The organism is Streptomyces colonosanans, from assembly GCF_001866645.1.
Classification (GTDB): Bacteria; Actinomycetota; Actinomycetes; order Streptomycetales; family Streptomycetaceae; genus Streptomyces; species Streptomyces colonosanans.
The window spans coordinates 114,732-172,005 of sequence record NZ_MLYP01000006.1 but is presented as its reverse complement, the minus strand read 5'-3'; the positions used below and the strand labels follow the sequence as shown (position 1 = coordinate 172,005).

The window sequence follows — 57,274 nt, the reverse complement described above, 5'->3', positions numbered from 1 at the left end:
TCACCCAGCGCCTGGTCGGGATCGTCCAGCTGACCAAGACCAACTGGCACATCCGCTCCACCGAGCTGTCGTACATCATCGCCCCCTGGGCCCGCGGCGAGGGCTACGCCTCCGAGGCGGCCCTGGCCATCGCTCAATGGCTCTTCCAGGAGCAGAAGTTCGAGCGGATCGAAGTGCGCACGGCGGCCGACAACACCGCCTCCCAGCAGGTCGCCCAGAGGATCGGCTGCATCAGTGAGGGCGTCCTGCGCAACGCCTGCATAGTGCACGTCCACACCGAGGACGGCACCTGGACGGACGTACGGACCGACTTCATCGTGTGGAGCCTGCTGCCGGAGGATCTCGACGCGGTCAGCGAGGAGTTGGCCGACATCGGTGGTTTCACGTCGTTCTCGAACTGGAACTGACACTGGGGGACCGCTCCCACCGGCCGGGCCCCGCGCGGGTGCACGCAGCCGAACCAGGTACCCTCACGGAGCCCGTCATGCGGGCTGCCCCCTGACGACCTGCGCAAACCTCCTGGAGGCTGATGACGATGGCCGACCGGGTCACGGTGATCGGCTGGGACGGCTCGCCACCGACCGCCGCGGCGCGTTCCGCCCTGTCGGCCGCCACGCTCGTGGCCGGCGCCGCCCACCATCTCGCCCTCCCCGAAGTACCGGGGACGGCCGAGCGCATCCGCCTCGGCAGCATCGCCCTCGCCGCCCGCCGCATCGCCGCCCACCGCGGCACCGCCGTGGTCCTCGCCGACGGAGACCCGGGCTTCTTCGGTGTCGTACGCGCCCTGCGCGCTCCCGAGTTCGGCCTGGAGGTCGAAGTCGTCCCGGCCGTCTCCTCGGTGGCCGCCGCCTTCGCGCGCGCGGGAATGCCGTGGGACGACGCACAGGTGGTCGTCGCCCACCGACGCACCCTGCGACGCGCGGTGAACGTATGCCGCGCCCACACCAAAGTCGCCGTTCTCACCTCACCCGGCGCCGGGCCCGCCGAACTCGGCCTGCTCCTCGACGGGGTCCACCGCACCTTCGTCATCTGCGAGGAACTCGGCACCGAACGCGAACAGGTCTCCGTCGTCACCTCCGACAACGCGGCCGACCACACCTGGCGCGACCCCAATGTCGTCATCGTCATCGGCGGACCCGTGACCGCGGCCGACGGGAGCGGCTGGATCGCCGGCCGTGATCCGGGTGCCGGACCGCGCGGCTGGACGCTGCCTGCTCAGGCGTACGGGGGCGGACTCGGCGAAGGCGAGACGGATCTGCTGCGCGCCGCCCAACTCGCCCGGCTCGGCCCCCGGGTCGGCGACCTGGTATGGGACATCGGTTCGGGCAGCGGGGCCTTCGCCGTGGAGGCCGCCCGCTGCGGGGCCGCCGTCATCGCCGTCGACCGCGACCCGGACGCCTGCGGCCGCACGGCGGGCGCCGCGCGCCACTTCGGGGTCCAGCTCCAGGTCGTGCACGGCACCGCCCCGCACATCCTGGAGAACCTGCCCGAACCGGACGTCGTACGCGTCGGAGGCGGGGGAGCCGCGGTCGTCTCGGCCGTCGCCGACCGTCGTGCGCAACGCATCGTCGCGCACGCCGCGACCCGCGACGCGGCCGAACTGATGGGCCGGGACCTGTCCGAGCACGGCTACGACGTCGAGTGCGCGCTGCTGCAGTCCGTCGAACTCGACACGCGGGCCTGGGCGGAGAAGGAACGGAGCGTCGCGTTCCTGCTCAGCGGGCGATTGCCCGAACGCTCCCCGTGATTTCGGTGCCCTACCGGCGCGGTAGGCTGGCGGATTGTTGTACCTCACTCGGGTGATCCGGCGCTTCGTCAGTCAATGTCCGGAAAGCACACTCCTTTTGGGGCGAGTGTGGTACCGCAGAACCGGAGAGCGCGCAACGTGGCGCAGTCCACAGCGGGCTGTGGCGGATCAAGCTGCCGCGACGGCGGGAGGGCCGCGACAATGCCAGTCGACGGCTTTGCCGCCATAGTTGGCGGGTCGTTCGTGCCGCTGGGCACGCACGCTCGTTCTTCACTGCGGGCGGTCGGCGCGTCGTTCCGGGCGAGCTGGTCGTAGGAGCACTAACCGATGGGCGAGGGATACGCATGACCGACACCGGCCAGGTCCCGGGCGAGGGGCTGCCGGAGAACGCAGGCATGGTGGAGCAGCCAGGCGTTCTCGCGCCGGGCGCGTACGCCTACCTCGACCCCTCCGACGCCACGACCGCCGATGACGAGGACCTGCTCCTGATGCCCGGCCAGCACGGCGCATGGGGCAACGAGGTGCCGCAGCCCGCCCCGGCCCCGGCGCCGTTCGGCCATGAGCCCGGCCCGCACGAGACGGCCGGACGGGACAGCGGCTCGGTCGACCTCGGTGCGGTCCGTACGCCCCCTCCGGCGTCCGCGCCGCAGCCGACCCCGCCGCGTCCGCTGCACCTCGGCCCGCCCACGCCGAGTGCCTCCTTCAGCGCGGTGCGTTCGCTGTCGGACCGAGGTCCGGCCAACGCCCCGCTGCGCCCCTCCGGTCCGCCGACCACCGGCCCCGAGTACCTCGACGTGCCGCAGTTCGGGGAGACCTCCCCACAGGGAGCGGTGCCGTGGGGCGCCCCGCCGCAGGCGCAGCCCGCCCCGCCCGCCGGCCAGGAGGGGATCCCCGTGGAAACGGCGGCTCCGGCGCCCCTGGCCGAGCCGGTGGCCACGTCCGAGCCGGTGCCGACGGCCGAGCCGGTGCCGACGGCCGAGCCGGTGGCCACGGCCGAGCCGGTGGCCATGTCCGAGCCGATCGCGGTACCGGTCGCACCCGAGGCCGCCGCACCCGTGGCCCCGCCCGAGCCGCTCCAGGAGCAGGCCGTTCCGGTCGCCGCCGAGACACCTCAGCCGTCCGGAGCGCAGGCCGGCCCGGAGCTGCCGCAGCCTCCGGGCGTGCCGCAGGACGGCCAGGCCGCGCCCATGGCGGTACAGCCGGCCGCGTCGCCCGTGGACGCCGCGCGCGTCGTGCCGGTGCCCGAGGGCGCTCTCCGTGCGCCCGACGCCGTACCGGCCGCCGAGACCGGGCAGGCCCCTGCCGTCGCGCAGGCCACCGACGCCGTAACGGAACCGCCGGCGCCGGACGGATCGTCCGCCCGGGTCACCCCCCAGGATCCGCAGGCCGCGCCCGCGGTGGACGCGCAGGCGCCGGACGCCACGCCCGTCGCCGCCGAGTCGAACGCGCCTCAGCCGTCGGACGACACGGCGGAGGCCGACGCGGTCGCGCCCCAGCAGGCCGAGGACGCCGTTGTCCCCGCGTCCACCGATCTCACGGTTCCGCCGCCCGCGCAGGCCTCCGAGCCCATTACGCCCGCGCAGGCCTCCGAGCCCATTACGCCCGCGCAGGCCTCCGAGCCCATTACGCCCGCGCAGGCCTCCGAGCCCATTACGCCCGCGCAGGCCTCCGAGCCCAACGCGCCCGCCCAGGACCAGGCCGAGGCCGTCAGCCCCGTACCGGACCCGCAGGCGGCCGAGCAGCAGACCGCCGACCCGTCCGCCCCGGTCGCGGACACCGTGGTCCAGCTCCCGGACGCCGCGCGGCAACTCGCCGCCGAGGAAGCACAGCCCGAGGGCGCCGAGCCCGGCCGGCCCGTGCCGGACGGAGTCGCGGCGCCGGCCGCAGCGCCCGAGGAGTCCGCCGGCGAGGTGCCCGGCGAACAGTCCGACGCCGATGAGCCGGCCGGTGCCCCCGAGGAGTCCGAGGAGTCCGAGGCGCCCGAGTCGCTCGGCCAGGTCGTGCCCGTGGAGGGAACCATGCCGCCCGCTGAGCACATGGCCCCGACCCCGCCGCACGCCCTGAGCGTGGCACCCCTCACCGCCGACGAGCAGCCGGCCGCTCAGGAGCCCGCTTTGGCCGCCCCCGAGGAGGAGGAGCCCGCGGCCGCCGCACCGGCCGCGGAACAGCCCGTCCCCACCGTTCCGGCCCCCCGCGACGGCGACGCGCCCACCCCGGAAGCGCCCTTCGTGGACCCGGAATCCGTGGTCGCACAGCAGGCGGAGGACCTGGACACCAGGGCTGCCGATCAGGAAGAGAGCACGGCAGCAGGGGAAGACGTGCGAGAGTCCACCGGCCCGGCGGCGCCCGGATACGACGAGGCCGAGCGCGAGGCGGTGCTGCGGGTGATGCGCGAGCGCCGCGACATCCGCAAAGGTTTCCGCAGCGACCCGATCCCGCACGATGTGCTGTTGCGCGTCCTGGAGGCGGCCCACACGGCGCCGTCCGTCGGTCACTCCCAGCCCTGGGACTTCGTCGTCATCCGCTCCGCCGAAACGCGCCGCTCGATGCACGAACTGGCCCAGCGTCAGCGCGAGGCCTACGCCAAGTCGTTGCCCAAGGGCCGTGCGAAACAGTTCAAGGAACTGAAGGTCGAGGCCATCCTCGACACCCCGGTGAACATCGTGGTCACGGCCGACCCGACCCGCGGCGGCCGGCACACCCTGGGCCGGCACACCCAGCCGCAGATGGCCCCGTACTCCTCCGCGCTCGCCGTCGAGAACCTGTGGCTCGCCGCTCGTGCCGAGGGCCTCGGCGTCGGCTGGGTCAGCTTCTTCGACGAGCGCGAGATGGTCCGCGCCCTCGGCCTGCCCGAGCACCTGGAAGTCGTGGCCTACCTCTGCATGGGGTACGTCGACGAGTTCCCGGAGGAGCCAGAGCTGATGCAGGCGGGCTGGTCCAAGCGCCGCCCGCTGTCGTGGGTCGTGCACGAGGAGACGTACGGCCGTCGCGCGCTGCCCGGCGAGGAGCCGCACGACCTGCTCGCCGAGACCGTGGCGGGGATCCGCCCGCTGGACGCCAAGGCCCTCGGCGAGGCCTGGGAGCGGCAGAAGCGGATGACCAAGCCCGCGGGCGCACTCGGCATGCTGGAGATCATTTCCGCGCAGCTGTCCGGCCTGTCCCGGCAGTGCCCGCCCCCGATTCCGGAGCCCGCGGCCGTCGCGATCTTCGCCGGGGACCACGGCGTGCACGCCCAGGGCGTCACCTCCTGGCCCCAGGAGGTGACCGGCCAGATGGTCGCCAACTTCCTCGGCGGCGGCGCGGTCTGCAACGCCTTCGCGAACCAGGTGGGCGCCGAGGTCTGCGTCGTCGACGTGGGCGTGGCCGCCGACCTGCCCGCCACCCCGGGCCTGCTGCCGCGCAAGGTCCGTGCGGGCACGGCGGACATGACGACCGGTCCCGCGCTCACCCGTGAGGAGGTCAAGCAGGCGATCGAGGTCGGCATCGAGACGGCCCGCGACCTGGTGGCGGCGGGCAACAGGGCGCTGCTCACGGGCGAGATGGGCATCGCGAACACGACGGCCTCGGCCGCGCTGATCTCGGTCTTCACCGACACCGACCCGTCGGAGGTGACGGGCCGCGGCACGGGCGTCAACGACGAGACGCTGGCCCGTAAGACGGAGGTCGTGCGCCGTGCCATCGAACTCCATCAGCCGGATCCGGCCGATCCGATCGGCGTCCTGGCGGCGTTCGGCGGACTGGAGCACGCGGCGATGGTGGGCCTGCTGCTGGGCGGTGCGTCCCTGCGTACGCCGGTGATCCTGGACGGTGTCAGCGCAGGTGCCGCCGCGCTGGTGGCCCGCGCGATCGCCCCCGAGGTTCTCGCGGCGTGCATCGCCGGCCACCGCAGCGCGGAGCCGGGCCATGTGGCGGCGCTCAACAAGCTGGGCCTGCGCCCCCTGGTCGAACTGGACCTGCGCCTGGGCGAGGGCACGGGCGCGCTCCTGGCCCTGCCGCTGGTCCAGAGCGCGGCCAGGGCGATGCACGAGGTGGCGACGTTCGACTCGGCGGGAGTCACCGAGAGGTAGGGTCCCGGACGCCTGCGGTCGGGGGCTCGGCGACAGCGCTCGGCCCCCGGCCGGCCGGGCGCTGACGAGAACCGCATAAAATTCCCACCTCAGGGCCCCTTCACAGCCGCAGAGGCCTGGTACCGCACCGCCGCAAGAGGAGCCGCACCTCCATGGCCGAACATCCTCCGTACCCCGTAGGGCTCCGCCTCTCCGGCCGCCGCGTCGTCGTCCTCGGCGGCGGTCAGGTCGCCCAGCGCCGCCTGCCCGCGCTGATCGCGGCCGGCGCGGACGTCCACCTGGTGTCCCCCGAGGCGACCCCGTCGGTCGAGGCCATGGCGGACTCCGGTGAGATCACCTGGCTGAAGCGCCCGTACCGGCCCGGTGACCTGGAAGAGGCCTGGTACGCCCTCATCGCCACCGACGACCCCGAGGCGAACTCCAGGGCCTCGGCGGAGGCCGAGACACACCGGGTGTGGTGCGTGCGCTCCGACGACGCCGACGCGGCCACCGCCTGGACCCCGGCCGCCGGCCACAGCGAGGGTGTCACGATCGCCGTCCTCACCACCGACGCCAAGGGCCGCGACCCCCGTCACACCGCCGCCGTCCGCGACGCTGTGGTGGAGGGCCTGCGCGACGGCACACTCGTCGCTCCGCACCACCGCACTCGCACCCCCGGTGTCGCACTGGTCGGCGGTGGCCCCGGCGACCCGGACCTGATCACGGTGCGCGGACGCCGCCTGCTCGCCGAGGCCGACGTCGTCATCGCGGACCGCCTCGGCCCCCGCGACCTGCTCGCCGAACTCCCGCCGCACGTCGAGGTGATCGACGCGGCGAAGATCCCGTACGGCCGTTTCATGGCCCAGGAGGCCATCAACAACGCGCTGATCGAACACGCCAGGCAGGGCAAGTCGGTCGTCCGTCTCAAGGGCGGTGATCCCTTCGTCTTCGGTCGTGGCATGGAGGAGGTCCAGGCGCTGGCCGAGGCGGGCATACCCTGCACGGTGGTCCCGGGCATCTCCAGCTCCATCTCGGTGCCGGGCGCGGCCGGGATCCCCGTCACCCACCGCGGTGTCGCCCACGAGTTCACGGTGGTCAGCGGTCATGTCGCCCCGGACGACGAGCGCTCGCTGGTCGACTGGCCGTCGCTGGCGAAGCTGACCGGCACGCTGGTCGTCCTCATGGGCGTCGACAAGATCGGGAAGATCGCCGAGACGCTCATCGCCCACGGCAAGGCGCCCGGCACCCCCGTCGGCCTGGTCCAGGAGGGCACGACGGCCGCCCAGCGCCGGGTCGACGCGACCCTCGCGACGGTCGCGGAGACCGTACGGGCCGAGGGCGTGAAGCCTCCGGCGGTCATCGTCATCGGCGAGGTCGTCAGGACCACTCCGCGACCCTCTGAGTAACCCGGGTAACCCGTGGTCACCCGGGGCAGTCCGATCCATTCCAGCCGTTGGCACCGCATCCAGGACAAGGCAGTATCACGCTGTGGCCGAACTCATCACCATTGAGGATCCCGACGACCCGCGCCTGCGCGACTACACCGGCCTGACCGACGTGGAGCTGCGCCGCAAGCGCGAACCCGCCGAGGGCCTGTTCATCGCCGAGGGCGAGAAAGTCATCAGACGGGCCAAGGACGCCGGCTACGAGATGCGCTCCATGCTGCTGTCCGCGAAGTGGGTCGACGTCATGCGGGACGTCATCGAGGAGCTCCCGGCCCCGGTGTACGCGGTCAGCCCGGAACTCGCCGAGCAGGTCACCGGCTACCACGTGCACCGCGGCGCGCTCGCCTCCATGCAGCGCAAGCCGCTGCCGACGGCAGACGAACTCCTGGCGACCGCCCGCCGCGTCGCGATCATGGAATCCGTGAACGACCACACCAATATCGGGGCGATATTCCGCTCGGCGGCAGCCCTGGGCATGGACGCGGTCCTGCTGTCGCCCGACTGCGCCGACCCGCTCTACCGCCGTAGCGTGAAGGTCTCCATGGGCGCGGTCTTCTCGGTGCCGTACGCGCGCCTCGACACCTGGCCGGGGGGCCTGGAATCGGTCCGCGGGGCGGGCTTCACGCTCCTTGCGCTCACCCCCGACGACAAGGCCAGGACCCTTGACGAGACGGCGCCGCACACGATGGAGCGCGTCGCACTGATGCTCGGCGCGGAGGGCGACGGCCTGTCCAGCCGGGCGCTGGGCGCCGCGGACGAATGGGTCCGCATCCCCATGGCCCACGGTGTCGACTCCCTCAACGTGGGCGCGGCGGCCGCCGTCGCCTTCTACGCGGTGGCCACCGGACGCCCCCGGCTCTGAGCAGGACGGGCCGGCCGGGGCATCGCGGACGGCAGGCGCGGGCCGCCGCTCAGCCGTCCTGGTTCGGCTTGCCGCGAGAGTACGCGGCCGTCGGGTCGCCGGGCAGGGGAGCGTAGGCCTGCTCCGGCCGTCCGTCCTTGCGTACGCCTTCGTCGCCCAGTCCGCGTGCCGGCCCCTGACAGCCCTGGGCCGCCGCGATGCCCAATGCCACCAGCAGCGTCACCACGACGAACACGAACAGCCGCTGGCGCAGCAGCCGTGGGTTGGCCGGGCGCCGCCCGGCCCCGGTGGTCCGGGGAGCCGGCCGTCCGGCTCCGCTGCGCGGTGCGGGCCGGGAACCGGAGCGGTTCGTGGCGCGCGGCGTCGGCGTCGGCGTCGGACGTGCCCCGGAGCGGGAGCCGTTGCTACGGGGCGGGGGAGTGCCCGGACCCTGCGTACGCCGCACGGTGCGCTGCTCGGCGTACTGCTCCGCCAGCCGCCCCGACGGACGGTCCGGCTCGCCACGCCGGCCGGGCGGCCGTACGTCCGCGAGTCCCTGGGCCTCCCGGGCCGCGATCTCCTTGAGCCGGAGCGAGAGCTGGAGGGTGCTGGGCCGTTCCTCGGGGTCCTTCGCCAGACAGGCGTGGACCAGTGGGGCCAGCGCGTTCGGCACGCTGTGCAACTGGGGCGCCTCGTGCACCACGCGGTAGAGCATCACCTCGGAGCTGCCGTGTCCGAAAGGCGAGTCACCGGTCGCCGCGTACGCCAGCGTGGCGCCCAGCGAGAACACGTCCGTGGCGGGGGTGACGGCGGCTCCGCGCACCTGCTCGGGGGCGAGGAAGCCCGGCGAGCCGACAGCCGTGCCGACGTGCGTGAGCGTGGAGGCGCCCGTCGCCCAGGCGATGCCGAAGTCGATGATCCGCGGGCCCTTCGGGGACAGCAGGATGTTGGACGGCTTCAGATCGCGGTGGACGACCCCGGCCTCGTGCACCGCCACCAGTCCCTCCGAGAGGGCGGCACCCACAGCGGCCACTTCGGCGGCCGTGAGGGGCCCCTCCCCGGCGACCTTGTCGTGCAGGGACGGCCCGGGCACGTACTGCGTGGCGAACCACGGGCGGTCCGCCTCCAGATCGGCGGCCACGAGCCGTGCCGTACAGCCGCCGCGGATCCGCCGTGCAGCCGCGACCTCGCGCGCGAACCGCGACCGGAACTCCTGATCCTCCGCCAGGTCCGGACGGATCACCTTCAGCGCGACCCGCTGGCCCCGCTTGTCGGAACCCAGGTAGACGACGCCCATCCCGCCCGCGCCGAGCCGCCGGTGAAGCCTGAACGAGCCGACGACACGCGGGTCCTCACGCCTCAGGCGCATCATCGCCATGTCCATCCCCGCTGCCCGGTCCGTCTGATGAGCCACAGCTTACGTTTCCACGGCCGGGTGCGCGCAGAGGCCGCGCCCTCTCGCCCCGATCGATTGTCAGTGTCTGGTGGGGTACTTGACAGATGGTCAGGGCAAGTGCGGACGTGACGGCTGTACATGGACTGTCATTCCAACCTCCTGAAGTGGAAGGCGGGTTGAACCCGTGACGGACGACCGTGCGGAGGTGGCCGTGAACATCGGGCGCATGGCGCGATGATCCGGGGCGGTGGCGGGCGGGGTGGCCCACCAGGTGGAGACATCGGCACACAGTGGCGTCATGGAAGTGACCGAAGTCACCCAGTGGGGGTGTCCGAGGTCCTCCGGACAGCGGGGGAGGGGAGTTGGGCACGGGGTGCACTTCGGGTCGAACTGGGCGCCGCCACCGGTGGAACAGCCGGTTTCACGGAGGGACGATTCCTGGCTAAAAGGGCGTATCGGACGTCCCTTCCGGGAGTACCCCGAGTTCTGGGCCCTCGTCTCCACCCAGGGGAGTACGCCACAGGTCATGGCTCATCCTCCGGGAGGCCCGGCAATCGATACGAGGGCATGACGCCCCTGGTTCGCCCGGCTCCTAGATTTGAGGTCAAGCGGCGGGTGCAGCACTCGTCCCCCGAGGTCGGACACTCGCCGCTGCCAGGACAACGGCACAACGGTCGGGAGAGGGACCATGGCCCAGACTGCACCGCGGGCGCTGATCCGCACGCAGGGACGCAAGATGTACGGCGCCGCGTTCGGCACCGGCCACGCCGGCCGCCGTCACCCGCTGGTGGCGACCGCGATGGTCCTTCCCCTGGCGGCCCTGCTCGTGTACGTCTTCGGCGGCTGGGATGCAGTGGTCACACAAGCGTCGTCCGTGGGAGTGATGCTGGGGCGCTGAGCGGCGCCCCGGGCCCGGAAGAGCGGTCCGGGCGGGGACATCCATCCATGAAACCCCGTGGGGACGGGGGTGCGGCGGACGGCTATCGACGCCCGCGCAGCTGGGGAGCTGCGCGGGCGTTGTCTTTGTCGCCACCGGCTCCCCTGCCCGCACCGCGCGAACACCGGTTGCCCCCGTCCGCGTACGCTTCCCGACACAGCCTCAGACCCACTCAGGGAAGCCCGTGAACGCACTTCTGCCCGCGCTCACCGCGACAGCACGCGCCGCAGTGCACGCGAAACCCGGCACGAACTGCTGCTGCCCGGCCCCCGACGCGGTCCTCGCCGACCGCGGGGACGACGCCACCGTCGTCCGCCACGGCAACACCGTCGCCAAGGCCCATGCCCCCGGCGCCGATCCCGCCGGGCTCTCTCTCCGCCTCACCGTCGCGGCCCGTCTCCCCGGCGTCCTCCTCGCCCCTCTTGATCCCACGCCCGTCACCCTCCACGGCCGCCTGGTGACCTTCTGGCCGTACGGCATCCCCGTGGACCCCGAAACTCCTCGGGCCGCCCCCTGGGAGGCGGCCGCCGGCCTCCTCGCCCGGCTGCACCGCGCCCCGGCCCCCGCCGGTCTCCCCGCCATGCGCGGCCCCGCCAAGGCCGCCCGCGCGATCCGGCGCCTTCGCGCGTTGGGCCACCACCCCGCCGCCGCTCCCGTGCTCCGTGCCTGGGCCGCCCTCCCGGCCTGGGCCCGCGCCGAGTCCCCCCTGCCCTCCGCGCGGCACCTCTGCCACGGAGACCTCCACCTCGGCCAGCTCGTACGTCATCCCGTGGACACCGGCCCCTGGCGCCTCATCGACGTCGACGACCTGGGTGTGGGCGACCCGGCCTGGGACCTGGCCCGCCCGGCGGCCTGGTATGCCTGCGGTCTGCTGCCGCCCGACGAGTGGACCCGTTTCCTTGCTGCGTACCGGCAGGAGGGCGGCCCGGCCGTCCCCACCGCGGGCGACCCCTGGCCCGCCCTCGACGTCCCCGCTCGCGCCCTCACCGTGCAGACGGCGGCCCTGGCCGTCGTCAAGTCCTTCGCGGCGGAGCGCCCCTTGGACGAGGTGGAGCAGGCCGTGGTCGACGCCTGTGTCCGAATGGGCACCATTCCGCCGGAGTTGACGCGAGGATGTGCGACGTAGGCTGCAACCGGCCACGACTGGAGCGAGTCTCTATCTGGCGAAGCACCACCGACCGGCGAGGAGTTGAGCCGACCATGCAGTGTCCGAAGTGTCATGCGCCGATGCATACGTACAACCGCAACGGCGTTCAGATCGAGCAGTGCAGCGGCTGCCGCGGCATCTTCCTGGACTACGGGGAGCTGGAGGCCCTGACCCGCGTGGAGGCCCAGTGGGCGCAGCCTGCCCCGCAGGCCTATCCGGCGGCTCCCGCCTGGGGCGCCCCGCACGGCGGTCACGGCCACTACGACCACCACCGCCACAAGAGCTTCGGCCACATGCTGTTCTCCAGCTGAGCCCACGCAGAAGCCCCCGGCCACAAGGCCGGGGGCTTCGATGTGTGGACGATACTGGGATTGAACCAGTGACCTCTTCCGTGTCAGGGAAGCGCTCTCCCGCTGAGCTAATCGTCCTCGGGACCACGACCGTCCCGACGAGACGACCGTGAGTACTGCGTGCGCGATACTGGGATTGAACCAGTGACCTCTTCCGTGTCAGGGAAGCGCTCTCCCGCTGAGCTAATCGCGCGGGGATCCCAGCGGATCCGATGGCACGGATCCGTGTGGACCAGTGGACGATACTGGGATTGAACCAGTGACCTCTTCCGTGTCAGGGAAGCGCTCTCCCGCTGAGCTAATCGTCCTTGGAGGTGGAGACGGGATTTGAACCCGTGTAGACGGCTTTGCAGGCCGTTGCCTCGCCTCTCGGCCACTCCACCAGGAGTACAGAGGATCGGGAGGATCCCCTGCTTCTTTCGAGCGGACGACGAGGCTCGAACTCGCGACCTCAACCTTGGCAAGGTTGCGCTCTACCAACTGAGCTACGTCCGCCTGTCGTTTCGGTCCGCTTCCGCGTCCCGGCGACGTGTTGAACTCTAGCGGATTCCTGGGCCAGCACAAAAACGCGTTTGTGCAGCGTGCTGCGCTGCGCCCGCTCGAGGACGTGGTCAGGGCACCTGGGGGACATCCTCAGGCCGCCCGCAGGACACTCGACCTAGACTCGGCCGCGTGCTCGATCTCCCTCCCCTTGCTCGTTTCGGCGACCGTGTCGCCACCGGTCTTCTCGATGTCACCAGCGACCCCGCGGCGCTCGACTCCACCGGGTTCTGGGCCGTCTGCGCGGACTATGAAGGACGGCTGACCTGTGCTCGCTTCCGGGAGGTGCGGGAGGAGCCGGTGCCCGCGCCCCGGCCGGGCGGGTGGCGAGGGCCGACGGCGGGCGACTGGACGTCCTCGCTCGACCACGCCATGTACACGGCGGGGGTGCGACGCATCCGCGAGCACATCGCGGCGGGCGAGGTCTACCAGGTGAACCTCTGTCGCGTGCTCTCCGCCCCGATCGCGTCCGACGCCGACGTGGACGCCCTGACCGCCCTGCTCGCGCGCGGCAACCCGGCGCCGTACGCGGGAACGATCCGCCTGCCGGAGCACGGCGTGGAGATCGCCACCGCGTCCCCCGAACTCTTCCTGCGCCGCGACGGCCGGGTCGTCGAGTCCGGCCCGATCAAGGGCACCGGGCGCACGGAGGCGGACCTCCTGGAGAAGGACTACGCCGAGAACGTGATGATCGTGGACCTGGTCCGCAACGACATCGGGCGCGTCTGTGCCACCGGCAGCGTGACCGTCCCCGATCTGTGCGCCGCCGAGAAGCACCCCGGCCTGGTCCACCTCGTCTCCACGGTCCGCGGCGAGCTGCGCGCGGAGGCCGGCTGGCCGGAGCTGCTCGCGGCCACCTTCCCGGCCGGCTCGATCACCGGCGCCCCCAAGTCCAGTGCCCTCAGGATCATCGACGCCCTGGAAACCGCGCCCCGCGGCCCCTACTGCGGCGGCCTCGGCTGGGTCGACGCGGACCGGGGTGTGGGGGAGCTGGCCGTCGGCATCCGCACCTTCTGGATCGACAGGGCGGCGGGCGTCCTGCGCTTCGGTGCCGGTGCGGGCATCACCTGGGGCTCCGACCCCGAGGGGGAATGGCACGAGACCGAGCTGAAGGCCGCCCGGCTGCTCGCGATAGCGTCGGGGGAGCACCAGGACTGCGGACCGGGATGACCCCCTGACATGCTGTGCCGTCCGGGGACGCGGCATCCGACGGCGGTCACGCCGCGGGCCGGCCCCCGGTGGCGCCGGCGTGTCGGATGCCGCTTCCGCCACCATCTTGTGAGGTAAGACCAGTGAAGCTCTGGCTCGACGGCAGGCTGCAGGACACCGAGTCCGCCCACGTCTCCGTCTTCGACCACGGACTGACCGTCGGCGACGGCATCTTCGAGACCGTCAAGGCCACGGGCGGTCGGCCGTTCGCGCTGACCCGCCACCTAGACCGGCTCACCCGCTCGGCGCGGGGCCTGGGCCTTGCGGACCCCGACCTCGACGAGGTCCGCCGGGCCTGCGCCGCCGTCCTGGAGGCCAACCCGATGCAGCTCGGGCGCCTGCGCATCACCTACACCGGCGGCCACGGCCCGCTCGGCTCCGACCGCGGCACGACCGGCCCGACCCTCGTGGTCGCCCTCGGGGAGACCGCCCGGCGTCCCGATTCCACCGCCGTGATCACCGTGCCGTGGACCCGCAACGAACGCGGCGCGCTGGCCGGACTCAAGACCACGTCGTACGCCGAGAACGTCGTCGCCCTCGCCCGGGCCTCCCAACAGGGGGCCTCGGAGGCGCTGTTCGCGAACACACTCGGGCGGCTCTGCGAGGGCACCGGGTCGAACGTCTTCGTCGTCCTCGACGGCCATGTCCACACCCCGCCGGTGGCCTCCGGCTGCCTCGCGGGCATCACGCGCGCGCTCACCGTCGAGTGGACCGGGGCCAGGGAGACCGACCTCCCGCTGGACGTCCTGGAGCACGCGGACGAGATCTTCCTCACGTCGACGCTCCGGGACGTGCAGGCCGTGCACCGGGTCGACGGCCGCGAACTGCCGGGCGCACCCGGCCCGGTGACCGCGAAGGCCATGCAGATCTTCGTTGAGCGATCCGGGGACGACCTCGATCCGTAAAGCCACCGGAATTCGGCTGACCCGGGCCCACGCGGGGGGCCGGCTTCTGCTTTCCGGGGAGCGCCCACAACCGTTCGAGGCGTGCCCGTGTGCGGACTCACTTCCGCTCACTGCCCGGGAACGGTAGAACACCCCTGATGACCACGACCCTGCGGCCGGCCGAGCCGCTTCGGCACAACGCGGACGGGACGCGTTCCCGGCGCTTCCAGGTGTGCGTGAACGGCCGGCCGGTCGGCGGCCTGCGGCTGTCCACGCACCCCGAGTACGGGCCGGGGGTGGCCCGCATCGAAGACCTGCGCATCGAGGAACCGGACCGCAGGAGGGGCAGGGGCACCGTGGCCGCGCTCGCCTGCGAGGAGGTCGTACGCGGCTGGGGCTGCAAGCGCATCGAGGCGTCGGTACCCGGCGACGCCGAGGCGGCGCTCCGGCTGGCGACGGCCCTCGGGTACGTCGTACGCAGCCGGAACATGGCCAAGCGCGTAGATGTCACCCCGCCCCTGCCGTCCGGCAACGTCGCCCGGCCCCTGACCGAGGTCGAGTACGGGCCCTGGCTGGCACAGGACCGGGACCGCTTCGTGCGCAGTCTGACGGGGCGGGGTGTGCCCGAGACCGAGGCGTACGCCAAGGCCGACGGGAGTTACGCGCGGTTCCTGCCGGACGGCCTGGCCACCACGGACACGCTGATCAGCGTCCTGGAGCAGGAGGGGAACCCGGTCGGCACCCTGTGGCTGAGCCTGCGTCCGCAGACCGCGTTCGTGGTCGACGTCGAGGTCCACGCGGAACAGCGGGGCCGCGGCCACGGTCGCACGCTGATGCTCCTCGCGGAGGCACAGGCGGCCGAGGCCGGCAAGGACCGCATCGCCCTCCACGTCTTCGCGGGCAACATCCCGGCCGAACGGCTCTACGCCTCACTGGGCTACGAGACGACCCAGTACCACCTGCACAAGACGCTGACCTGAGGTTCACGCGCCCTCGGCCAGCAGCCGGTCCGTGATCTCCTCGATGCGCTCGCGCAACCCCGCCTGGCTCTTGCCGCCGTCGAGACGCTCACCGCCGATGACGTACGTCGGAGTGCCGGTCACCTTGATCGCCTTGCCCTCGGCCTGGTCGGCGTCGACGATCAGGATGTGCCGTCCGTCGATCAGCGCGGTGTCGAACTCCTCGGCGTCCAGACCGAGTTCGCGGGCCACCTCGACAAGGAAGGACTCTCCCTTGCGGTCCAGTTCCTCGACCCGGCCCAGCAAGGCCTCGACGTAGGGCCAGCCCTGCCCCTGCGCCAGTGCCTCCTCGGCGGCCTGCGCGGCAGCGAAGGCGTGCTGGTGCTTCTCCAGCGGGAAATGCCGAAGCCGCAGCTCCAGCCGGTCGCCGTAGCGGGCGCGCAGCGCACGCAGGTCGTCGAGGGCGCTGCGGCAGTCGGGACACTGGAGATCGCACCAGACGTCCAGGACGGGCGCGGCGGTGTGTGCGGCGGAGGAGTCACTCATGGCCACCAGTCTCCCAGCACCGTGGACCGCACCCCACACCGGTCGGCCCCGGCCCGGGTGGTGGAGACGTGGGGTCCAGTGAGGTCGGAGGTGGAGAGACGGGTCCGCACCCTGAGGAGGAGCCGACCCGGAGATGTCCCTGAGGTCCGCCCGGATCATGGCGTACGGGGGGCCGGGCGGTGCAGGATGGAAAAGACGAACCGCCCTGCCCGACCGATCACCGCCTGGAGGACCGGATGATTGCCGAGACCGTCTGTTCCGCCGTCTCCGTGGCCGGCCTGGGTATCGCCGCGGTCATGGCCTACCGCAAGCGCTTCCACAGGGCAGGGCGTACAGCCGCGTACGCACTCGTGCCCATCGGCCTGGTGATGACGGGAGCCGTGGGCTGGCTTGCCCACACGGCGTTCAGTCCCACGGCATGGGCGGGCTTCGGCGTGCTGGGCGTTGCCTGGCTGCTGTTCGCGACCACACGGGCCGTGGAGCGCCGGGGCGGCGGGACCCGCAAGGAGCGCAAGGCTGCGAAGGCCGGGCAGGGCGAGGCGGTGGCTCCTTCGGCCTCCGCGCCGGCGCTGGGCGCCCCTTCCCGCCCGGCGGCCCGGCCCGCCGCCGCGCCGCGGGCGTCCGATTCTGCCGCGGACGACTTCAGCGACATCGAGGCCATCCTCAAGAAGCACGGCATATGACGAACTGAGGACGGAAGCGACACAGCGACCGGGCGGGGGCGCTCGACGATCGCAGGGGGCGCGCACGGGGACGCCTTTCGCTACGCGCGATTGGCGAACTCCCCGTCGTTCCGGGCGTGTTGATCGCATGGCGGGTTCCGGCTGCGTCATGATCGCCGCGAGATGCTGGACAGAACCCAGAGCGACACCGCTGCTCCTCCCGAGGAGCGTCGGGGTTGTCTCTTCGCGCTTTCCCAGCCACCGCTGATGATCTTCCTTGCGGTGATCGGCTGCCTGCTGCTCATGGCATCACTGCACGACCTGCTGCTGCTCTGAGCCGTATGCGGAGCCCGTGGCGTCACCCGCCGAGGGCTCCGTCAGCCCCGCCGACCCGGAACGCGTGCGACGACGGGCTGTCCGCGCCGCCCTGCCGCGACCGGTGCCATCCGTGAGCCGCACTCTCGTCAGCCGGCCGCTTCCTTCCGGCGTGCCCGGTACGCGGCCACATGGAGGCGGTTTCCGCAGGTGCGGCTGTCGCAGTAGCGGCGGGAACGGTTGCGGGAGAGGTCGACGAAGGCGCGTCGGCAGTCGGGCGCCTCGCAACGGCGAAGCCGCTCCTGCTCCCCGGCCACCACGAAGAACGCCAGTGCCATCCCGCAGTCCGCGGCGATGTGATCGGCGACGGAAGCGCCGGGCGCGAAGTAGTGCACATGCCAGTCGTAGCCGTCGTGGTCGGTCAGCCGGGGCGTGGTCCCCGCCGCCGCGACCAGTTCGTTGATCAGGCCGGCCGCGGTCCGGGCGTCCGTCGTGGCGAAGACGGCGGCGAACCGCCCGCGGATCTTGCGTACCGCCGAGAGATCGAACTCCGACAGGGCGCCGACATCGCTGAGATCGTGCTCGCGCGCGAAGTCGTCGAGGGCGGCGATATCCGGGAGACCCTCGGCGTCGTCGCCCTCGGGTGCGGTGTTCACCAGATCCACCACGAGGTCGAGCGCGCACCGGGTGTCGTGGGTGATCAGCACGTGTCGCTCCCTGGCCTGGGGGTCGGGCGGGCGCCCGCTGATGCTGGCCGAGCCTAGCGGCATCCCCGTCGGCACGGGACCGCCACAGGCCGGGTCGGGAACGCATCGCATGACGGCCGCAACGCTCTGTGACGCCTGCGGCCGACCGGTTGGTCACGGCAAGACTCTTTCCCGTCACCCTCGGTGCACACATCCGGACGCCGCCTCCGCGATGGCTCGCGGCGACGGCGCCCGGATGTGCCGTATGCGGTTGTCCCAGCCCGAGCCGTCTCCCCGAGTGGACGGCGCCGGGCGGCTTGAGGATCTCGCGCTAGCTCTCGGCCAGGATGTGGGAGAGCTCCGTATCGAGATCGAAATGGCGATGTTCCGTACCGGGCGGCACGGCCGCGTCCGTCCGCTTCAGGAACGACTCCAGGGCCCGCGCCGGGGCCTCGAGCAGGGCCTCGCCCTCCGGGGAGCTCAGGGCGATACACACGACGCCCTGACCGTGGCTACGGGACGGCCAGACGCGGACGTCACCGGTTCCTGTGGGCCGATGCAGGCCCTCAGCGAGGAGGTCGCGGGCGAACACCCACTCGACGGTCTCCTCGGCTCCGGTATGGAAGGTGGCGTGCACGGCATAGGGATCGGCCGTGTCATACCGCAGTCCTGCGGGAACAGGCAGTGAGGACTCGCTCGACACAACGAGGCGCAGGTGCAGCTCGCAGCTGACCGTGGTGTTCATAAGCGCCAGGGCCTTTCGCTCAGTGTGCGCTCGGGGATTCGCACGTCGGCGAAATCGACATGCCACCTACGGTGCCGTTGTAAACCCCTCTGAGTGTTTTGCCTGTCTTTACGTAGCTCATCCGGCCGAGATGACGTTTGCGTGATGCGCCCATTCCGGTGACTGGATTCTCATGGGTAGGGATTGGGCAGTGAATGCGGAGAGTGACAGGGTGGGTGGGGTGCCGTGGTCGTGGAGAAGTCGAAGCCGCACCGGACACTCGGGCCCGGGGTCCGGTCGGTGCTGCGCTCGACTGCGTCCGGAGGTGGTGCCTGCGCCTGGAGCTTCGGCCTCGCGATGCCCCGGATCGTCAGGGAACGGTGATCAGGGGCCGGTGATCGGGTACATGGTCGGGGGCACCCGCTGACATGGGGTAATGTTCTTCCTGCGCCCGGGCGATTAGCTCAGCGGGAGAGCGCTTCGTTCACACCGAAGAGGTCACTGGTTCGAACCCAGTATCGCCCACAAGATCGAGGGCGGCGTGTGCTCGGGAACGGTCCCGGCCACGCCGTCCTCTTCGCGTGCCGTGTCGGCGCCGTGCGTGCCGGGAGCCCGGCCCGCACGGGCGGCGAGAGCGCGGCGACCGTCTCTGCGCCGCTCCTCGATACATGCGTCGACCGCCCCATGCAGCGGCCCTCGACCTGCGCGCCCACCCTGTTGGCGAGCCCAGCAGGCCTGCGCCTCCCTGCGTCGGCGAAGTGCCTGCCTGAAGTGGTCCGCGATGGCTGCCGCGGTGCCGTTCGGGGGTTCACCATCCGGGAGACCGGCAAGCTGGGCGGCGGACGTCCTGAAGGCGGCCGGTGCCTCGGTGGCGGCACTGGGGCTCGACACGGTCGCCGGTCCAGGTGGAACGGTGCCGCGCGGGACGGGACGGTCACGATCCGCTATGTCTGGCGGGATGCCGATGAGCGGTAGAAGGGGAGTAACCGGTCCAGCGGGCTCTTCGAAAAGAAGTACCAGAGAGTCAATGTGGATACCGACTTCCAGGATTACGTTGCCCTTTGGGAAAGCTCCAGGCTCAGGCTGCCCATGGAAATCCGCCGGACGTATTCCGGTGTGCCGTCGGATTTCTTCAGAAGCATGACAAGGGGGTGTTTGTTCGGCCTCAAGTTCCATGGGGACGCCGGGAATTTGAGTCAGGGCAGCGTCCGGGCCGGCGTCATCGGGGTGACCAGGCCCGGCGTCGAGGATGCGTAACTCCTCGGCAGGGGGCGGCAGGTGGGGCACGACGTCCTGTGTGGCACGCGTCACGTCGCAAGGGTGTGCGTACGCAGGCCCGTGCTCCGATCCCGCGCGGCCACGCCTGAACCGGCAGACTCGGCGCATGGACTGGAACCACTACCGCTTCCGCTGCGTGTGGGCTCTGCCCGTCCCCGCCGATCGCGTGTACGCCGCGCTGGAACGGGCCGAGGACTACCCCCGCTGGTGGCCGCAAGTCCGCGCGGTGACCCGGGTCGACGATGCGAGCGCCGTGATCACCATCCGTTCCCTGCTGCCGTACGACATGGCCTTCAGCGCACGTCGGACGCGGTGTGACCCGGCCGCCGGGGTGCTGGAGGCCACGCTCTCCGGTGACCTCGAGGGGTGGGTCCGCTGGACGGTCACGGCCGCGGGCTCCGGCGCTCTCGTCCGCTACGACCAGGTCGTGGACGTGAACAAGCCCCTGCTCAGGCGGTTCGCTGTGCCGGGGCGGCCGGTCTTCCGCGTCAATCACCGGCTGATGATGCGCGCCGGCCGGCGGGGACTTGGGGCATATCTCGAAGCGGTGTGAAGACGGCTGCACCGAAGCGGTTTGAACGGACCCCGCAGGGACCTGTATTGTTCAGTGCGTTCCCGGGCGATTAGCTCAGTGGGAGAGCGCTTCGTTCACACCGAAGAGGTCACTGGTTCGAACCCAGTATCGCCCACAAGACCGAGGGTGGTATCTGCTCGCAGTAAGCGCGAGCGGATGCCACCCTCGTCGTGGTCGCGTCGACTGCGTCGCGCCGGACCGGGGCTTCGCGTGAGCGCGGTGAGGCGGTTGTCCCATGGTCAGGCCGCCGCCGGAAGCTCCGGACGCAGCGGCCACGCCGGGTTCACCTGCTCCTGAGTGCCGCTGCGTGCGAACCACGCCTGCAGACCCCGCGCCTGCGCCGCGTGCCACCCCGTCTGCAGGGTGTGCAGTTCCGCCGGTGTCAGCCGCTCCAGGCGGGCCGCGAAACGGCGCCCCACCGCCCGGACGACCTCCAATGCGGCCAGCGCGTCCGCCGCCGCGTCATGGGCTCCCTCCAGCTCGACCCCGTAGTGCGCGCACAGATCGGTGAGCGTGCGACGGCCCTTGCGGTAGCGGTCCAGGTGCTTGTCGAGGACCCGCGGATCGAGCACGCACAGGGGTGCCGACGTGAACCAGCGGTCCAGCGAGGAGGCGCGATGGCGGCGCAACTCCCGGTCCAGGAGCGTCAGATCGAACGGAGCGTTCATCACCACCAGTGGCCGGTCCAGCGCGGCCTGTTCACCCAGCTCCCTGGCTATCTCCTCCGTCACCGGCGACGGCCAGCGGCCATTGCGCTGCAGATGCTCCTCCGTCAGCCCGTGCACCGCCGTCGCCGCCGCGGGCACCGGCACTCCCGGATTCACCAGCCAGCGGCTCACCCGCGGCCGGATGCCCGGGGCGTCCTGGACGACGACGGCGGCCGACACGATCCGGTCGGTCTCGACGTCCACGCCCGTGGTCTCCGTGTCGAAAGCGGCCAGGGGGCCCTCGTACCAGCACGTCATACGCAAACAACCCCTCACACATTCCTGGCAGTTGACGCACCGTCTGCTGCCCCGGTCTGCTGATACCCGGCCTGTTTGCCCCGTACGCCGGAAGGACACAACAGGAGTACGGGTCTTTGCAGTTCAGAGGCGCGCAGCGGGACTTACGTGGTTTGGAAGGCAGTTGGTCATGGTGATAGCGCAGCCCGAGCGGGGCGGGCTGCTGCCCGAGCGGACGGCACCCCAGCGCGGCACACTCGCCACCACCGCCTGCATGGAGACACTGCAGGTGGGCTATCTGCACGCGGTCGCCGCAGCGGCCGGCTGCTCGCTGTCGCAGCCCTTCCCGGACAACGGCATCGACTGGCACATCAGCCACACCGCCCCGGGCCACACGGTCGACGACGAGGTCACCATCAAGGTGCAGCTCAAATGCACCTACCAGGTCCCACCGAACCCGCCCACCCGTCTCCTGCCACCCTCAACGGAGGGGTCTGCGCCCCCGCCCCGCCAGATGGGCCGCTTCTTTTCCTTCACGCTCGACAACGAGCACCTGGCGAAGCTCGCCCGCACCCCGGTGTCGGTGCACAAGATCCTCGTCGTGATGCTCGTGCCCCGCTCCCAGGACGACTGGCTGCGCGCCAGCCACGACCGCCTGGACCTGCGGCATTGCTGCTACTGGGCCAACCTCGCCGGACACCCCATCACGGGCCGGCGCCGCACCACCGTGCGCATTTCGACCTCGCGCATCTTCGACGACCGCGCGCTGTGCGAGATCATGACCCGAGTCGGAACGGGAGGCAGACCGTGACGCACCGCCCCCTCGACGAACCGGCCCGCGCCGTCCGGTCGCATCCCGCCGAGCCGCTCGGGAGCCGGCCGCCCGCGCCCGACCAGGTCGACCCGGCCGTGCTCAGCGCCCTCCTGCAGCGGCACGGCTGGCAGCGCCGCGGCGGAGCCGCCGGGCGCTACGGCCGCTGGACCCCGCCCGGCCCCGCCGGTAGCGGTACGAGCCTGCTGGTCCCGGAGAACCGGGCCTACCCCGACAGTGACGACCTGCTCGGCGAGGCCCTCGTCGCCCTCAGCCGCAGCGCCTCGCCCTCCGCGCGTGACGTGCTGGTCGGGCTCGCCGTGCCCAGCGACGAGATCCACTGGTGGCGCGACGTGCCGACCGGACCCCTCGGCACGTCGCCCTGGGCCGTCGAGGACCAACTGCGCACTGCCGCCCGCCGGCTCCTCCTGGCGGGCGCGCTCGCCACCCGCGCGCGTGCCGGGTACTTCGGCGCCCGGTACCGCAGCCCCGCCGCCGCGTCCCTGGAGAACGTCCTGGTCGGCGCGGCCCCGGTCGGCCGCCGGCTCACCGCCCTCGTGCCCGTCGCGACGGGCCGCGCGCTCACCGTACGCCTGCACCAAGCGCTGTACGCGGCCCGGGAAGCCACCGACTACCAGCGGGCCACCGGCGACATGGACGCCTTCGACGCCGCCGTCGAGGCGGGTGTGAGCCATGAGCTGACCGAGGCGCTGATCGCGTTGGTGCGCGGGTCCGAGGGTGCCCGGATCGCCGTCGAATGGGCGCCCGCCGCCGTCCCCGAGGGCTGCGCGACGCCCGCCGAGCCGGTCGAGTTCTCACCCGGCGACCTGCCCGCGCTGCGCGAGGCCGGGGCCCGCTATCTGCGCGCCGAGCCGTCCGTACCGGTGCGGCTCACCGGAACCGTCGTCCGCCTGCGCAGGCCGGGGCCGCGCGGCGAGGGCGGCGTGCAGCTACGGGTCATCGCCGGGGCCGAGGTCCCGCACGTACGGATGACCCTGGACGAGGAGTCGTACCGGATTGCGGGCCACGCCCATCTCGTCGGGCTGCCGGTGCGCGTGCACGGGCGGCTGGAGAGCCAGGGTGGTTTCCGGCGCCTCGTGAACGCGTCGGAGGTGGCGCCGGTGCAGGTCGACGACGCCGAGCGGGACCGGCTGATGAAGTCGCTCCAGGAAACTGCGGAGATCACGGCCTTCTTCGAGGAGGCATGCGGCGGGGACTGACAGTGACCGTTTCGCGGACGGTGGCCGCGGGTCGGTACGATCCCAGTCATGCGCGCGCTCCAGGTATGGCGCCGCATCCATCAGCAGTCAGGAGAGACCGGTGTCAGACGTCCGTGTGATCATCCAACGCGATTCCGAGCGGGAAGAGCGCGTGGTGACGACGGGCACTACGGCCGCCGACCTCTTCGCCGGCGAGCGCTCGATCGTCGCCGCGCGGGTGGCCGGCGAGCTGAAGGACCTCGCGTACGAGATCAAGGACGGCGAGACCGTCGAGGCCGTCGAGATCTCCTCCGAGGACGGCCTGAACATCCTGCGCCACTCCACCGCGCACGTGATGGCGCAGGCGGTGCAGGAACTCTTCCCCGAGGCCAAGCTGGGCATCGGCCCGCCGGTCAAGGACGGCTTCTACTACGACTTCGACGTCGAGAAGCCGTTCACCCCCGAGGATCTCAAAGCCATCGAGAAGAAGATGCAGGAGATCCAGAAGCGCGGCCAGCGATTCGCGCGCCGCGTCGTCACCGACGAGGCCGCCCGTGAGGAACTGGCCGAGGAGCCGTACAAGCTGGAGCTGATCGGCCTCAAGGGCTCGGCCTCCAGCGAGGACGGCGCGGACGTCGAGGTCGGCGCCGGCGAGCTGACGATCTACGACAACCTGGACGCCAAGACCGGCGAGCTGTGCTGGAAGGACCTCTGCCGCGGTCCCCACCTGCCCTCGACCCGGAACATCCCGGCGTTCAAGCTGATGCGCAACGCGGCCGCCTACTGGCGCGGCAGCGAGAAGAACCCCATGCTCCAGCGCATCTACGGCACCGCCTGGCCGTCCAAGGACGAGCTGAAGGCGCACCTGGACTTCCTCGCCGAGGCCGAGAAGCGCGACCACCGCAAGCTGGGCAACGAGCTGGACCTGTTCTCCATCCCCGAGCAGATCGGCTCCGGCCTTGCCGTCTTCCACCCCAAGGGCGGCATCGTCCGCCGGGTGATGGAGGACTACTCGCGGCGCCGCCACGAGGAAGAGGGCTACGAGTTCGTCTACACCCCGCACGCGACGAAGGGGAAGCTCTTCGAGACGTCGGGCCACCTTGACTGGTACGCCGAGGGCATGTACCCGCCCATGCAGCTCGACGAGGGCGTGGACTACTACCTCAAGCCCATGAACTGCCCGATGCACAACCTGATCTTCGATGCGCGCGGCCGCTCGTACCGCGAGCTTCCGCTGCGCCTGTTCGAGTTCGGGACCGTGTACCGGTACGAGAAGTCGGGCGTCGTGCACGGCCTGACCCGCGCCCGCGGCTTCACCCAGGACGACGCGCACATCTACTGCACGCGCGAGCAGATGGCCGACGAGCTCGACAAGACGCTCACCTTCGTGCTGAACCTGCTGCGCGACTACGGCCTCACGGACTTCTACCTGGAGCTGTCCACCAAGGACCCGGAGAAGTTCGTCGGCTCGGACGAGGTCTGGGAGGAGGCCACCGAGACGCTGCGCCAGGTCGCCGAGAAGCAGGGCCTCCCGCTGGTTCCCGACCCGGGCGGCGCGGCCTTCTACGGCCCGAAGATCTCGGTCCAGGCGAAGGACGCGATCGGCCGTACCTGGCAGATGTCGACGGTCCAGCTGGACTTCAACCTGCCGGAGCGTTTCGATCTCGAGTACACGGGCCCGGACGGTTCGAAGCAGCGCCCGGTGATGATCCACCGTGCTCTCTTCGGTTCGATCGAGCGCTTCTTCGCGGTGCTCCTGGAGCACTACGCGGGCGCCTTCCCGGCGTGGCTGGCCCCGGTGCAGGCGGTCGGCATCCCGATCGGCGACGCACACGTCGAGTACCTGGAGAAGTTCGCCGCGGCGGCCAGGAAGAAGGGCCTGCGCGTCGAGGTCGACTCCTCTTCGGACCGCATGCAGAAGAAGATCCGCAACGCCCAGAAGCAGAAGGTGCCCTTCATGGTCATCGCGGGTGATGAGGACATGTCGGCCGGATCGGTGTCGTTCCGCTTCCGGGACGGCTCCCAGGAGAACGGCATCCCGTTCGACGAGGCCATCGCGAAGATCGTGAAGGTCGTCGAGGAGCGGACCCAGGTCTGACGCGGACGTGCGGGAGGGCCCCGGGGACGTTCAGGTCCCCGGGGCCCTCGGTCTCTCCGGAACCGCCACCGGTGCCTGCCGTCCCTTGCCCCGGCGGGCCCGGGATGCCCGGCCCGAGCCCCGCCGACACGCCACGTACGGGCGAAGCCATATGCTGCACTTCATGACGAGTGAGCCGGAGCAGCAGATCGGAGTCGGGACGCAGGACGCGTTCCAGCGCCTGTGGACGCCCCACCGGATGGCATACATCCAGGGCGAGAACAAGCCGACCGGTCCGGGGGCCGGCGACGGCTGCCCGTTCTGCTCGATTCCGGCCAAATCCGACGAGGACGGGCTGATCGTCAAGCGCGGCGCCGAGGTGTACGCGGTCCTCAACCTGTACCCGTACAACGGCGGCCACCTCATGGTCGTGCCCTACCGCCATGTCGCCGACTACACGGACCTGACCGAGTCGGAGACCGTCGAACTCGCCGAGCTGACCAAGCAGGCGATGACCGCCCTGCGCACGGCCTCCGGGGCCCACGGTTTCAACATCGGCATGAACCAGGGCACGGTCGCCGGTGCGGGCATCGCCGCGCATCTGCACCAGCACATCGTCCCGCGCTGGGGAGGCGACACGAACTTCATGCCGGTGGTCGGCCACACGAAGGTGCTGCCACAGCTGCTGGCCGACACGAGGAAGATGCTGGCGGAGGCCTGGCCCACGGCGTAGTCCACGGCCTGGGCCGGCGGACGTCAAGCCGTCCGGCGACTGAGGGCGAGGCCGAGGGCCCGAGGGCGGCGGTCCCCAGGAACGGCCACCCCGCGGCGCGAACCCCGCCCCCCGCTGGACCCCTACGCGTCGTACACGTCGGCCTTCCGCGGCGCCGCTTCCTGCACCATGTTGCTCAGCATCGACGAGCGCGTGCCGAACTTATCCGTGTTCACGCCGTTCTCCTCCAGTACCCGGATCGCCGCCGCGTGCACCACCCGCAGCACCGGTGTGGCCGCACGCAGCGCGTCGTCCGCCATGAAGCGGTGCCGCCACGGCTGGTCCGCCCAGGCATGGCGCAGCCCGAACGGCTCGGGCAGGGTCAGCGAGCCGCCGAGCCAGTTCAGCAGCGGCGGGTACCAGGTGAGCGGGGCTCGGACCGCAAGCCGCACCACCTCGTCCGCGTTGACCAGTGGGAGCTTCACTTCGCGGGTCTCCCAGAACTTGACCGACTTCTGCACCTTTTTGGACGGCGCCTCGGGCTTGGTGGTGAACAGCGCGTTCACGGGCCCCAGGGCGTGCCCGGTGACCTCGATGCGCAGCGTCTCGTGCAGCACTGTCACCGTGATCATCATGGTGATGACCAGCTGGCCGTCCCACAGGGTCCACTGAACCCCCAGATAGTGCCGCTCACCGCCGCCGAACTGCTGCTTGTTGCAGATGTCCTGTATGGCGTGGGTCTTGATCTGGTACGCGTCCACGTCCGTGCCCTCCGGACGGGACACCGAGTCCGCCTTCTCCCCGATCGGGTTGACGATCCAGTGCCGGACCGAGGGTTTCGTGAAGCCGCCGGTGTTCAGCGGACTACGCTCCAGCAGGCTCAGCTGGTGATGGATGGCCTTGATCACGTCCCAGCTGCGGAACGGGTGGATCTCCTTGCCCGGATCGCGCGGCACCAGATCCTCGGCGAGCTGCCAGCTGCCCCAGCGCGTGCCCATGCCGAGTATGCCCTTGGGCCCGGCGTAGAAGACGGTGTTGGACTGCTGCTCGGCGCTGAGCCGGGCGAGAGCCTGGCGCAGCCGCTCGGCGGCGCTCTCGCCAGGGCTGCCGGGCACGGCCTCGGGGATCTTCGCGCCGACACCGCCGCCGGAGAGCAGACTGTTCCAGCGTTCGCGCAGGTCCTTCGCCGTCCGCTCGCAGATCTGTTTCGCCCACAACCAGCCGATCACCGGCATGACGACCGCCGCGCGTGTGTACCACGCCCAGAAGCCCGTGAACGGCAGGCGGATCAGGAAGATCACGGCGGCGACGCCCACGGCGATCAGCAGCGTGGTGCCGATGGCGGAGGCGCGCTTGTCGTCGCGCTTGGCGACGGCGGCGCGGAGCTGGAAGACCACCAGCCACACCAGCATCCCCGGCAGGAAGAGCACCCCGCACAGGACCGTCACCGCCGAGAGCCAGTTGTCACGGTCCCTGCGGATGCGGTGGGCGGCCAGGCAGTGCTCCACGACGACCTGCGGCTCGGTGCCGAAGGACTGGATGAGCGGCTTGCGGCCGGCGCCCAGCATGCGGTCCCGCACGGCCAGCGAGAAGGCCTCGCCGAGATTCGGCCGGAAGATCTTCGCCCACGAGCGGCCCGGGTTGACCTTCGACTTGTGCCACTCGTTGTCGGCATCGAGGATCTTCTCGATCTCCGCGTCCCGGTAGGCCGCCGAGGCCAGGGCGAAGGTCGCCGCCGTCTCGCCCGCAGAGCCCAAGAGAGGCACCTGCGCCCCGGGGCTGAAATCGAATCCGTCCGTCATGCCGCCCCCATCGCCGCCCAACCCGCTCCTGCGGCCTTCCCGACTTCCTTGCTCCGCACACCTGTTGAACAGGCCATCGTGCCGATCGCCTCTCGACGCGGTCAGGTGATCAGCGTATCCGCAGGCGCCGACATTCGTCGGCGGACGGCCCAGAAGCCGTCCGCCGACGGGAGGGGAGCGGAGCACGGGTCCAACTACGAGGCGTCTCGCCCCTGTTCACGGATCTTCTCCGCGAGCTGCGCGGGCATCGGCTCGTGCCGCGCGTAGGAGCGGCTGAAGCGCGCGGTGCCGTGCGAGAGGGAGCGGAGGTCGATCGCGTACCGGCCGATCTCGATCTCCGGCACCTCGGCCCGTACGAGGGTGCGCCCTCCGGCCGTCTGCTCGGTGCCCAGCACCCGGCCGCGCCGCCCGGACAGGTCGCTCATCACGGCGCCGACGTAGTCGTCGCCGACGAGCACCGTCACCTCGGCGACCGGCTCCAGGAGATGGATCGTGGCGTCGCCCGCCGCCTGGCGCAGGGCGAGCGCGCCCGCCGTCTGGAAGGCGGCGTCGGAGGAGTCCACGGAGTGCGCCTTGCCGTCGAGGAGCGTCACCCGGATGTCGATGAGGGGATAGCCGGCGGCCACGCCCTTGGATGCCTGGGTGCGGACTCCCTTCTCGACGGAGGGGATGAACTGCCGGGGCACCGCCCCGCCGACCACCTTGTCCACGAACTCGATGCCGGAGCCGCCGGGCAGCGGTTCGACCTCGATCTCGCAGATCGCGTACTGACCGTGTCCGCCGGACTGCTTGACGTGCCGGCCGCGCCCGGCCGACCTGCCTGCGAACGTCTCCCGGAGGGCGACCTTGTGCGGGACCACGTCGACCTGGACGCCGTACCGGCCGCGCAGCCGTTCCAGGGCGACGTCCGCATGGGCCTCGCCCAGGCACCACAGCACCACCTGATGGGTGTCCTGGTTCTGTTCGAGCCGCATGGTCGGGTCCTCGGCGACCAGCCGTGCGAGCCCCTGGCTGAGCTTGTCCTCGTCCGGCTTGCTGTGCGCCTGGATGGCGACCGGCAGCAGCGGGTCGGGCATCTCCCAGGGTTCCATGAGCAGCGGGTCGTCCGTGGCCGAGAGGGTGTCGCCGGTCTCGGCCCGGTTCAGCTTCGCCACGCACGCCAGATCGCCCGCGATGCAGTGCGCCAGGGGGCGCTGCTGTTTGCCGAACGGTGCGGACAGGGCGCCGACGCGCTCGTCGACGTCGTGGTCCTCGTGTCCGCGGTCGGTCAGCCCGTGCCCGGACACGTGCACCGTCTCGTCGGGGCGCAGGGTGCCCGAGAACACGCGGACCAGCGAGATACGGCCGACGTACGGGTCGGACGCCGTCTTGACGACCTCCGCCACCAGCGGCCCGTCCGGGTTGCCCAGCCTGAGATCGCGGGGCTTGCCGTCCGGGGTGGAGACCGCGGGCGCCTCCCGCTCCAGCGGGGTGGGGAAGCCGCCGGTGACCAGTTCCAGCACCTCGATGGTCCCGAGGCCCTGGCGGGCGCCCTCGGCGGCGGGCGCGGCGGCCAGCACCGGGAAGAAGGTCCCGCGTGCGACGGCCCGCTCCAGGTCCTGGACGAGCGTGTCGATGCCGATCTCCTCGCCGCCCAGATAGCGGTCCATGAGGGTCTCGTCCTCGCTCTCGGCGATGATCCCCTCGATGAGCCGGTTGCGTGCCTCCTCGATCAGCGGGAGCTGGTCGGGCCCTGGCTCGGACTCCTTGCGCTCGCCCGACGAGTAGTCGAACAGCTGCTGCGACAGCAGCCCGATCAGTCCGGTGACGGGCGCGTGCCCGTCGGGACCCTGCGGGCCGTGCAGCGGCAGGTACAGCGGCAGAACGGCGTCGGGGTCGTCCGCGCCGAACGCTTCCGCGCACACCCGGGTCATCTCCTCGAAGTCGGCCCGGGCGGCCTCCAGGTGCGTGATCACGATGGCGCGCGGCATGCCGACGGCCGCGCACTCGTCCCACACCATGCGCGTCGATCCGTCCACGCCGTCCGAGGCCGAGACGACGAAGAGGGCCGCGTCCGCCGCCCGCAGACCGGCCCGTAGCTCCCCGACGAAGTCGGCGTATCCAGGAGTGTCCAGCAGATTGATCTTGATCCCGTCCCGTTCGACGGGAACCAGGGAGAGCTGCACCGAGCGCTGTTGCCGGTGCTCGATCTCGTCGTAGTCCGAGACGGTGCCGCCGTCCTCCACGCGGCCCGCCCGGTTCAGTGCTCCCGCAGTCAGCGCGAGAGCCTCCACCAGAGTTGTCTTGCCCGATCCGCTGTGGCCGACCAGCACCACATTCCGTACGGACGCGGGGCGGTCGGCCGCCGTTGCCCTGCCGGCGGCTCCAGGGTGTGTGTTCGCCTTCTCGCCCATGGCCTTGCCTCCCGTGCACGGTGAGGTCACTGTGGGCGCGGACACGCGGACCCGCGTGCGATGGCGGCTCCGAGGACGCCCGCGGTGTCTTCGAGCTTTGCACTGACGTCACGGTGCGTCCATACGAGGGGCGCGATCCCGTAACCCGGTTGCGCTTAGCCTGTCGAAATCGCTCCGTGACCCGGGTGCCACCGGTACGTGACACGGGTGTGCGGGTGCCCGGCCGTCGCACCCCCGCGCGCGTGGCTACGATGGGCCAGCCGGGCGGCCACAAGGGGCGCGCGGCTCACCGACCGTCGGGAAGGCCATGCTGAACAAGTACGCGCGTGCATTCTTCACGCGTGTCCTCACACCGTTCGCCGCGTTTTTGATCCGCCGGGGCGTCAGCCCCGACACGGTCACGCTGATCGGCACCGCCGGCGTGGTCGCGGGCGCGCTGGTCTTCTTCCCCCGGGGCGAGTTCTTCTGGGGCACGGTCGTCATCACACTCTTCGTGTTCTCGGACCTCGTCGACGGCAACATGGCCCGCCAGCTGGGCCGCTCCAGCCGCTGGGGCGCCTTCCTGGACTCGACGCTCGACCGGGTCGCCGACGGTGCGATCTTCGGTGGCCTCGCCCTGTGGTACGCGGGCAAGGGCGACAACAATGTGCTGTGTGCGGTCGCCATCTTCTGCCTGGCCAGCGGCCAGGTGGTGTCATACACCAAGGCCCGTGGCGAGTCGATCGGCCTGCCCGTCGCGGTCAACGGGCTGGTGGAGCGTGCCGAACGCCTGGTGATCTCCCTGGTCGCGGCCGGTTTCGCCGGACTGCACAAGTTCGGTGTGCCCGGCATCCAGGTGCTGCTGCCGATCGCCCTCTGGATCGTCGCCGTGGGCAGCCTGATCACGCTGGTCCAGCGGGTGGTCACGGTGCGCAGGGAGTCCGCCGAGGCGGACGCGGCGGCCGCACACAAGAATGAGAACGCCTCGCACGGGAGCGGGGCGGCGACGTGAGCGGCGGGCAGGAGAGCGGGGCGGTGACGTGACCAGTCTCCAGGAACGGCTGGCGGACGGGCTCTACGGCCTCGGCTGGAGCACGGTCAAGACACTGCCCGAGCCTGTCGCCACGCGGCTGGGTCGGACCATTGGCGACATCGCCTGGAAGCAGCGCGGCAAGGGCGTGCGACGGCTCGAGAGCAACTACGCGCGTGTGGTGCCCGGTGCGACTCCGGAGCGGCTCGCCGAACTCACCCGGGCGGGCATGCGTTCGTACCTGCGCTACTGGATGGAGTCCTTCCGGCTCCCCGTGTGGAGCCCGGAGCGCATACGGAGCGGCTTCGATCCCAAGGACCTGCACCACCTCACCGACGGACTGGCCGCCGGCAGGGGCGTCGTCCTCGCACTGCCGCACATGGCCAACTACGACCTGGCCGGCGCCTGGGTCACCACCCAGCTGGAGACACCGTTCACCACGGTCGCCGAGCGGCTCAGGCCCGAGACCCTCTACGACCGGTTCGTCGCCTACCGTGAGGGCCTCGGTATGGAGGTCCTTCCGCACAGCGGCGGCTCAGCCTTCGGCACCCTGGCCCGGCGGCTGCGCGACGGGGGACTGGTCTGCCTGGTGGCCGACCGCGACCTGTCCGCCTCCGGTGTCGAGGTCACCTTCTTCGGCGAGACGGCCCGAATGCCCGCGGGACCGGCACTGCTCGCCCAGCAGACCGGCGCGCTCCTGCTGCCGGTGACGCTGTGGTACGACGACTCGTCCGTCATGCAGGGGCGCGTGCATCCCCCGATCGACGTACCGGAGACAGCTACCCGGGCCGAGAAGACGTCTCTCATGACACAGGCGCTGGCCGACGCCTTCGCCACGGGGATCGCCGAGCACCCGGAGGACTGGCACATGCTGCAGCGCTTGTGGCGCGCCGACCTGGATCCGAGCAAGGGCCCCCAGGAGGGGACGCCGTGAGGATCGGCATCGTCTGCCCCTACTCGTGGGACGTGCCGGGCGGCGTTCAATTCCATATCCGGGACCTGGCCGAGTACTTCATCCGCCTCGGCCACGAGGTGTCGGTCCTCGCTCCCGCGGACGACGACACCCCCCTGCCGCCGTACGTGGTCTCGGCGGGCCGCGCGGTCCCGGTGCCGTACAACGGCTCGGTGGCCCGCCTGAACTTCGGCTTCCTGAGCGCTGCCCGGGTGCGGCGCTGGCTGCACGACGGCGCGTTCGACGTGATCCACATCCACGAGCCGGCCTCGCCCTCGCTGGGCCTGCTGGCCTGCTGGGCGGCGCAGGGTCCGATTGTGGCCACCTTCCACACGTCGAACCCGCGGTCGAGGGCGATGGTCGCCGCGTACGCGATCCTCCAGGCAGCCCTGGAGAAGATCAGCGCACGCATCGCGGTCAGCGAGTACGCACGGCGCACGCTCGTCGAACACCTGGGTGGCGACGCGGTGGTGATCCCGAACGGAGTGGACGTCGACTTCTTCGCCGAGGCCGAGCCCCGGCCCGAGTGGCAATCGGGCGGTGGCGAGGGGCAATCGGAAGAGGCGCGAAGCTCCGTTGAGGGCGGTGGTGGACGACGGGCGGGCGAGACGATCGGCTTCATCGGGCGCATCGACGAGCCCCGCAAGGGCCTGCCCGTCCTGATGAAGGCCCTGCCGAAGATCCTGGCCGCCCGTCCGCAGACCCGGCTGCTGGTCGCCGGGCGCGGGGACGAGGCGGAGGCGGTGCGGACGCTCCCCGCCGAACTGCGCTCGCGGGTGGAGTTCCTCGGCATGATCAGCGACGAGGACAAGGCGCGCCTCCTGCGGAGCGTCGACCTGTACGTGGCGCCCAACACCGGCGGCGAGAGCTTCGGGATCATCCTGGTCGAGGCGATGTCGGCGGGGGCGCCCGTGCTCGCCTCCGACCTGGACGCCTTCGCCCAGGTCCTCGATCAGGGGGCGGCCGGCGAGCTGTTCGCCAACGAGGACGCCGAAGCGCTCGCCGACGCGGCCCTGCGGCTGCTGGGGGACCCGGAGCGGCGCGCTGAACTGCGCGCGCGGGGAAGCGCCCATGTGCGGCGCTTCGACTGGTCGACGGTCGGTGCGGACATCCTGTCCGTCTACGAGACGGTGACGGACGGGACGGCCGCGGTGGCCACGGACGAACGCACCGGGCTGCGGGCGCGCTTCGGCCTGGCGCGGGGCTGAAGCCGGGCTGAGGGCCGCCGCCGGCCGTTGCCGTGCGTGGGCCTGCTCGGTCGTGAGTCCGGCCACGGGTGCCCCGGTGGGATACCCGAAGGGCGTCGCCGTCACGATGCCCCGCCAGGGCGCCGAGTGCAGCCGCCGGGACCGGTGGCTGCCGGCCGCGGCGCCGCTGTCGGCCGACGGCTTGCCGCCGGGCAGGGGCGGCCGCCGCCGTGCGCGGGACCCCGAGGGGGCCGGGTGACGGCCCGGTAGCCTTGCCGCCCGTGACCGCAACCCTGATCTGGATCCTCGTCGCCCTCGCCGTGACCGGCCTCTACCTGAGCTGGACCGCGGGGCGCCTTGACCGGCTGCACTCCCGCATCGACGCGGCGCGCGCCGCGCTCGACGCGCAGCTGGTGCGGCGGGCCTCGGTCGCCCAGGAGCTGGCGACCTCCGGGGTGCTCGACCCGGCCGCGTCGATCGTCCTGTACGAGGCCGCGCACGCGGCCCGGCAGGCGGACGAGGAACAGCGTGAGGTCGCCGAGAGCGAGCTGAGCCAGGCGCTGCGGGCCGTCTTCGGGGAGGCGGAGCAGATGGAGGCGGTGCGGGAGGCTCCCGGCGGGGAGGCGGCGGCGCATGAGCTGACCGAGGCGGTGCGCAGGGTGCCCATGGCCCGGCGGTTCCACAACGACGCGGTGCGGGCGGCACGGGCGCTGCGGCGCCACCGCAAGGTGCGCTGGTTCCGTCTCGCGGGCCATGCCCCCTTCCCGTTGGCCTTCGAAATGGACGACGAACCACCGGCAGCGCTCCTGGACCGTCCCACCGCCTGAGGCCCCAGGCGGCGTATGGGACCAACCGGCCGTACCCCCGGCTCCCGGGCAAAACGATCCACTCGCTCCCTATTGGCCCTTGCTGTGGCCTGCTGCTTTCCCGTTTTCTCGGTCCAGCAGAATTCCCTCTTCCCAGAGTGAGGTCGAAACCCGTGTCCAGCGCGCTCTCCACCCCCCAGACCCCCGAGACTGGCACCGCCCGTGTCAAGCGCGGCATGGCCGAGCAGCTCAAGGGCGGCGTGATCATGGACGTCGTCACGCCGGAGCAGGCGAAGATCGCCGAGGACGCGGGCGCCGTCGCCGTCATGGCCCTGGAGCGGGTCCCGGCCGACATCCGCAAGGACGGCGGGGTGGCCCGCATGTCCGACCCGGACATGATCGAGGGCATCATCGACGCCGTGTCCATCCCCGTGATGGCGAAGTCGCGGATCGGCCACTTCGTCGAGGCCCAGGTCCTCCAGTCCCTCGGCGTCGACTACATCGACGAGTCAGAGGTCCTCACCCCGGCCGACGAGGTCAACCACTCCGACAAGTGGGCCTTCACCACCCCCTTCGTCTGTGGCGCGACCAACCTGGGCGAGGCCCTGCGCCGCATCGCCGAGGGTGCCGCCATGATCCGCTCCAAGGGCGAGGCCGGCACCGGCAACGTCGTCGAGGCCGTCCGCCACCTGCGGCAGATCAAGAACGAGATCGCCAAGCTGCGCGGTTTCGACAACCACGAGCTGTACGCCGCCGCCAAGGAGCTGCGTGCCCCGTACGAGCTGGTCAAGGAGGTCGCCGAGCTGGGCAAGCTGCCGGTCGTGCTGTTCTCCGCCGGTGGTGTGGCCACCCCGGCCGACGCCGCCCTGATGCGTCAGCTCGGTGCCGAGGGCGTCTTCGTCGGCTCTGGCATCTTCAAGTCCGGCGACCCCGCCAAGCGTGCCGCCGCCATCGTGAAGGCGACCACCTTCTACGACGACCCCAAGATCATCGCGGAGGCGTCCCGCAACCTGGGCGAGGCCATGGTCGGCATCAACTGCGACACCCTCCCCGAGGCCGAGCGCTACGCCAACCGCGGCTGGTGAGACGGCAGTAGACACGACGTACAGGACAGCACGTACATGACTGACGCACCCGTCGTAGGCGTCCTGGCCCTCCAGGGCGACGTACGGGAGCACCTCATCGCCCTGGCCGCGGCCGACGCCGTGGCCAGGCCGGTGCGGCGCCCCGCAGAGCTCGCCGAGGTCGATGGCCTCGTCATCCCCGGTGGCGAGTCCACCACCATCTCCAAGCTGGCCGTCCTCTTCGGAGTGATGGAACCCCTTCGCGCGCGCGTGCGGGACGGCATGCCCGTCTATGGCACCTGCGCGGGCATGATCATGCTCGCGGACAAGATCCTCGACCCGCGCTCGGGCCAGGAGACCATCGGCGGCATCGACATGATCGTGCGCCGCAACGCCTTCGGACGGCAGAACGAGTCCTTCGAGGCGGCGGTCGACGTCAAGGGGGTCGAGGGCGATCCTGTAGAGGGCGTCTTCATCCGCGCCCCCTGGGTCGAGTCCGTCGGTGCCGAGACCGAGGTGCTCGCCGAGCACGACGGTCACATCGTCGCCGTACGCCAGGGCGACGCGCTCGCCACGTCGTTCCACCCGGAGTTGACCGGCGACCACCGTGTGCACGCCCTCTTTGTCGACATGGTTCGCGCCAGGCGGACACGGGAGTCCTTGTAGGATCTCTGGCGTTCGTACAGAGATGGGTTACGCGAAGGAGACAGGCAGATGTCCGGCCACTCTAAATGGGCCACGACGAAGCACAAGAAGGCCGTCATCGACGCCAAGCGCGGCAAGCTCTTCGCGAAGCTGATCAAGAACGTCGAGGTTGCGGCGCGCATGGGCGGCGCCGACGTGGACGGCAATCCGACGCTGTACGACGCCGTGCAGAAGGCGAAGAAGCAGTCGGTTCCGAACAAGAACATCGACTCGGCGATCAAGCGCGGCGCGGGCCTGGAGGCCGGTGGCGCCGACTACGAGACGATCATGTACGAGGGCTACGGTCCGAACGGTGTCGCGGTGCTCATCGAGTGCCTCACCGACAACCGCAACCGCGCCGCCTCCGATGTCCGCGTCGCCATGACCCGCAACGGCGGCTCCATGGCCGACCCCGGCTCGGTCTCGTACATGTTCAGCCGTAAGGGCGTGGTGATCGTCCCCAAGGGCGAGCTGACCGAGGACGACGTCCTGGGTGCCGTGCTCGACGCGGGCGCCGAGGAGGTCAACGACCTCGGTGAGTCCTTCGAGGTGATCAGCGAGGCCACCGACCTGGTCGCGGTTCGCACCGCGCTCCAGGAGGTCGGGATGGACTACGACTCCGCCGAGGCCAACTTCGTGCCGTCCGTCCAGGTCGAGCTGGACGAGGAGGGCGCCAAGAAGATCTTCAAGCTGATCGACGCGCTGGAGGACAGTGACGACGTGCAGAACGTCTTCGCCAACTTCGACGTCAGCGACGAGATCATGGAGCAGGTCGGGGCGTAACGCCGCTGTCAGTGCCCCGGCAGGCAACGTTCGCCCGTCAAGGAGCGGCGTCGTGGGGGCACCTCCCGCTCTGGGGGTCCCCCTGCTCGAAGAGCTTGGGGGAGGCGTGCCGGGCGTCGCGAAGGGGCGAGCGTTGCCTGTTGGGGCACTGGGCTGCACGGGCCGACGGGACAACGCCCGTCGGCCCGTCGCTTTGCCGGGCGTTGTCAGTGGCACCCGATAGCCTGCACGAACTGGGGATACCGCCCAGCCGTGGCTGGGGGCGATCGAAGGAGGGGTGCCGGTGCGCGTACTGGGGGTGGACCCGGGGCTGACGCGATGCGGGGTCGGCGTGGTCGAGGGCGTTCCCGGACGACCGCTGACCATGCTCGGTGTCGGCGTCGTCCGTACGCCCGTGGACGCGGACCTTGCCCACCGCCTCGTCGCCGTCGAACAGGGCATCGAAGGGTGGCTGGACGAACACCACCCCGAGTATGTCGCCGTGGAACGGGTGTTCAGCCAGCACAACGTGCGGACGGTGATGGGCACCGCACAGGCCAGTGCCGTCGCCATGCTCTGCGCGGCCCGCCGCGGCATCCCCGTCGCCCTGCACACGCCCAGCGAGGTGAAGGCCGCCGTCACCGGCACAGGACGTGCCGACAAGGCCCAGGTCGGCGCCATGGTCACCCGGCTGCTCCGGCTCGACGCACCGCCCAGACCCGCCGACGCCGCCGACGCCCTCGCCCTCGCCATCTGCCACATCTGGCGCGCGCCCGCCCAGAACCGACTCCAGCAGGCCGTCGCCCTGCACACATCGAAAGGCCGTTCCGCATGATCGCCTTCGTCAGCGGCCCGGTCGCCGCCCTCGCCCCGGACTCCGCGGTGGTCGAGGTGGGCGGCATCGGCATCGCCGTCCAGTGCACGCCGAACACGCTCTCGGGGCTCCGGACCGGCCAGCAGGCCAAGCTCGCCACGTCCCTGGTCGTGCGCGAGGACTCGCTCACGCTGTACGGCTTCGCGGACGACGACGAGCGTCAGGTGTTCGAGCTGCTGCAGACCGCGAGCGGCGTCGGCCCGCGCCTGGCCCAGTCGATGCTGGCCGTGCACACACCGGACGCGCTGCGCCGCGCCGTGGCGACCGGTGACGAGAAGGCGCTCACCGCTGTCCCCGGCATCGGCAAGAAGGGGGCCCAGAAGCTGCTGCTGGATCTGAAGGACCGCCTCGGCGAGCCGGTCGGCGCTCCCGTGATCGGCGCGCCGGTCACCTCCGGCTGGCGCGACCAGCTGCACGCCGCCCTGATCGGCCTCGGGTACGCCACCCGCGAGGCGGACGAGGCCGTCGCAGCGGTCGCCCCGCAGGCCGAGGCCGCCGCGGGCACGCCCCAGGTGGGAGCACTCCTCAAGGCGGCCCTGCGGACCCTGAACAGAGCGCACTGACCGGACGGCGCCCCCGGAACCCGGCACCCGAAACGGCCTGCCGGCAGGCGCCCTCTCGCAGACCGAACCCACCGCGACCCCCGAGGCACACGCAATGAACTGGGACGACACCACCGACACCCCCGCCCCCGAGCGGCTCGTCGGAGCGTCCGCCGACCGAGAGGACCAGGCCGTCGAGGCCGCCCTGCGCCCCAAGGACCTGGACGAGTTCATCGGCCAGGAGAAGGTCCGCGAGCAGCTCGACCTCGTGCTGCGCGCGGCTCGGGCACGCGGCGCCACCGCCGACCACGTGCTTCTGTCCGGTGCCCCCGGCCTCGGCAAGACCACCCTCTCGATGATCATCGCGGCCGAGATGGGCGCCCCCATCCGCATCACCAGCGGCCCCGCCATCCAGCACGCGGGCGACCTAGCGGCGATCCTCTCCTCCCTCCAGGAGGGCGAGGTCCTCTTCCTCGACGAGATCCACCGCATGTCCCGGCCCGCCGAGGAGATGCTGTACATGGCGATGGAGGACTTCCGCGTCGACGTCATCGTCGGCAAGGGCCCCGGCGCCACTGCCATCCCCCTCGAACTGCCACCGTTCACCCTGGTCGGCGCCACTACGCGCGCGGGCCTGCTGCCGCCTCCGCTGCGCGACCGCTTCGGCTTCACGGCGCACATGGAGTTCTACGAGCCCGCCGAGCTGGAGCGCGTCATCCACCGCTCGGCGCATCTGCTCGATGTCGAGATCGCCGCCGCCGGCGCCGCCGAGATCGCCGGCCGCTCCCGGGGCACGCCCCGTATCGCCAACCGGCTGCTGCGCCGCGTACGGGACTACGCGCAGGTCAAGGCCGACGGCGTGATCACGAAGGAGATTGCGGCGGCCGCCCTGTCCGTCTATGAGGTCGACTCCCGTGGTCTCGACCGCCTCGACCGCGCCGTTCTGCAGGCCCTGCTCAAGCTCTTCGCCGGCGGCCCCGTCGGCCTGTCCACGCTGGCCGTGGCGGTGGGGGAGGAGCGCGAGACCGTAGAAGAGGTCGCCGAGCCGTTCCTCGTGCGGGAGGGGCTGCTCGCCCGTACCCCGCGGGGACGCGTGGCGACCCCGGCCGCCTGGGCGCACCTCGGTCTCACCGCACCTCACGGGGCGACCGGCGGAGCGACCGGGGGAAACGGACAACAGGACCTGTTCGGGACGTGACGGCGCGGGACGCGCGCGGTCAGGAACCCGGGTGCCATGCTGGGCGTTGTTCCTTACGTGCGGACTCGCTTAGACTCCGCCGATGCCGCCTCTGTGGGTGGCGCTGACAACCCCCGTCCACCAGGCCGCCGATCGAGCGGTCGTGCGAAGGAAATCCCGTCCCGTGAGTATCAACGCATTCCTCCCGCTCATCTTGATCATCGGGCTGATGTTCCTGATGACCCGCTCGGCCAAGAAGAAGCAGCAGCAGGCCGCGCAGATGCGCAATGAGATGCAGCCTGGCAGCGGCGTCCGCACCATCGGGGGCATGTACGCAACCGTCAAGGAGGTCAACGACGACACGGTTCTCCTCGACGCGGGCCCGGGCGTGGAGCTGCTTTTCGCGAAGAACTCGATCGGCGCTGTCCTCTCCGACGATGAGTACAACCGCATCGTCCACGGCATCGAGCACGACCTGAAGGCCGACGGCGCCGTCGTTCCGGACGACGCGTCCTCCCTCACCGAGACCGACGAGCCCGCCGCCGACGCCTCTTCCGGCGACAAGACCGTCGACCTCGGCAAGAAGGACGCGGACGACGAGGTGGCTGACGCGAAGGCCGACGCAGCGGAGCCCAAGAAGTCCGACGGCGAGTCCGACGCGAAGTAGTCACGCCCCGGGAGCACGGCGCGATCCGTTCGTGCCGTGCTCCCGGGACGTGTCGTTCTCGCACGGAGTCCCGACACCATGTCATGGCCGCCCACGCGCCCGCACGGCGCCGGGCGGCCCGAGAGGGAGTACGAGAAGGTGGCAGCACCGAAGAAGGGCCAGAGCGCGAGCGCCCAGGGTAAGCCGGGGCGCTCGCTGGCTCTCATCCTGATCGCCATCGTGGCGCTCACCGGGGGAATGTTCGCCTCCGGGCACACCACCCCGCGTCTCGGCATCGACCTCGCCGGCGGCACGAGCATCACGCTCAAGGCGAAGAGCGGCCAGGAATCCGCGATCAACAAGACGAACCTGGACACCGCGGTCGACATCATGGAGCGCCGCGTCAACGGTCTGGGCGTCTCCGAGGCGGAGGTCCAGACCCAGGGCGATCGCAACATCATCGTCAACATCCCCAAGGGCACGAACTCCCAGCAGGCCCGAGAGCAGGTCGGCACCACGGCCAAGCTCTACTTCCGTCCTGTCCTGGCCACCGAGCCCGTCGGTGCACCTGCCCCGGCCAGCCCGACGCCGAGCCCCTCCGGCAGCCCCGCGAAGAAGGCCACCAGCACGGCGTCCCCGTCCAGCTCCGCGACTTCCTCCAGCTCCGCGACCGCGTCGGCCGGAGCCACCTCGCAGGGCCGCGCGCTCACCGACGCGCTGAAGGCCGACGCCACGACCTCGCCGTCCGCGTCCGCCTCCCCGAGCACCAAGGCCTCCGCCAGCGCCTCCCCCTCGGCGAGCGGCTCCGACAGCGCCGCCAAGCTCCAGCAGGAGTACGCCAAGCTGAACTGCGCCGACCCGGCCGTCCGCGCCCATGCCGGTGTGGGCGCCAAGCCCAACGAGCCCACCCTGGCCTGCGGCCAGAACGGGCAGAAGCAGTGGCAGAAGTACGTCCTCGGCCCGGCCGAGCTCGCCGGCACGGATGTGAAGAAGGCCCAGGCGGTCTTTGACACTCAGGGCGCCGGGGGCTGGAAGGTCACGATGGACTTCACGTCCGCGGGGACCAAGAAGTTCGCGGACATCACCGGCAAGCTGGCGCAGCAGCAGTCGCCGCAGAACCAGTTCGCCATCGTCCTCGACGGCGAGGTCGTCTCCGACCCGTACGTCAGGCAGGCGCTGACCGGCGGCAACGCCGAGATCAGCGGCAGCTTCGACCAGACCGAGGCGAAGAACCTGGCGAACGTCCTGTCGTACGGCGCGCTCCCGCTCTCCTTCGAGGAGCAGAGCGTCACCACCGTCACCGCCGCGCTCGGTGGTGAGCAGCTGAACGCCGGTCTGATCGCCGGCGCGATCGGCCTCGCCCTGGTCATCCTCTATCTGGTGGTCTACTACCGGGGCCTGTCGCTGATCGCGATCACCTCGTTGCTGGTCTCCGCCGCTCTGACCTACGTGATCATGTCGCTGCTCGGCCCGACCATCGGCTTCGCGCTGAACCTGCCGGCGGTCTGCGGCGCCATCGTCGCGATCGGTATCACGGCGGACTCGTTCATCGTGTTCTTCGAACGCATAAGGGATGAGATCCGCGAGGGCCGCTCGCTGCGCCCCTCCGTCGAGCGGGCCTGGCCGCGCGCCCGGCGCACCATCCTGGTCTCCGACTTCGTGTCGTTCCTGGCCGCCGCGGTGCTGTTCGTCGTCACCGTCGGCAAGGTCCAGGGCTTCGCGTTCACGCTCGGCCTGACCACGGTCTTCGACGTGGTGGTCGTCTTCCTGTTCACCAAGCCGCTGATGACGATCCTCGCCCGCCGGAAGTTCTTCGCGGACGGCCACAGCTGGTCCGGCCTCGACCCGAAGCGCCTCGGCGCCAAGCCGCCCCTGCGGCGTACCCGTCGCCCCTCCGCCCCCGTCGACCCGAAGGAGGCGTGAGAGATGTCGAAGCTCGGCAACCTCGGCGCCAGGCTCCACCGAGGCGAAGTCGGCTACGACTTCGTCCGCAACCGCAAGATCTGGTACGGAATCTCGATCCTGATCACCATCACGGCCATCCTCGGCCTGACGGTGCGGGGCCTGAACATGGGCATCGAGTTCCAGGGCGGTGCCGTCTTCACCACCCCGAAGACCAGCGTCTCCGTGGCGCAGGCCGAGACGTACGCCCAGGACTCCTCCGGCCACGAAGCGGTCGTACAGAAGCTCGGCACGGGCGGTCTGCGCATCCAGGTCGCCGGGATCGACACCTCCAAGGCCGACCACATCAAGGCGGAACTCGCCAAGGATCTGAAGGTCGACGCGGAGAAGATCAACGCCGACCTGGTGGGCCCGAGTTGGGGTGAGCAGATCGCGAACAAGGCCTGGCAGGGTCTGGCGATCTTCATGGTGCTCGTGGTGATCTACCTGGCGATCGCCTTCGAGTGGCGCATGGCCATCGCGGCCCTCGTCGCGCTGATCCACGACATCACCATCACGGTCGGCGTCTACGCCCTCGTCGGCTTCGAGGTGACGAACGGCACGGTCATCGGTCTGCTGACGATCCTCGGTTACTCGCTGTACGACACGGTCGTCGTGTTCGACAGCCTCAAGGAATCGACGAAGGACATCACCAAGCAGACCCGCTGGACCTACGGCGAGATCGCCAACCGTTCGATCAACGCCACGCTGATCCGCTCGATCAACACCACCGCGGTGGCGCTGATGCCGGTCGCCGGCCTGCTGTTCATCGGCGGCGGCGTCCTCGGCGCGGGCACGCTCAACGACATCTCGCTGTCGCTGTTCGTCGGCCTCGCGGCCGGTGCCTACTCGTCGATCTTCATCGCCACGCCGATCGTCGCCGACCTCAAGGAGCGCGAGCCGCAGATGAAGGCCCTCAAGAAGCGTGTCCTCGCCAAGCGTGCCCAGGCCACGGTCGAGGAGGAGCTGGTCGAGGCGGGGACCGCCGGTGGTCCGCTCGACGACGAGCCGGAGGACGTCGCACCCGCGGTCGTCGGCCAGCGCAACCAGCCCGCCGCCCGCAATCGCGGGCGCGGCCGACCCTCAGGAAAGCGTCGATGACCGACATAAAGGAACTCCTGCTCAGCCGTATCCGTGATGTGGCCGACTACCCGGCACCGGGTGTGGTGTTCAAGGACATCACCCCGCTGCTGGCGGACCCGGCGGCGTTCACGGCGCTCACGGACACGCTGGCGGAGCTGGCCTTGGAGCACGGCGCGACGAAGATCGTCGGCCTGGAGGCCCGTGGCTTCATCCTGGGCGCCCCGGTCGCCGTCCGCGCCGGCGTCGGCTTCATCCCCGTGCGCAAGGCGGGCAAGCTCCCCGGAGCCACCCTCAGCCAGGCGTACGACCTGGAGTACGGCTCGGCCGAGATCGAGGTGCACGCCGAGGACCTGTCCGCGGCCGACCGCGTGATGGTCATCGACGACGTCCTCGCCACCGGCGGCACCGCCGAGGCCTCCCTCCGGCTCATCCGCCGTGCGGGCGCCCAGGTCGCGGGTGTGTGCGTGCTGATGGAGCTGGGCTTCCTCGGCGGGCGTGCCCGTCTGGAGCCCGCCCTGGAAGGCGCTCCGCTGGAGGCGCTGCTGCAGGTCTGAGACGTTCGCGGCACACCCCCGTGCCAGGCACGGGAAGGCCGTACGACGTCACGAGGCGGGCCCGGAGGAATCCGGCGCCCGCCTCAGACGTTGCAGCGGTGGAAGGCCGTCTCAGCGGCCTGGAGGCGATCCCGGAGCCCGGGATCGCTACCATGGGATCTCCGGAGCCTGACCGGGGGACCCGGATCGCGCATGAGGAGCCCTCTTGCCAGACGAGGCCCAGCCACGTACTCCCAGAGCCGAACGCCTGGGGGTGCCCACAGCCGCCAAGCCCGAAGCGGCGCCGAAGGCGGCGGCCACGCCCGCGCGCAGCGCGAAGAACGCCCCACGCGGGACGGTAGAGCACGCCCAGTCCACGCCGGGTGACCAGCCGGCCGAGCAGTCACGCCCCAAGTCGGCCTCGGCGGAGCGCTCCCCGGCGGTCCGTCCGTCCCCGGCCGCGCCCGCCCGCTCCGGCTCCTCCAACCGTGTCCGCGCCCGCCTCGCCCGCCTCGGTGTGCAGCGCGCCAATCCGTACAACCCGGTGCTGGAGCCATTGCTGCGCATAGTGCGCGGCAACGACCCGAAGATCGACGCGGCGACGCTCCGCCAGGTCGAGCGCGCCTACCAGGTGGCCGAGCGCTGGCACCGCGGGCAGAAGCGCAAGAGCGGCGACCCGTACATCACCCACCCGCTTGCGGTCACCACGATCCTCGCCGAGCTGGGCATGGACCCGGCCACCCTGATGGCGGGCCTGCTGCACGACACCGTCGAGGACACCGAGTACGGCCTCGACCAGTTGCGCCGCGACTTCGGCGACACCGTCGCCCTGCTCGTCGACGGCGTCACCAAGCTGGACAAGGTCAAGTTCGGCGAGGCCGCGCAGGCCGAGACCGTGCGCAAGATGGTCGTCGCCATGGCCAAGGACCCGCGCGTCCTGGTGATCAAGCTCGCCGACCGCCTGCACAACATGCGCACCATGCGCTACCTCAAGCGCGAGAAGCAGGAGAAGAAGGCGCGCGAGACTCTGGAGATCTACGCGCCGCTCGCCCACCGGCTGGGCATGAACACCATCAAGTGGGAACTCGAGGACCTCGCCTTCGCGATCCTCTACCCCAAGATGTACGACGAGATCGTCCGCCTGGTCGCCGAGCGCGCCCCCAAACGCGACGAGTACCTCGCCATAGTGACCGACGAGGTCCAGGCCGACCTGCGCGCGGCCCGCATCAAGGCGACCGTCACCGGCCGCCCGAAGCACTACTACAGCGTCTACCAGAAGATGATCGTCCGCGGCCGTGACTTCGCGGAGATCTACGACCTGGTGGGCATCCGCGTCCTCGTCGACACGGTCCGCGACTGCTACGCGGCGCTGGGCACGGTCCACGCCCGCTGGAACCCGGTTCCGGGGCGGTTCAAGGACTACATCGCGATGCCCAAGTTCAACATGTACCAGTCGCTGCACACGACGGTGATCGGTCCCAACGGCAAGCCCGTCGAACTCCAGATCCGTACGTTCGACATGCACCGTCGCGCCGAGTACGGCATCGCCGCGCACTGGAAGTACAAGCAGGAGGCCGTCGCGGGCGCCTCCAAGGTCCGTACGGACGCGCCGAAGACCTCCGGCAAGGACAAGGACGCCATCAACGACATGGCGTGGCTGCGGCAGTTGCTGGACTGGCAGAAGGAGACCGAGGACCCCGGCGAGTTCCTGGAGTCCCTGCGCTTCGACCTGTCCCGCAACGAGGTCTTCGTCTTCACCCCGAAGGGCGACGTCATAGCGCTGCCGGCCGGTGCCACGCCGGTGGACTTCGCGTACGCCGTCCACACGGAGGTCGGCCACCGCACGATTGGGGCCAGGGTCAACGGCCGTCTGGTTCCGCTGGAGTCCACCCTGGACAACGGCGACCTGGTGGAGGTCTTCACCTCCAAGGCAACCGGCGCGGGCCCCTCCCGCGACTGGCTCGGCTTCGTGAAGTCGCCGCGTGCCCGCAACAAGATCCGGGCCTGGTTCTCCAAGGAGCGCCGCGACGAGGCGATCGAGCAGGGCAAGGACGCGATCGCGCGGGCCATGCGCAAGCAGAACCTGCCGATCCAGCGCATCCTGACCGGCGACTCGCTCGTGACCCTGGCCCACGAGATGCGCTACCCGGACATCTCGTCGCTGTACGCGGCGATCGGTGAGGGTCATGTCGCCGCGCAGAACGTCGTGCAGAAGCTGGTGCAGGCGCTCGGCGGCGAGGAGGCGGCCACCGAGGAGATCGACGAGGCCGTTCCGGCGGGCCGGGGCCGCGGCCGCAAGCGGCGCCGCAGCCAGGACCCCGGTGTCGTCGTCAAGGGCGTCGAGGACGTGTGGGTCAAACTGGCCCGCTGCTGTACGCCCGTCCCCGGCGACCGCATCATCGGCTTCGTCACACGAGGCAGCGGCGTCTCGGTTCACCGTAGCGACTGCGTCAACGTGGAGTCACTGTCGCGTGAGCCGGAACGCATCCTCGAGGTGGAGTGGGCCCCGACGCAGTCGTCGGTCTTCCTGGTGGCGATCCAGGTGGAGGCGCTGGACCGCTCGCGACTGCTCTCGGACGTCACCCGGGTCCTGTCCGACCAGCACGTCAACATCCTCTCGGCCGCGGTCCAGACGTCCCGCGACCGCGTGGCCACCTCCCGTTTCACCTTCGAGATGGGTGACCCGAAACACCTGGGCCACGTCCTGAAGGCGGTACGCGGTGTGGAGGGCGTGTACGACGTCTACCGCGTGACGTCGGCCCGCAGGCCGTAACCCCGAACGCCTACAGGAAAGGGGCTCCCGTACAGGTACGGGAGCCCCTTTCGTACGAGCCGACGGGATGTCAGCCGCCGAACTCCTGCAGGCCCTTGAGCGCCTGGTCCAGGAGCGCCTGACGGCCCTCCAGCTCCTTCTCCAGCTTCTCGGCCTTCGCGGTGTTGCCCGCGGCCCGAGCCTGCTCGATCTGGCCCTTCAGCTTGTCCACGGCCGCCTGCAACTGGCCGGTGAGACCCGCGGCACGCGCACGCGCCTCCGGGTTCGTGCGGCGCCACTCGGCTTCCTCGGACTCCTGGATGGCCCGCTCGACCGCGTGCATCCGGCCTTCGATCTTCGGGCGGGCCTCGCGCGGCACATGGCCGATGGCCTCCCAGCGCTCGTTGATCGAGCGGAAGGCGGACCGTGCGGCCTTCAGGTCCGTGACCGGCAGCAGCTTCTCCGCCTCCCCGGCCAACTCCTCCTTCAGCTTGAGGTTCTCGGCCTGCTCGGCGTCACGCTCCGCGAAGATCGTGCTGCGCGCGGCGAAGAACACGTCCTGGGCGCCGCGGAACCGGTTCCACAGGTCGTCCTCGTGCTCGCGCTGGGCACGGCCCGCGGCCTTCCAGTCCGCCATCAGCTCGCGGTAGCGCGCCGCCGTCGGACCCCAGTCCGTCGAGTTCGACAGCGCCTCGGCCTCGGCGACCAGCTTCTCCTTGATCTTGCGGGCATCCTCGCGCTGCGCGTCCAGCTGCGCGAAGTGCGCCTTGCGGCGCTTGGAGAACGCCGAGCGGGCGTGCGAGAAGCGGTGCCACAGCTCGTCGTCCGACTTGCGGTCCAGACGCGGCAGCCCCTTCCAGGTGTCCACCAGCGCCCGCAGCCGCTCACCGGCCGACCGCCACTGCTCGGACTGCGCCAGCTCCTCCGCCTCGACGACCAGCGCCTCCTTGGCGTGCCGCGCCTCGTCGGACTGCTTGGCCCGCTGCGCCTTACGCTCCTCACGGCGCGCCTCGACGGTCTCCACGAGCTTGTCCAGGCGGGCCCGCAGCGCCCCCAGGTCGCCCACCGCGTGGTGCGCGTCCACCTGCTCGCGCAGGTGGTCGATCGCAGCCTGGGCGTCCTTCGCCGACAGGTCGGTGGTCCGCACTCGCCGCTCGAGGAGGCCGATCTCGACAACCAGGCCCTCGTACTTGCGCTCGAAGTAGGCCAACGCCTCCTCAGGGGAGCCGGCCTGCCAGGAACCGACGACCTGCTCTCCGTCGGCCGTCCGCACGTACACGGTCCCCGTCTCGTCGACGCGGCCCCACGGGTCGCTGCTCACAGCGCCTCCTCCACATGATGCCTGCAGAGGGCTTGTGCACCCCCGGGCATCGTCCACAGTTTCGTCACGGCCAACATAGGCGACCGGCGGGGCGGCTGTCCGCATCCCGCGCGACCGAAATTTCGCAGTTGGCGCTCAAGATTTCGTCACAGTCGCCTTGTTGATCACCACGGTCGCGTTCGGCGCGCCGTCACCTGCGCCGGTGCTCTCTCCGGCCGCGGCGATCTTCTTCAGCACCTTCAGGCCCGCAGCGTCGATGGTCCCGAACGGTGTGTAGTTGGGCGGCAACTGACTGTCCTGGTACACCAGGAAGAACTGACTGCCGCCGGAGTGCGGCTGCCCGGTGTTCGCCATCGCGACCGTGCCCGCCGGATACACGTTCGCCTTCAGGCTCTTGTCCTTGAGGTTCTCGTCCGGAATGGTGTAGCCGGGACCGCCGTTGCCCATGCCCTTCGGGTCACCGCACTGCAGCACGTAGATGCCGTTGGTGGTGAGCCGGTGGCACTTGGTGTGGTCGAAGAAGCCCTTGCCCGCCAGGAAGTCGAACGAGTTGACGGTGTGCGGGGCCGCCGCCGTCTTCATCGCGATGCCGATGTCACCGCACGTGGTCGCCAGCTTCATCGTGTACTTCGCCGACGTGTCGATGGCCATCGCCGGCTCCTTCTTCCAGCTCAGCGACTTGACCTTGCCCGCGGCGGGCTTTTCGCACGGGTCCGGCGCCTTGCTGGTCGCCGAGGCGCTCGGGGAGACCTCCGCGGCCGCGTTGGCCTTCTCGTCGTCGCTCTTGAAGACGCCCGCCGCATAGGACACCACGCTGCCCACCAGGACCACGCCGAGGACCGACGCGATCACGGAATTACGCGTGCGTGCCTTGCGCCGCGACTCCGTACGTCGCTGCTGCTGCCGCAAGAACTTCTCCCGGGCGAGCTGTCGCCGCCGCTGTTCCTGGCTGACCACGGGGTTGTCTCCTCATGCGTCTCGTCCGCCGACCGGTACGCGTGCGTCGGGTGTGCCGTCCGCGTGCGTGTGCCCCGTACCGTATATGGGTTCGCTGAGGAAACGGCAGCGCCGGTAGGCTCTGATCCACAGCCAGCCACCACTTCCCTACAACACAACGAAGGACGATCGTGCTGATTGCCGGGTTCCCCGCCGGGGCCTGGGGGACGAATTGTTACCTCGTCGCCCCCGCCGCGGGTGAGGAGTGCGTGATCATCGACCCGGGCCACCAGGCCGCTCAGGGAGTCGAGGACGCACTGAAGAAGCATCGGCTCAAGCCCGTCGCGGTCGTCCTCACCCATGGCCATATCGACCATGTGGCCTCGGTCGTCCCCGTGTGCGGCGCGCACGACGTGCCGGCCTGGATCCACCCCGAGGACCGGTACATGATGAGCGACCCCGAGAAGGCGCTCGGCCGGTCCATCGGCATGCCGCTGATGGGCGAGCTGACTGTGGGGGAGCCCGACGACGTCAGGGAACTGACCGACGGCGCGAAACTGGACCTGGCCGGGCTGGAGTTCTCCGTCGCGCACGCACCGGGCCATACCAAGGGGTCGGTGACCTTCCGGATGCCCGAGAGCGCCGACATCCCGTCGGTCTTCTTCTCCGGGGATCTGCTGTTCGCCGGCTCCATCGGACGCACCGACCTGCCGGGCGGATCCATGGAGGACATGCTCGGGTCGCTGGCGCGCGTGTGCCTGCCGCTCGACGACTCCACCGTGGTCCTGTCCGGCCATGGCGCCCAGACGACCATCGGCCAGGAGCGCGCCACCAACCCCTATCTGCGGCAGGTGGCGGCCGGCCAGGGAGCCCCCGCGGCTCCCCGACGAGGAATGTGACGAGAGAGCTACGTTGAGCACCTTCAAGGCCCCCAAGGGCACCTACGACCTGATCCCGCCGGACTCCGCCAAGTACCTCGCGGTGCGCGAGGCCATCGCCGCCCCCCTGCGCAACTCCGGCTACGGCTACATCGAGACCCCCGGCTTCGAGAACGTCGAACTCTTCGCGCGCGGCGTCGGCGAGTCCACCGACATCGTCACCAAGGAGATGTACGCCTTCGAGACCAAGGGCGGCGACCGGCTCGCCCTGCGCCCCGAGGGCACCGCCTCCGTCCTGCGCGCGGCCCTGGAGGCCAACCTGCACAAGGCGGGCAACCTCCCGGTCAAGCTCTGGTACGCCGGCTCGTACTACCGCTACGAGCGCCCGCAGAAGGGCCGCTACCGCCACTTCTCCCAGGTCGGCGCCGAGGCGATCGGCGCGGAGGACCCGGCGCTGGACGCCGAGCTGATCATCCTCGCCGATCAGGCGTACCGCTCGCTCGGCCTGCGCGACTTCCGCATCCTGCTGAACTCGCTGGGCGACAAGGAGTGCCGTCCGGTCTACCGGGCCGCGCTCCAGGACTTCCTGCGCGGCCTGGACCTCGACGAGGACACGCGCCGTCGCGTCGACATCAACCCCCTGCGGGTCCTCGACGACAAGCGTGAGTCGGTCCAGAAGCAGCTGACCGGCGCGCCCCTGCTGCGCGACTACCTGTGCGACGCGTGCAAGGCGTACCACGAGGAGGTCCGCGAGCTGATCACCGCGGCGGGCGTCGCCTTCGAGGACGACCCGAAGCTGGTCCGCGGCCTGGACTACTACACCCGCACCACCTTCGAGTTCGTGCACGACGGCCTCGGCTCCCAGTCCGCCGTGGGCGGCGGCGGCCGCTACGACGGCCTGTCCGAGATGATCGGCGGCCCGGCACTCCCGTCGGTGGGCTGGGCGCTCGGCGTCGACCGCACGGTCCTCGCTCTTGAGGCCGAGGGCGTCGACCTCGAAATCCCGGCTGCCACCAGCGTGTTCGCGGTCCCGCTCGGCGAGGAGGCCCGCCGTGTGCTGTTCGCCAAGGTCACCGAGCTGCGCAAGGCCGGCCTCGCGGCGGACCTCGCGTACGGCGGGAAGGGCCTGAAGGCGGCGATGAAGGCGGCCAACCGCTCCGGCGCGCGCTACGCGCTCGTCGCCGGCGAACGGGACCTTGCCGAGGGCATCGTCCAGCTCAAGGACATGGAGTCCGGCGAGCAGACGCCGGTCGCCGCGAACGAGATCGTGGCGGAGCTGGAAGCGCGGCTCGGCTGACGGACCGGCGGAGCGCAACGGGCCGGACAGCGTGACTGTCCGGCCCGTCCGCGTGTGTGGGGGAGGCCCCGTCCGCGGTGGCTCACGGGCGAGTGCGGGGGCCCGCGGTCTCCAGTTCTTCGTGGGCCGGCAATTCTCCATCGGCCGGCGCGAGCCGCGCGGGCGGCCGGACGTCGGCCATGCGCCGCTCGGGGCCGCTCCGCCGCAGCACGAGGTACCCGACGAACGCGGCCGGACCGAAGAAGATCTGCGCGGGCACGATCTTCGGAAGGTGTCCGGTGAGGGCCTCGACCGTGACCGGTGCCAGTGTCGGTGCGAGCGCTCCGAACACCGCGACCAGGCAAAGGGCCAAGACCAGGCCCTGACGTCCGTACGCCTTGTAGGCCACGGTGGTGAAGAGGGCGTACACCAGGAGGTCGCCCATGCCCACGACGGCGCCGAACTCGCCGATGCGCAGCCCGGCCGACGGTGCGAAGGCGTAGCCCTGTACCGCGTCGAACAGCTTCTGGGTGAGGGGGACGACGGTGGCGAAGAACAGGTCGTAGATGGCGAGCGCCAGCGCGAACCGGGAGACGTGCCGCAGCTTCAGGCCGCCCTGCGCGTTGAGGTTGGCGGCGCCGACCGCCATCAGCATGATGACCAGGCTGTTGACCAGCCAGTACGGCGTGGCATGGGTGGGGTCGTCGTCGGCGCTGCGCGCGGTGAGCCAGTCGGCGACCAGCAGACCGGCGATGAGCGACCAGCGCACTGCTCCCCGGCGGACGACCGGCCCGTAGCCGACCGCGAGACCACCGGCCAGGGTCAGCCCCAGCACGGGCGGCAGCAGCCAGCCCGGAAGGGAGAGATACAGGAAGGGCAGTACGACGACGAAGCCCATCATGATGACCATGTCGTTGCCGTTGAAGGCGCCGACGGCCGGGCGGGGCAGCGTGACCCGCCGGAAGTAGGCGATCGAGGCGAGCGAGACGCCCAGGGCGACGGCGAGGGTCACGAGGACGAAGAACGCGTTCTGTGCGGCGGTCATGCGGCCCGCCCGGCGGACGCGAAGCTGTTCTCGACCAGATCGCAGCGGTAGCGCCGCAGCTCACGTCCTTCTCCCGGTACGACGTCGACGGTGACGTCGAGGCCGGCCTCGGCGAAGTGACGTGCGATGTCGCTCGTCTCCGGCACGGATGAGGCGGCCACCTCCACATGCAACCGCCCGTCCACCACGTCGGCGCGGTGGCGCACGGGCCAGCACGCGCCGGGCAGCGCGTCGAGGACCTCGATGACCTGACGCGGGGTCACCGGGCCGTCCTGGGTGCGCAGCACATGGTCCGCCTTTCCGAGGATGTGCGAGGTCGCCGGCACGTTCGCCATCTCGCAGGTGAGCGGCGCGTCGGGCAACTGCCGCACCAGGTCTCGGGTGTCGTAGCGGAAGAGCGGCATGCACTCCCGATACGGGAAGAACGGAGTGGCGACGATCGTGCCGAGCGCTCCGGGCGCGGCCGGTGCCCCGGTGTCGAGGTCGCACACCTCCACGAGGCCGATGCCGGCGTCGATGTGGAGATGCCGCTGCCGGCAGATCGCGCCGGCCACCGGTGTCACCTCGGTCATGCCGTAGCCGTCGTGGACGGGGGCGCCGAAGGTCTTTTCGGAGGCCTCCGCGAGGGCGGGCGAGAGGACTTCGCTGCCGACGTTGATGCGGCGCAGCCGGAAGTCCGCGGGGCCGAGTCCCCGTTCGCGGGCCAGGCGGGTCAGCTGTCCCAGATAGCTCGGGTAGGTGACCATCAGGGTCGGCGCAGACGGGCCGGTCCCCGTCATGAGGTCCAGCGTCTCGGCCGGTGGGACCAGGCCCACCATGCGGATCGCCGCTCCTGACAGGCGAGCGACCTGCATCTCCGCGTACGCCGTGCCGGTCGCCCGGGAGCTGATGTTGAACTGGACCAGGTCGGTGGTACGGACGGTGCCGCGCAGCACCTGGGAGAGGGCGACGAGCGCGGGCCACAGACGTTCCTCGTAGCGGGAGTACCAGACCTCTGTGGGCCGGCCCGTCGTCCCGGTGGTCCGGGAGGCGAGGAAGGGCTCGCTGCACAGGAAGTCGCGGGCCCGCTCGACCAGGTCGGCCTTGGTGGTGACGGGCACGGCGGTGATGTTCTCGACGGTCAGCGCGGCCGGGTCGACTCGTGCTGCCGCGAAGTGATCCGCGTAGAAAGGCGACTTGGCCACGAGACGCTTCGCGGTGCGGCGCAGGGCCTTGTTCGTGAGGTCGGTACGCATCTGCGGGTCTGCGGCGGCGCCGCGCAGCAACTGTTCGACGTCCTCGCCAGGGGAGCCGAATTCGGCAAGTGTCGCCAGCGCGTCATCGACGAGCTTTTCGGCAGAGCGAACGTTGATCGGACGGCCGAGCACCATGGCCAGCGCCATCCGGAACTGCCGTATCCCCGCGTCGAACATGGTCCTCCCCTGCCCGTCCAGATTCCCCGCCATGCCGGGGTGGGCGGCCAAGACCACCCACCCCGTTCCCGCGTCAGCTGGGGCAGTTTGTGAACAGCACCGCAGCCAGGGAACCCATGACGTACTTCGTGTGCTTGAGCGTGGAAACGATCGCGGACATCGAAAACCCCCTGTTTCTTTTGTCGACTGAGCCCCCACCAGTCAGCGGAGGCACAACGATGCTCAAGCGCGGACTATCCACTGTCAAGAGTTTGTCGGGTAATCGGGCTTCCGTCGCCAAACATTCAATTGACCTGTGTTTACGGCGAGCTTGAGCAGCATGGAGCGTTTCTATCGCCCCCTCGGTGGTTTGCCCGAGCACGAGCGCAATGTGTCGTGCTTCCGCGATGAACAGCGGTCGGTGCAGCCGTCGGCCGCGAGGCGCAGCGCCTCGGCGAGGTTCTGCCGGGCCCGTCAACTCCGCGGGCGCCGATTCGGCCTGTCGGACGATTCCCACTTTCGGGCGCCCCGCGCGCGTGCACCGTGCCGGATCCGCCCCGAGCACGGACACCTCGCCCCCGTCCCGCTCGCGATGGCGGCCCCGAGCAGGCCGAACGCCTCGCCCCGCCCGATGTCGAGATCGAATCGTCGATCGCGGTCACGTCCCCGTACTGCTTGCGCAGCCCCCGTACATCCACCGCGAGTCCGATCGCGTCTGTGGTCATGGCCATCGGACTCGGCCACAATCGAAGGCTCCGGGGCGACCGTGCGTACTTCCGTATGTTCATCGAACGGTGGACGCTCATGCGCGTGCGGCACAATGACCCCAGTCCGCAGGTCCACCTCTCGAGCATCGGAATCGGCGTGATGAGCAAGACGACAGTCAGGGACGTCTCCACCGGGCCCACCGAGCGGGAACGCGCAGTTGCGCCCAGGACGGTGGGCGGCAGCCGCGCGTTCGCCCTGTTGCTGGTGATCACCGGTGCGGCCGGCGTGCTCGCCGCATGGGTCATCACCCTCGACAAGTTCAAGATCCTCGAGGGCAAGGTGAGCGGCAAGACGGTCGTCCCCAGTTGCAACCTCAACCCGATCATTTCCTGCGGCAACATCATGGAGAGCAAGCAGGCAGGCGTCTTCGGGTTCCCCAACCCGATGCTCGGCCTCGTCTGCTACGGCATCGTCATCTGCGTCGGCATGAGCCTGCTCGTCGGCGCCCGCTTCCCGCGCTGGTACTGGCTGACGCTCAACGCCGGCACGCTCTTCGGAGTGGGCTTCTGCACCTGGCTGCAGTTCCAGTCGCTGTACCGGATCAACGCGCTGTGCCTGTGGTGCGCGCTGGCCTGGCTCGCCACGATCGTCATGTTCTGGTACGTGACCTCGTTCAACATCCGCAACGACTTCCTGCCCGCCCCGCGCCCGCTGAAGAACTTCCTGAGTGAGTTCACCTGGGTTCTGCCGGTCACGCACAGCGGCATCATCGTCATGCTGATCCTGACCCGCTGGGGCAGCCAGCTCTGGGCCTGAGCCGTGGCCGAAGCGTTCCCGGGGCGGGGCACCGGCCCCGGCCGTGTTGTCGGTGAGGTGACATAGGGTTTCGAGCGTGGAGCCCGACCTGTTCACCGCCGCCGCAGAAGAACGCCAGGAGAAGGACCCGACCGGTAGTCCCCTGGCGGTGCGCATGCGCCCGCGCACCCTCGACGAGGTGGTGGGCCAGCAGCACCTGCTCAAGCCGGGCTCCCCGCTGCGCAGGCTGGTCGGCGAGGCCGGCGGCGGCCCCGCCGGACCCTCCTCGGTGATCCTGTGGGGCCCGCCCGGCACCGGCAAGACGACGCTGGCGTACGTCGTCTCGAAGGCCACCAACAAGCGCTTCGTCGAACTGTCGGCGATCACCGCGGGCGTGAAGGAGGTCCGCGCGGTGATCGACGGTGCCCGCCGGGCCATAGGCGGCTTCGGCACGGAGACCGTCCTCTTCCTCGACGAGATCCACCGCTTCAGCAAGGCCCAGCAGGACTCCCTGCTCCCGGCCGTCGAGAACCGCTGGGTGACCCTGATCGCGGCGACCACGGAGAACCCGTACTTCTCGGTGATCTCCCCGCTGCTGTCCCGCTCCCTGCTGCTCACCCTCGAACCGCTCACGGACGACGACGTGCGCGGTCTGCTGCGCCGGGCCCTGACCGACGAGCGCGGTCTGGGCGGCGCCGTCGGGCTCCCCGAGGACACCGAGGCTCATCTGCTGCGGATCGCCGGCGGCGACGCCCGCCGGGCCCTGACCGCCCTGGAGGCCGCGGCCGGGGCCGCCTTGGACAAGGGCGAGCCGGAGATCGGTCTGACGACCCTGGAGCAGACCGTCGACCGCGCCGCGGTGAAGTACGACCGCGACGGCGACCAGCACTACGACGTCGCGAGTGCCCTGATCAAGTCGATCCGGGGCTCGGATGTAGACGCCGCGCTGCACTACCTGGCCCGGATGATCGAGGCGGGTGAGGACCCCCGCTTCATCGCCCGCCGTCTGATGATCTCCGCCAGTGAGGACATCGGCCTGGCCGACCCGAACGCGCTGCCGATCGCGGTCGCGGCCGCCCAGGCCGTCGCGATGATCGGTTTCCCGGAGGCCGCGCTCACCCTGAGCCATGCCACCATCGCCCTCGCCCTGGCCCCCAAGTCCAACGCGGCGACCACGGCGATCGGCGCGGCCTTGGAGGACGTCCGCAAGGGACTGGCCGGCCCCGTGCCCCCGCACCTGCGCGACGGCCACTACAAGGGCGCGGCCAAACTCGGCCACGCCCAGGGGTACGTCTACCCGCACGACCTGCCGGAGGGCATCGCCGCCCAGCAGTACGCCCCGGACGCGATCAGGGACCGCGAGTACTACACCCCGACCAGGCACGGTGCCGAGGCGCGGTACGCGGACGCCGTGGAGTGGACCCGCAAGCACCTCGGCCGACGCCGGTCCTGACCCAGCGGACCACCGGACGGGGCCCAGCGGACCACCGGACGGGGCCCATTCCCCGGGTCGAAGGCGGCCATGGGCACCCTGTAGACTTCTCCCAGCGCTGCGTCCCGTGCCCGGCCCCGGCCGGCACCACCAGAACGGGACATCCAGCCGGAACCCCATCGCCGTCAGGCAAGGGGATCCAGGAGCGTCGCGCACCGTCGAACGGTGTCGCGGGCAGCCCACCACCTCCCCGGAAGCCCCGGGAGACAGGTCGGTGGGCCACTCGCGTGCTGCACGTATGTGCCCAGACCAGGGGAGCGGCTGCCCGGCAGGTCCCGTGCGGACCCGCGGGGTTTCCCCGGCTGCGGATGCGACCTCCCCTAACCCTGGTGAAGCCGAATCCACAGAGAAACACGAGGTGTTTGGTTCATGGCGAACCAGTCCCGCCCCAAGGTCAAGAAGTCGCGTGCCCTCGGCATCGCGCTGACCCCGAAGGCCGTCAAGTACTTCGAGGCCCGCCCCTACCCGCCGGGTGAGCACGGCCGTGGCCGCAAGCAGAACTCGGACTACAAGGTCCGTCTGCTGGAGAAGCAGCGCCTGCGCGCTCAGTACGACATCTCCGAGCGCCAGCTGGTGCGCGCCTACGACCGCGCCTCCAAGGTTCAGGGCAAGACCGGTGAGGCCCTGATCGTGGAGCTGGAGCGCCGTCTCGACGCGCTGGTCCTGCGTTCGGGCATCGCCCGCACGATCTACCAGGCCCGTCAGATGGTCGTTCACGGCCACATCGAGGTCAACGGCCAGAAGGTCGACAAGCCGTCGTTCCGCGTCCGTCCCGACGACGTCGTGATGGTCCGCGAGCGCAGCCGTGAGAAGGCGCTCTTCCAGGTCGCCCGCGAGGGTGGCTTCGCCGCCGACGGCGAGACCCCGCGCTACCTCCAGGTGAACCTCAAGGCCCTGGCGTTCCGCCTGGACCGCGAGCCGAACCGCAAGGAGATCCCGGTGATCTGCGACGAGCAGCTCGTCGTCGAGTACTACGCCCGCTGATCGCATTCCGGCGGACGCTGTATTCACAGCACGTCAAGCCCGTCGTCTCCCGCCTCCGGGCGGCCGAGACGGCGGGCTTGCCGCATCTCCGCGCGGGTGGATCCGCGGCTTTTCCTCGCCGCCGACGGGTTGGGGCACCTGGTGGACGCGTACGCCCCGCTGAACACCGTCGCCGGACCCGCCGCGCCTGCTCCCTCACCATGGCCGGCCGG

50 protein-coding genes and 7 tRNA genes (1 of these 57 running past the window's edge) are annotated in these 57,274 nt (G+C 70.8%); 41 read left to right on the top strand and 16 right to left on the bottom strand.

All coding sequences use genetic code 11. The features are described 5' to 3' along the window. The 5 genes from BIV24_RS02695 to BIV24_RS02675 form a co-directional block, all read left to right on the top strand. Positions 1–407, top strand: partial view of a GNAT family N-acetyltransferase gene (locus BIV24_RS02695; RefSeq protein ID WP_071364480.1) — the 3' portion only. It extends 232 nt beyond the left edge of the window; 407 of the gene's 639 nt are visible here — the last part of the coding sequence; its start codon lies off the left edge, out of view; it ends in the stop codon at positions 405–407. Positions 408–535: 128 nt separating this feature from the next. After that, positions 536–1,747, top strand: a complete 1,212-nt coding sequence (gene cbiE, locus BIV24_RS02690; RefSeq protein ID WP_071364535.1) for a precorrin-6y C5,15-methyltransferase (decarboxylating) subunit CbiE — start codon at positions 536–538, stop codon at positions 1,745–1,747. Between the two features lie 344 nt (positions 1,748–2,091). Then, positions 2,092–5,814 carry a nicotinate-nucleotide--dimethylbenzimidazole phosphoribosyltransferase gene (gene cobT / locus BIV24_RS02685; protein WP_071364479.1) on the top strand — a complete coding sequence of 1,241 codons (3,723 nt, stop codon included), beginning with the start codon at positions 2,092–2,094 and terminating at the stop codon, positions 5,812–5,814. A 152-nt stretch (positions 5,815–5,966) separates the two neighbouring features. After that, complete coding sequence (gene cobA, locus BIV24_RS02680; RefSeq protein WP_071364478.1) at positions 5,967–7,199, top strand: uroporphyrinogen-III C-methyltransferase; 1,233 nt, start codon at positions 5,967–5,969, stop codon at positions 7,197–7,199. A gap of 82 nt (positions 7,200–7,281) precedes the next feature. After that, on the top strand, positions 7,282–8,100 hold the full coding sequence (locus tag BIV24_RS02675; RefSeq protein WP_071364477.1) for a TrmH family RNA methyltransferase: 819 nt from the start codon (positions 7,282–7,284) through the stop codon (positions 8,098–8,100). Between the two features lie 49 nt (positions 8,101–8,149). Here the strand turns inward: BIV24_RS02675 and BIV24_RS02670 are convergent, their stop codons facing one another. Beyond that, positions 8,150–9,463, bottom strand: coding sequence for a serine/threonine-protein kinase (locus BIV24_RS02670; protein ID WP_071364476.1), 1,314 nt, complete (start codon positions 9,461–9,463; stop codon positions 8,150–8,152). A 700-nt stretch (positions 9,464–10,163) separates the two neighbouring features. Here BIV24_RS02670 and BIV24_RS02665 point away from each other — a divergent pair. From BIV24_RS02665 to BIV24_RS02655, 3 genes are all read left to right on the top strand, one after another. Next, positions 10,164–10,373 carry a hypothetical protein gene (locus BIV24_RS02665; protein ID WP_071364475.1) on the top strand — a complete coding sequence of 70 codons (210 nt, stop codon included), beginning with the start codon at positions 10,164–10,166 and terminating at the stop codon, positions 10,371–10,373. Positions 10,374–10,596: 223 nt separating this feature from the next. Further along, a complete protein-coding gene (locus tag BIV24_RS02660; RefSeq protein ID WP_071364474.1) occupies positions 10,597–11,538 on the top strand; it encodes a phosphotransferase family protein in 942 nt (313 codons plus the stop codon). A gap of 74 nt (positions 11,539–11,612) precedes the next feature. Beyond that, positions 11,613–11,870: a TFIIB-type zinc ribbon-containing protein gene (locus BIV24_RS02655; protein ID WP_079167958.1), complete on the top strand. Its 258-nt coding sequence runs from the start codon at positions 11,613–11,615 to the stop codon at positions 11,868–11,870. Positions 11,871–11,915: 45 nt separating this feature from the next. On the opposite strand, the gene BIV24_RS02650 is transcribed toward BIV24_RS02655, so the two are convergent. From BIV24_RS02650 to BIV24_RS02630, 5 genes are all read right to left on the bottom strand, one after another. Next, positions 11,916–11,987, bottom strand: a tRNA-Val gene (locus BIV24_RS02650). Positions 11,988–12,030: 43 nt separating this feature from the next. Then, a tRNA-Val gene (locus tag BIV24_RS02645) sits at positions 12,031–12,102 on the bottom strand. 43 nt (positions 12,103–12,145) lie between these two features. Further along, a tRNA-Val gene (locus tag BIV24_RS02640) sits at positions 12,146–12,217 on the bottom strand. 1 nt (position 12,218) lies between these two features. After that, positions 12,219–12,292, bottom strand: a tRNA-Cys gene (locus BIV24_RS02635). A 39-nt stretch (positions 12,293–12,331) separates the two neighbouring features. After that, positions 12,332–12,404: transfer RNA gene (locus BIV24_RS02630), tRNA-Gly, on the bottom strand. A gap of 177 nt (positions 12,405–12,581) precedes the next feature. Here BIV24_RS02630 and BIV24_RS02625 point away from each other — a divergent pair. From BIV24_RS02625 to BIV24_RS02615, 3 genes are all read left to right on the top strand, one after another. Then, the gene (locus BIV24_RS02625; protein ID WP_071364472.1) at positions 12,582–13,619 is read left to right on the top strand and encodes a chorismate-binding protein; all 1,038 of its coding nucleotides are present in this window, start codon (positions 12,582–12,584) and stop codon (positions 13,617–13,619) included. Between the two features lie 122 nt (positions 13,620–13,741). Continuing rightward, entirely contained in the window at positions 13,742–14,563 is an 822-nt protein-coding gene (locus BIV24_RS02620; protein WP_071364471.1) for an aminotransferase class IV, read from the top strand. Positions 14,564–14,700: 137 nt separating this feature from the next. Further along, a complete protein-coding gene (locus BIV24_RS02615; RefSeq protein WP_071364470.1) occupies positions 14,701–15,522 on the top strand; it encodes a GNAT family N-acetyltransferase in 822 nt (273 codons plus the stop codon). Between the two features lie 3 nt (positions 15,523–15,525). Here the strand turns inward: BIV24_RS02615 and BIV24_RS02610 are convergent, their stop codons facing one another. Continuing rightward, on the bottom strand, positions 15,526–16,047 hold the full coding sequence (locus BIV24_RS02610; protein WP_071364469.1) for a DsbA family protein: 522 nt from the start codon (positions 16,045–16,047) through the stop codon (positions 15,526–15,528). A gap of 236 nt (positions 16,048–16,283) precedes the next feature. Between BIV24_RS02610 and BIV24_RS02605 the strand changes: the two genes are divergently transcribed. Beyond that, complete coding sequence (locus BIV24_RS02605; protein WP_071364468.1) at positions 16,284–16,730, top strand: hypothetical protein; 447 nt, start codon at positions 16,284–16,286, stop codon at positions 16,728–16,730. A 162-nt stretch (positions 16,731–16,892) separates the two neighbouring features. Further along, a complete protein-coding gene (locus BIV24_RS34130; protein WP_177198606.1) occupies positions 16,893–17,045 on the top strand; it encodes a hypothetical protein in 153 nt (50 codons plus the stop codon). 128 nt (positions 17,046–17,173) lie between these two features. Here BIV24_RS34130 and BIV24_RS02600 read toward each other — a convergent pair whose 3' ends face one another. Together BIV24_RS02600 and BIV24_RS02595 are read right to left on the bottom strand one after the other, a co-directional pair. Next, complete coding sequence (locus BIV24_RS02600; protein WP_071364467.1) at positions 17,174–17,731, bottom strand: CGNR zinc finger domain-containing protein; 558 nt, start codon at positions 17,729–17,731, stop codon at positions 17,174–17,176. A gap of 310 nt (positions 17,732–18,041) precedes the next feature. After that, positions 18,042–18,455 carry an SsgA family sporulation/cell division regulator gene (locus BIV24_RS02595; protein WP_003959770.1) on the bottom strand — a complete coding sequence of 138 codons (414 nt, stop codon included), beginning with the start codon at positions 18,453–18,455 and terminating at the stop codon, positions 18,042–18,044. Between the two features lie 432 nt (positions 18,456–18,887). Here BIV24_RS02595 and BIV24_RS02590 point away from each other — a divergent pair. From BIV24_RS02590 to BIV24_RS02575, 3 genes are all read left to right on the top strand, one after another. Further along, positions 18,888–18,959 (top strand) — tRNA-Val (locus BIV24_RS02590). Between the two features lie 859 nt (positions 18,960–19,818). Then, positions 19,819–20,265 carry an SRPBCC family protein gene (locus tag BIV24_RS02580; protein ID WP_071364465.1) on the top strand — a complete coding sequence of 149 codons (447 nt, stop codon included), beginning with the start codon at positions 19,819–19,821 and terminating at the stop codon, positions 20,263–20,265. Between the two features lie 64 nt (positions 20,266–20,329). Next, positions 20,330–20,401 (top strand) — tRNA-Val (locus tag BIV24_RS02575). 124 nt (positions 20,402–20,525) lie between these two features. Here BIV24_RS02575 and BIV24_RS02570 read toward each other — a convergent pair. Next, entirely contained in the window at positions 20,526–21,251 is a 726-nt protein-coding gene (locus BIV24_RS02570; RefSeq protein ID WP_071364464.1) for a 3'-5' exonuclease, read from the bottom strand. Positions 21,252–21,420: 169 nt separating this feature from the next. On the opposite strand from BIV24_RS02570, the gene BIV24_RS02565 reads away from it, so the two are divergent. From BIV24_RS02565 to BIV24_RS02550, 4 genes are all read left to right on the top strand, one after another. After that, positions 21,421–22,041, top strand: coding sequence for a DUF4365 domain-containing protein (locus BIV24_RS02565; RefSeq protein ID WP_071364463.1), 621 nt, complete (start codon positions 21,421–21,423; stop codon positions 22,039–22,041). Continuing rightward, positions 22,038–23,261, top strand: coding sequence for a hypothetical protein (locus tag BIV24_RS02560; protein WP_071364462.1), 1,224 nt, complete (start codon positions 22,038–22,040; stop codon positions 23,259–23,261). Before BIV24_RS02565 ends, BIV24_RS02560 begins: the two co-directional genes overlap by 4 nt. Positions 23,262–23,361: 100 nt before the next feature. Further along, positions 23,362–25,338: a threonine--tRNA ligase gene (gene thrS / locus BIV24_RS02555; RefSeq protein WP_071364461.1), complete on the top strand. Its 1,977-nt coding sequence runs from the start codon at positions 23,362–23,364 to the stop codon at positions 25,336–25,338. Between the two features lie 151 nt (positions 25,339–25,489). Continuing rightward, on the top strand, positions 25,490–26,050 hold the full coding sequence (locus tag BIV24_RS02550; protein WP_071364460.1) for an HIT family protein: 561 nt from the start codon (positions 25,490–25,492) through the stop codon (positions 26,048–26,050). A 122-nt stretch (positions 26,051–26,172) separates the two neighbouring features. Here BIV24_RS02550 and BIV24_RS02545 read toward each other — a convergent pair whose 3' ends face one another. Both BIV24_RS02545 and BIV24_RS02540 read right to left on the bottom strand, forming a co-directional pair. Then, the gene (locus tag BIV24_RS02545) at positions 26,173–27,831 is read right to left on the bottom strand and encodes a hypothetical protein (protein ID WP_071364459.1); all 1,659 of its coding nucleotides are present in this window, start codon (positions 27,829–27,831) and stop codon (positions 26,173–26,175) included. 194 nt (positions 27,832–28,025) lie between these two features. Beyond that, positions 28,026–30,224 (bottom strand): elongation factor G-like protein EF-G2, encoded by a 2,199-nt coding sequence (locus BIV24_RS02540; protein ID WP_071364458.1) that lies wholly within the window; start codon positions 30,222–30,224, stop codon positions 28,026–28,028. Between the two features lie 307 nt (positions 30,225–30,531). Between BIV24_RS02540 and pgsA the strand changes: the two genes are divergently transcribed. From pgsA to BIV24_RS02465, 16 genes are all read left to right on the top strand, one after another. Next, complete coding sequence (gene pgsA / locus BIV24_RS02535) at positions 30,532–31,215, top strand: phosphatidylinositol phosphate synthase (RefSeq protein WP_071364457.1); 684 nt, start codon at positions 30,532–30,534, stop codon at positions 31,213–31,215. 28 nt (positions 31,216–31,243) lie between these two features. Beyond that, complete coding sequence (locus tag BIV24_RS02530; RefSeq protein WP_071364456.1) at positions 31,244–32,167, top strand: phosphatidylinositol mannoside acyltransferase; 924 nt, start codon at positions 31,244–31,246, stop codon at positions 32,165–32,167. Then, positions 32,164–33,393 (top strand): glycosyltransferase family 4 protein, encoded by a 1,230-nt coding sequence (locus tag BIV24_RS02525; RefSeq protein ID WP_071364455.1) that lies wholly within the window; start codon positions 32,164–32,166, stop codon positions 33,391–33,393. The genes BIV24_RS02530 and BIV24_RS02525 overlap by 4 nt, the downstream gene beginning before the upstream one ends. Positions 33,394–33,469: 76 nt before the next feature. Beyond that, complete coding sequence (locus BIV24_RS34125; RefSeq protein WP_177198605.1) at positions 33,470–33,631, top strand: hypothetical protein; 162 nt, start codon at positions 33,470–33,472, stop codon at positions 33,629–33,631. Between the two features lie 13 nt (positions 33,632–33,644). Beyond that, positions 33,645–34,199 (top strand): LemA family protein, encoded by a 555-nt coding sequence (locus tag BIV24_RS02520; protein WP_177198604.1) that lies wholly within the window; start codon positions 33,645–33,647, stop codon positions 34,197–34,199. Positions 34,200–34,351: 152 nt separating this feature from the next. Next, positions 34,352–35,263 carry a pyridoxal 5'-phosphate synthase lyase subunit PdxS gene (gene pdxS, locus BIV24_RS02515; RefSeq protein WP_071364453.1) on the top strand — a complete coding sequence of 304 codons (912 nt, stop codon included), beginning with the start codon at positions 34,352–34,354 and terminating at the stop codon, positions 35,261–35,263. A 36-nt stretch (positions 35,264–35,299) separates the two neighbouring features. After that, positions 35,300–35,908 (top strand): pyridoxal 5'-phosphate synthase glutaminase subunit PdxT, encoded by a 609-nt coding sequence (gene pdxT / locus BIV24_RS02510; protein ID WP_071364452.1) that lies wholly within the window; start codon positions 35,300–35,302, stop codon positions 35,906–35,908. Between the two features lie 48 nt (positions 35,909–35,956). Next, entirely contained in the window at positions 35,957–36,709 is a 753-nt protein-coding gene (locus BIV24_RS02505) for a YebC/PmpR family DNA-binding transcriptional regulator (RefSeq protein ID WP_071364451.1), read from the top strand. Between the two features lie 283 nt (positions 36,710–36,992). Beyond that, positions 36,993–37,523 (top strand): crossover junction endodeoxyribonuclease RuvC, encoded by a 531-nt coding sequence (gene ruvC, locus BIV24_RS02500; RefSeq protein ID WP_071364450.1) that lies wholly within the window; start codon positions 36,993–36,995, stop codon positions 37,521–37,523. Beyond that, entirely contained in the window at positions 37,520–38,125 is a 606-nt protein-coding gene (gene ruvA, locus BIV24_RS02495; RefSeq protein WP_071364449.1) for a Holliday junction branch migration protein RuvA, read from the top strand. Before ruvC ends, ruvA begins: the two co-directional genes overlap by 4 nt. Before the next feature lie 94 nt (positions 38,126–38,219). Further along, positions 38,220–39,302 carry a Holliday junction branch migration DNA helicase RuvB gene (gene ruvB, locus BIV24_RS02490; protein ID WP_071364448.1) on the top strand — a complete coding sequence of 361 codons (1,083 nt, stop codon included), beginning with the start codon at positions 38,220–38,222 and terminating at the stop codon, positions 39,300–39,302. A gap of 163 nt (positions 39,303–39,465) precedes the next feature. Beyond that, the gene (yajC, locus tag BIV24_RS02485) at positions 39,466–39,948 is read left to right on the top strand and encodes a preprotein translocase subunit YajC (protein WP_071364447.1); all 483 of its coding nucleotides are present in this window, start codon (positions 39,466–39,468) and stop codon (positions 39,946–39,948) included. 138 nt (positions 39,949–40,086) lie between these two features. Beyond that, a complete protein-coding gene (gene secD / locus BIV24_RS02480) occupies positions 40,087–41,850 on the top strand; it encodes a protein translocase subunit SecD (RefSeq protein ID WP_071364534.1) in 1,764 nt (587 codons plus the stop codon). Positions 41,851–41,853: 3 nt separating this feature from the next. Then, positions 41,854–42,969, top strand: coding sequence for a protein translocase subunit SecF (gene secF / locus BIV24_RS02475; protein WP_071364446.1), 1,116 nt, complete (start codon positions 41,854–41,856; stop codon positions 42,967–42,969). Then, positions 42,966–43,505 carry an adenine phosphoribosyltransferase gene (locus tag BIV24_RS02470; RefSeq protein ID WP_071364445.1) on the top strand — a complete coding sequence of 180 codons (540 nt, stop codon included), beginning with the start codon at positions 42,966–42,968 and terminating at the stop codon, positions 43,503–43,505. Before secF ends, BIV24_RS02470 begins: the two co-directional genes overlap by 4 nt. A gap of 205 nt (positions 43,506–43,710) precedes the next feature. Continuing rightward, positions 43,711–46,257, top strand: coding sequence for a RelA/SpoT family protein (locus BIV24_RS02465; RefSeq protein WP_425442503.1), 2,547 nt, complete (start codon positions 43,711–43,713; stop codon positions 46,255–46,257). A 70-nt stretch (positions 46,258–46,327) separates the two neighbouring features. Here BIV24_RS02465 and BIV24_RS02460 read toward each other — a convergent pair whose 3' ends face one another. After that, the gene (locus BIV24_RS02460; protein ID WP_071364444.1) at positions 46,328–47,557 is read right to left on the bottom strand and encodes a DUF349 domain-containing protein; all 1,230 of its coding nucleotides are present in this window, start codon (positions 47,555–47,557) and stop codon (positions 46,328–46,330) included. Positions 47,558–47,692: 135 nt separating this feature from the next. Beyond that, on the bottom strand, positions 47,693–48,514 hold the full coding sequence (locus BIV24_RS02455) for a peptidylprolyl isomerase (RefSeq protein ID WP_071364443.1): 822 nt from the start codon (positions 48,512–48,514) through the stop codon (positions 47,693–47,695). 170 nt (positions 48,515–48,684) lie between these two features. Between BIV24_RS02455 and BIV24_RS02450 the strand changes: the two genes are divergently transcribed. Both BIV24_RS02450 and hisS read left to right on the top strand, forming a co-directional pair. Next, a complete protein-coding gene (locus BIV24_RS02450; RefSeq protein ID WP_071364442.1) occupies positions 48,685–49,392 on the top strand; it encodes an MBL fold metallo-hydrolase in 708 nt (235 codons plus the stop codon). A 13-nt stretch (positions 49,393–49,405) separates the two neighbouring features. Next, positions 49,406–50,668 carry a histidine--tRNA ligase gene (gene hisS / locus BIV24_RS02445; protein WP_071364441.1) on the top strand — a complete coding sequence of 421 codons (1,263 nt, stop codon included), beginning with the start codon at positions 49,406–49,408 and terminating at the stop codon, positions 50,666–50,668. 82 nt (positions 50,669–50,750) lie between these two features. On the opposite strand, the gene BIV24_RS02440 is transcribed toward hisS, so the two are convergent. Both BIV24_RS02440 and BIV24_RS02435 read right to left on the bottom strand, forming a co-directional pair. Continuing rightward, the gene (locus BIV24_RS02440; RefSeq protein WP_071364440.1) at positions 50,751–51,692 is read right to left on the bottom strand and encodes a hypothetical protein; all 942 of its coding nucleotides are present in this window, start codon (positions 51,690–51,692) and stop codon (positions 50,751–50,753) included. After that, a complete protein-coding gene (locus BIV24_RS02435) occupies positions 51,689–53,155 on the bottom strand; it encodes a phenylacetate--CoA ligase family protein (protein ID WP_143064551.1) in 1,467 nt (488 codons plus the stop codon). The genes BIV24_RS02440 and BIV24_RS02435 overlap by 4 nt, the downstream gene beginning before the upstream one ends. Before the next feature lie 795 nt (positions 53,156–53,950). On the opposite strand from BIV24_RS02435, the gene BIV24_RS02430 reads away from it, so the two are divergent. The 3 genes from BIV24_RS02430 (at position 53,951) to rpsD (ending at position 57,062) form a co-directional block, all read left to right on the top strand. After that, positions 53,951–54,607, top strand: coding sequence for a vitamin K epoxide reductase family protein (locus BIV24_RS02430; RefSeq protein ID WP_071364532.1), 657 nt, complete (start codon positions 53,951–53,953; stop codon positions 54,605–54,607). A gap of 76 nt (positions 54,608–54,683) precedes the next feature. Continuing rightward, entirely contained in the window at positions 54,684–56,039 is a 1,356-nt protein-coding gene (locus BIV24_RS02425) for a replication-associated recombination protein A (RefSeq protein ID WP_071364438.1), read from the top strand. Between the two features lie 408 nt (positions 56,040–56,447). Next, positions 56,448–57,062 (top strand): 30S ribosomal protein S4, encoded by a 615-nt coding sequence (gene rpsD / locus BIV24_RS02420; RefSeq protein WP_071364437.1) that lies wholly within the window; start codon positions 56,448–56,450, stop codon positions 57,060–57,062. Positions 57,063–57,274: the final 212 nt, after the last annotated feature.

Excerpts from the sequence above, each read along its gene's own strand:
- cbiE (WP_071364535.1), top strand. The coding sequence starts at position 536 with ATGGCCGACCGGGTCACGGTGATCGGCTGGGACGGCTCGCCACCGACC.
- cobT (WP_071364479.1), top strand. The coding sequence starts at position 2,092 with ATGACCGACACCGGCCAGGTCCCGGGCGAGGGGCTGCCGGAGAACGCA.
- cobA (WP_071364478.1), top strand. The coding sequence starts at position 5,967 with ATGGCCGAACATCCTCCGTACCCCGTAGGGCTCCGCCTCTCCGGCCGC.
- BIV24_RS02670 (WP_071364476.1), bottom strand. The coding sequence starts at position 9,463 with ATGGACATGGCGATGATGCGCCTGAGGCGTGAGGACCCGCGTGTCGTC.
- BIV24_RS02665 (WP_071364475.1), top strand. The coding sequence starts at position 10,164 with ATGGCCCAGACTGCACCGCGGGCGCTGATCCGCACGCAGGGACGCAAG.
- BIV24_RS02655 (WP_079167958.1), top strand. The coding sequence starts at position 11,613 with ATGCAGTGTCCGAAGTGTCATGCGCCGATGCATACGTACAACCGCAAC.
- BIV24_RS02615 (WP_071364470.1), top strand. The coding sequence starts at position 14,701 with ATGACCACGACCCTGCGGCCGGCCGAGCCGCTTCGGCACAACGCGGAC.
- BIV24_RS02610 (WP_071364469.1), bottom strand. The coding sequence starts at position 16,047 with ATGAGTGACTCCTCCGCCGCACACACCGCCGCGCCCGTCCTGGACGTC.
- BIV24_RS02605 (WP_071364468.1), top strand. The coding sequence starts at position 16,284 with ATGATTGCCGAGACCGTCTGTTCCGCCGTCTCCGTGGCCGGCCTGGGT.
- BIV24_RS34130 (WP_177198606.1), top strand. The coding sequence starts at position 16,893 with ATGCTGGACAGAACCCAGAGCGACACCGCTGCTCCTCCCGAGGAGCGT.
- BIV24_RS02595 (WP_003959770.1), bottom strand. The coding sequence starts at position 18,455 with ATGAACACCACGGTCAGCTGCGAGCTGCACCTGCGCCTCGTTGTGTCG.
- BIV24_RS02580 (WP_071364465.1), top strand. The coding sequence starts at position 19,819 with ATGGACTGGAACCACTACCGCTTCCGCTGCGTGTGGGCTCTGCCCGTC.
- BIV24_RS02570 (WP_071364464.1), bottom strand. The coding sequence starts at position 21,251 with ATGACGTGCTGGTACGAGGGCCCCCTGGCCGCTTTCGACACGGAGACC.
- BIV24_RS02565 (WP_071364463.1), top strand. The coding sequence starts at position 21,421 with ATGGTGATAGCGCAGCCCGAGCGGGGCGGGCTGCTGCCCGAGCGGACG.
- BIV24_RS02550 (WP_071364460.1), top strand. The coding sequence starts at position 25,490 with ATGCTGCACTTCATGACGAGTGAGCCGGAGCAGCAGATCGGAGTCGGG.
- BIV24_RS02545 (WP_071364459.1), bottom strand. The coding sequence starts at position 27,831 with ATGACGGACGGATTCGATTTCAGCCCCGGGGCGCAGGTGCCTCTCTTG.
- BIV24_RS02540 (WP_071364458.1), bottom strand. The coding sequence starts at position 30,224 with ATGGGCGAGAAGGCGAACACACACCCTGGAGCCGCCGGCAGGGCAACG.
- pgsA (WP_071364457.1), top strand. The coding sequence starts at position 30,532 with ATGCTGAACAAGTACGCGCGTGCATTCTTCACGCGTGTCCTCACACCG.
- pdxT (WP_071364452.1), top strand. The coding sequence starts at position 35,300 with ATGACTGACGCACCCGTCGTAGGCGTCCTGGCCCTCCAGGGCGACGTA.
- BIV24_RS02505 (WP_071364451.1), top strand. The coding sequence starts at position 35,957 with ATGTCCGGCCACTCTAAATGGGCCACGACGAAGCACAAGAAGGCCGTC.
- ruvA (WP_071364449.1), top strand. The coding sequence starts at position 37,520 with ATGATCGCCTTCGTCAGCGGCCCGGTCGCCGCCCTCGCCCCGGACTCC.
- ruvB (WP_071364448.1), top strand. The coding sequence starts at position 38,220 with ATGAACTGGGACGACACCACCGACACCCCCGCCCCCGAGCGGCTCGTC.
- secF (WP_071364446.1), top strand. The coding sequence starts at position 41,854 with ATGTCGAAGCTCGGCAACCTCGGCGCCAGGCTCCACCGAGGCGAAGTC.
- BIV24_RS02470 (WP_071364445.1), top strand. The coding sequence starts at position 42,966 with ATGACCGACATAAAGGAACTCCTGCTCAGCCGTATCCGTGATGTGGCC.
- BIV24_RS02440 (WP_071364440.1), bottom strand. The coding sequence starts at position 51,692 with ATGACCGCCGCACAGAACGCGTTCTTCGTCCTCGTGACCCTCGCCGTC.
- BIV24_RS02430 (WP_071364532.1), top strand. The coding sequence starts at position 53,951 with ATGAGCAAGACGACAGTCAGGGACGTCTCCACCGGGCCCACCGAGCGG.
- rpsD (WP_071364437.1), top strand. The coding sequence starts at position 56,448 with ATGGCGAACCAGTCCCGCCCCAAGGTCAAGAAGTCGCGTGCCCTCGGC.